General features: G+C 73.2%; 56 protein-coding genes (2 of these 56 cut by a window edge). 32 read left to right on the top strand and 24 right to left on the bottom strand.

Annotated features, from left to right (window positions below):
- A protein-coding gene (locus FB554_RS05045; protein WP_211344533.1) for a sensor histidine kinase crosses the window boundary here: on the bottom strand, positions 1-249 show its 5' end (the start). The gene continues 1,464 nt to the left of window position 1, outside the view; 249 of the gene's 1,713 nt are visible here — the first part of the coding sequence; its start codon is at positions 247-249; the stop codon falls past the left edge of the window.
- A 147-nt stretch (positions 250-396) separates the two neighbouring features.
- Here FB554_RS05045 and FB554_RS05050 point away from each other — a divergent pair, with 147 nt between their 5' ends.
- The 3 genes from FB554_RS05050 to FB554_RS05060 all read left to right on the top strand — a co-directional run bounded on the left by FB554_RS05050 (position 397) and on the right by FB554_RS05060 (position 3,005).
- Positions 397-1,293: an ABC transporter ATP-binding protein gene (locus tag FB554_RS05050; protein WP_211344534.1), complete on the top strand. Its 897-nt coding sequence runs from the start codon at positions 397-399 to the stop codon at positions 1,291-1,293.
- Positions 1,290-2,117, top strand: coding sequence for an ABC-2 transporter permease (locus FB554_RS05055; RefSeq protein WP_142004976.1), 828 nt, complete (start codon positions 1,290-1,292; stop codon positions 2,115-2,117). Before FB554_RS05050 ends, FB554_RS05055 begins: the two co-directional genes overlap by 4 nt.
- Positions 2,118-2,243: 126 nt before the next feature.
- Positions 2,244-3,005, top strand: coding sequence for a hypothetical protein (locus tag FB554_RS05060; RefSeq protein ID WP_142004977.1), 762 nt, complete (start codon positions 2,244-2,246; stop codon positions 3,003-3,005).
- Here FB554_RS05060 and FB554_RS05065 read toward each other — a convergent pair.
- Positions 2,972-3,187, bottom strand: coding sequence for a hypothetical protein (locus FB554_RS05065; protein ID WP_142004978.1), 216 nt, complete (start codon positions 3,185-3,187; stop codon positions 2,972-2,974). The two genes, FB554_RS05060 and FB554_RS05065, sit on opposite strands and share 34 nt — an antisense overlap.
- The gene (locus FB554_RS05070; protein WP_236022274.1) at positions 3,184-3,789 is read right to left on the bottom strand and encodes a DUF3043 domain-containing protein; all 606 of its coding nucleotides are present in this window, start codon (positions 3,787-3,789) and stop codon (positions 3,184-3,186) included. The genes FB554_RS05065 and FB554_RS05070 overlap by 4 nt, the downstream gene beginning before the upstream one ends.
- Positions 3,790-3,806: 17 nt before the next feature.
- Between FB554_RS05070 and FB554_RS05075 the strand changes: the two genes are divergently transcribed.
- Both FB554_RS05075 and FB554_RS05080 read left to right on the top strand, forming a co-directional pair.
- Positions 3,807-5,159 (top strand): dipeptidase, encoded by a 1,353-nt coding sequence (locus FB554_RS05075; RefSeq protein ID WP_142004980.1) that lies wholly within the window; start codon positions 3,807-3,809, stop codon positions 5,157-5,159.
- Between the two features lie 63 nt (positions 5,160-5,222).
- Positions 5,223-6,257, top strand: a complete 1,035-nt coding sequence (locus FB554_RS05080) for a glutathione S-transferase family protein (protein WP_142004981.1) — start codon at positions 5,223-5,225, stop codon at positions 6,255-6,257.
- A 260-nt stretch (positions 6,258-6,517) separates the two neighbouring features.
- Here FB554_RS05080 and FB554_RS05085 read toward each other — a convergent pair whose 3' ends face one another.
- Positions 6,518-7,711 (bottom strand): MarP family serine protease, encoded by a 1,194-nt coding sequence (locus tag FB554_RS05085; protein WP_142004982.1) that lies wholly within the window; start codon positions 7,709-7,711, stop codon positions 6,518-6,520.
- Positions 7,712-7,839: 128 nt separating this feature from the next.
- Here FB554_RS05085 and FB554_RS05090 point away from each other — a divergent pair, with 128 nt between their 5' ends.
- Positions 7,840-8,544: a M50 family metallopeptidase gene (locus tag FB554_RS05090; protein WP_142004983.1), complete on the top strand. Its 705-nt coding sequence runs from the start codon at positions 7,840-7,842 to the stop codon at positions 8,542-8,544.
- An 18-nt stretch (positions 8,545-8,562) separates the two neighbouring features.
- On the opposite strand, the gene FB554_RS05095 is transcribed toward FB554_RS05090, so the two are convergent.
- Genes FB554_RS05095 through FB554_RS05110 form a run of 4 tightly spaced genes read right to left on the bottom strand, consistent with a single transcriptional unit; the run spans position 8,563 to position 12,461 of the window.
- The gene (locus tag FB554_RS05095) at positions 8,563-9,162 is read right to left on the bottom strand and encodes a maleylpyruvate isomerase N-terminal domain-containing protein (RefSeq protein WP_142004984.1); all 600 of its coding nucleotides are present in this window, start codon (positions 9,160-9,162) and stop codon (positions 8,563-8,565) included.
- Positions 9,159-9,995: a fumarylacetoacetate hydrolase family protein gene (locus FB554_RS05100; protein ID WP_142004985.1), complete on the bottom strand. Its 837-nt coding sequence runs from the start codon at positions 9,993-9,995 to the stop codon at positions 9,159-9,161. The genes FB554_RS05095 and FB554_RS05100 overlap by 4 nt, the downstream gene beginning before the upstream one ends.
- Positions 9,992-11,128, bottom strand: a complete 1,137-nt coding sequence (locus FB554_RS05105; RefSeq protein ID WP_142004986.1) for a cupin domain-containing protein — start codon at positions 11,126-11,128, stop codon at positions 9,992-9,994. Before FB554_RS05105 ends, FB554_RS05100 begins: the two co-directional genes overlap by 4 nt.
- Before the next feature lie 10 nt (positions 11,129-11,138).
- A complete protein-coding gene (locus FB554_RS05110) occupies positions 11,139-12,461 on the bottom strand; it encodes an MFS transporter (RefSeq protein WP_142004987.1) in 1,323 nt (440 codons plus the stop codon).
- Positions 12,462-12,510: 49 nt separating this feature from the next.
- Here FB554_RS05110 and FB554_RS05115 point away from each other — a divergent pair, with 49 nt between their 5' ends.
- From FB554_RS05115 to FB554_RS05155, 9 genes are all read left to right on the top strand, one after another.
- On the top strand, positions 12,511-13,254 hold the full coding sequence (locus FB554_RS05115) for an IclR family transcriptional regulator (RefSeq protein ID WP_142004988.1): 744 nt from the start codon (positions 12,511-12,513) through the stop codon (positions 13,252-13,254).
- Positions 13,255-13,289: 35 nt separating this feature from the next.
- On the top strand, positions 13,290-14,378 hold the full coding sequence (locus tag FB554_RS05120) for a glycerate kinase (protein ID WP_170206784.1): 1,089 nt from the start codon (positions 13,290-13,292) through the stop codon (positions 14,376-14,378).
- Positions 14,379-14,488: 110 nt separating this feature from the next.
- Positions 14,489-14,866, top strand: coding sequence for a HesB/IscA family protein (locus FB554_RS05125; protein ID WP_142004990.1), 378 nt, complete (start codon positions 14,489-14,491; stop codon positions 14,864-14,866).
- 100 nt (positions 14,867-14,966) lie between these two features.
- Positions 14,967-15,947, top strand: coding sequence for a carbohydrate kinase family protein (locus tag FB554_RS05130; RefSeq protein WP_142004991.1), 981 nt, complete (start codon positions 14,967-14,969; stop codon positions 15,945-15,947).
- Between the two features lie 7 nt (positions 15,948-15,954).
- Positions 15,955-16,638 carry a leucyl/phenylalanyl-tRNA--protein transferase gene (aat, locus tag FB554_RS05135; RefSeq protein ID WP_142004992.1) on the top strand — a complete coding sequence of 228 codons (684 nt, stop codon included), beginning with the start codon at positions 15,955-15,957 and terminating at the stop codon, positions 16,636-16,638.
- A gap of 70 nt (positions 16,639-16,708) precedes the next feature.
- Positions 16,709-17,620: an aa3-type cytochrome oxidase subunit II gene (gene ctaC, locus FB554_RS05140; protein ID WP_236022275.1), complete on the top strand. Its 912-nt coding sequence runs from the start codon at positions 16,709-16,711 to the stop codon at positions 17,618-17,620.
- A complete protein-coding gene (gene ctaD, locus FB554_RS05145; RefSeq protein WP_142004994.1) occupies positions 17,620-19,398 on the top strand; it encodes an aa3-type cytochrome oxidase subunit I in 1,779 nt (592 codons plus the stop codon). The genes ctaC and ctaD overlap by 1 nt, the downstream gene beginning before the upstream one ends.
- Positions 19,395-19,796 (top strand): cytochrome c oxidase subunit 4, encoded by a 402-nt coding sequence (locus tag FB554_RS05150; RefSeq protein ID WP_142004995.1) that lies wholly within the window; start codon positions 19,395-19,397, stop codon positions 19,794-19,796. Before ctaD ends, FB554_RS05150 begins: the two co-directional genes overlap by 4 nt.
- A gap of 310 nt (positions 19,797-20,106) precedes the next feature.
- Complete coding sequence (locus FB554_RS05155; RefSeq protein WP_236022276.1) at positions 20,107-20,460, top strand: metallopeptidase family protein; 354 nt, start codon at positions 20,107-20,109, stop codon at positions 20,458-20,460.
- A 121-nt stretch (positions 20,461-20,581) separates the two neighbouring features.
- On the opposite strand, the gene qcrB is transcribed toward FB554_RS05155, so the two are convergent.
- The 4 genes from qcrB to ctaE all read right to left on the bottom strand — a co-directional run bounded on the left by qcrB (position 20,582) and on the right by ctaE (position 25,013).
- Positions 20,582-22,420: a cytochrome bc1 complex cytochrome b subunit gene (gene qcrB, locus FB554_RS05160; protein ID WP_142004996.1), complete on the bottom strand. Its 1,839-nt coding sequence runs from the start codon at positions 22,418-22,420 to the stop codon at positions 20,582-20,584.
- Positions 22,417-23,520 carry a cytochrome bc1 complex Rieske iron-sulfur subunit gene (qcrA, locus tag FB554_RS05165; protein ID WP_142004997.1) on the bottom strand — a complete coding sequence of 368 codons (1,104 nt, stop codon included), beginning with the start codon at positions 23,518-23,520 and terminating at the stop codon, positions 22,417-22,419. The genes qcrB and qcrA overlap by 4 nt, the downstream gene beginning before the upstream one ends.
- A gap of 1 nt (position 23,521) precedes the next feature.
- Positions 23,522-24,304 (bottom strand): cytochrome bc1 complex diheme cytochrome c subunit, encoded by a 783-nt coding sequence (qcrC, locus tag FB554_RS05170; RefSeq protein WP_142004998.1) that lies wholly within the window; start codon positions 24,302-24,304, stop codon positions 23,522-23,524.
- 61 nt (positions 24,305-24,365) lie between these two features.
- On the bottom strand, positions 24,366-25,013 hold the full coding sequence (ctaE, locus tag FB554_RS05175) for an aa3-type cytochrome oxidase subunit III (RefSeq protein WP_392425869.1): 648 nt from the start codon (positions 25,011-25,013) through the stop codon (positions 24,366-24,368).
- Positions 25,014-25,123: 110 nt separating this feature from the next.
- On the opposite strand from ctaE, the gene FB554_RS05180 reads away from it, so the two are divergent.
- Together FB554_RS05180 and trpD are read left to right on the top strand one after the other, a co-directional pair.
- Positions 25,124-25,576 (top strand): response regulator transcription factor, encoded by a 453-nt coding sequence (locus FB554_RS05180; protein WP_142005000.1) that lies wholly within the window; start codon positions 25,124-25,126, stop codon positions 25,574-25,576.
- 5 nt (positions 25,577-25,581) lie between these two features.
- The gene (gene trpD, locus FB554_RS05185) at positions 25,582-26,664 is read left to right on the top strand and encodes an anthranilate phosphoribosyltransferase (protein ID WP_142005001.1); all 1,083 of its coding nucleotides are present in this window, start codon (positions 25,582-25,584) and stop codon (positions 26,662-26,664) included.
- Between the two features lie 194 nt (positions 26,665-26,858).
- Here trpD and FB554_RS05190 read toward each other — a convergent pair whose 3' ends face one another.
- The 4 genes from FB554_RS05190 to FB554_RS05205 form a co-directional block, all read right to left on the bottom strand.
- A complete protein-coding gene (locus FB554_RS05190; RefSeq protein ID WP_142005002.1) occupies positions 26,859-27,137 on the bottom strand; it encodes an Lrp/AsnC family transcriptional regulator in 279 nt (92 codons plus the stop codon).
- A 36-nt stretch (positions 27,138-27,173) separates the two neighbouring features.
- Complete coding sequence (locus tag FB554_RS05195) at positions 27,174-27,977, bottom strand: hypothetical protein (protein ID WP_142005003.1); 804 nt, start codon at positions 27,975-27,977, stop codon at positions 27,174-27,176.
- A gap of 136 nt (positions 27,978-28,113) precedes the next feature.
- On the bottom strand, positions 28,114-29,901 hold the full coding sequence (locus FB554_RS05200; RefSeq protein ID WP_142005004.1) for a DEDD exonuclease domain-containing protein: 1,788 nt from the start codon (positions 29,899-29,901) through the stop codon (positions 28,114-28,116).
- A 58-nt stretch (positions 29,902-29,959) separates the two neighbouring features.
- Positions 29,960-31,390 carry a glycosyltransferase family 39 protein gene (locus FB554_RS05205; protein WP_142005005.1) on the bottom strand — a complete coding sequence of 477 codons (1,431 nt, stop codon included), beginning with the start codon at positions 31,388-31,390 and terminating at the stop codon, positions 29,960-29,962.
- Positions 31,391-31,480: 90 nt separating this feature from the next.
- On the opposite strand from FB554_RS05205, the gene FB554_RS05210 reads away from it, so the two are divergent.
- From FB554_RS05210 to FB554_RS05220, 3 genes are all read left to right on the top strand, one after another.
- Positions 31,481-32,461: a GNAT family N-acetyltransferase gene (locus FB554_RS05210; protein ID WP_142005006.1), complete on the top strand. Its 981-nt coding sequence runs from the start codon at positions 31,481-31,483 to the stop codon at positions 32,459-32,461.
- Positions 32,462-32,703: 242 nt separating this feature from the next.
- On the top strand, positions 32,704-32,955 hold the full coding sequence (locus FB554_RS05215) for a hypothetical protein (protein WP_142005007.1): 252 nt from the start codon (positions 32,704-32,706) through the stop codon (positions 32,953-32,955).
- A 352-nt stretch (positions 32,956-33,307) separates the two neighbouring features.
- Positions 33,308-33,925 carry a hypothetical protein gene (locus tag FB554_RS05220; RefSeq protein WP_142005008.1) on the top strand — a complete coding sequence of 206 codons (618 nt, stop codon included), beginning with the start codon at positions 33,308-33,310 and terminating at the stop codon, positions 33,923-33,925.
- Here the strand turns inward: FB554_RS05220 and FB554_RS05225 are convergent.
- The gene (locus FB554_RS05225; protein ID WP_142005009.1) at positions 33,895-35,712 is read right to left on the bottom strand and encodes an AMP-dependent synthetase/ligase; all 1,818 of its coding nucleotides are present in this window, start codon (positions 35,710-35,712) and stop codon (positions 33,895-33,897) included. The two genes, FB554_RS05220 and FB554_RS05225, sit on opposite strands and share 31 nt — an antisense overlap.
- 130 nt (positions 35,713-35,842) lie before the next feature.
- Here FB554_RS05225 and FB554_RS05230 point away from each other — a divergent pair, with 130 nt between their 5' ends.
- The 4 genes from FB554_RS05230 (at position 35,843) to FB554_RS05245 (ending at position 38,599) form a co-directional block, all read left to right on the top strand.
- Positions 35,843-36,289 carry an SRPBCC family protein gene (locus FB554_RS05230; protein ID WP_142005010.1) on the top strand — a complete coding sequence of 149 codons (447 nt, stop codon included), beginning with the start codon at positions 35,843-35,845 and terminating at the stop codon, positions 36,287-36,289.
- A gap of 88 nt (positions 36,290-36,377) precedes the next feature.
- The gene (locus FB554_RS05235) at positions 36,378-36,806 is read left to right on the top strand and encodes a hypothetical protein (RefSeq protein ID WP_142005011.1); all 429 of its coding nucleotides are present in this window, start codon (positions 36,378-36,380) and stop codon (positions 36,804-36,806) included.
- A gap of 63 nt (positions 36,807-36,869) precedes the next feature.
- A complete protein-coding gene (locus FB554_RS05240; RefSeq protein WP_142005012.1) occupies positions 36,870-37,871 on the top strand; it encodes an ROK family glucokinase in 1,002 nt (333 codons plus the stop codon).
- Positions 37,868-38,599: an endonuclease/exonuclease/phosphatase family protein gene (locus tag FB554_RS05245; protein ID WP_142005013.1), complete on the top strand. Its 732-nt coding sequence runs from the start codon at positions 37,868-37,870 to the stop codon at positions 38,597-38,599. Before FB554_RS05240 ends, FB554_RS05245 begins: the two co-directional genes overlap by 4 nt.
- Positions 38,600-39,133: 534 nt before the next feature.
- Here the strand turns inward: FB554_RS05245 and FB554_RS05250 are convergent.
- Entirely contained in the window at positions 39,134-39,757 is a 624-nt protein-coding gene (locus tag FB554_RS05250; protein WP_142005014.1) for a hypothetical protein, read from the bottom strand.
- The gene (locus FB554_RS05255; RefSeq protein WP_142005015.1) at positions 39,754-40,521 is read right to left on the bottom strand and encodes an alpha/beta hydrolase; all 768 of its coding nucleotides are present in this window, start codon (positions 40,519-40,521) and stop codon (positions 39,754-39,756) included. The genes FB554_RS05250 and FB554_RS05255 overlap by 4 nt, the downstream gene beginning before the upstream one ends.
- A gap of 120 nt (positions 40,522-40,641) precedes the next feature.
- On the opposite strand from FB554_RS05255, the gene FB554_RS05260 reads away from it, so the two are divergent.
- Positions 40,642-41,592 carry a lysophospholipid acyltransferase family protein gene (locus FB554_RS05260; RefSeq protein WP_236022278.1) on the top strand — a complete coding sequence of 317 codons (951 nt, stop codon included), beginning with the start codon at positions 40,642-40,644 and terminating at the stop codon, positions 41,590-41,592.
- Positions 41,593-41,601: 9 nt separating this feature from the next.
- Here the strand turns inward: FB554_RS05260 and FB554_RS05265 are convergent, their stop codons facing one another.
- The gene (locus FB554_RS05265) at positions 41,602-42,426 is read right to left on the bottom strand and encodes a DUF1028 domain-containing protein (protein ID WP_142005016.1); all 825 of its coding nucleotides are present in this window, start codon (positions 42,424-42,426) and stop codon (positions 41,602-41,604) included.
- Between the two features lie 118 nt (positions 42,427-42,544).
- On the opposite strand from FB554_RS05265, the gene FB554_RS05270 reads away from it, so the two are divergent.
- Complete coding sequence (locus FB554_RS05270) at positions 42,545-43,903, top strand: class II 3-deoxy-7-phosphoheptulonate synthase (protein WP_142007438.1); 1,359 nt, start codon at positions 42,545-42,547, stop codon at positions 43,901-43,903.
- A gap of 83 nt (positions 43,904-43,986) precedes the next feature.
- Here FB554_RS05270 and pknB read toward each other — a convergent pair whose 3' ends face one another.
- A complete protein-coding gene (pknB, locus tag FB554_RS05275) occupies positions 43,987-46,047 on the bottom strand; it encodes a Stk1 family PASTA domain-containing Ser/Thr kinase (RefSeq protein ID WP_236022279.1) in 2,061 nt (686 codons plus the stop codon).
- A gap of 59 nt (positions 46,048-46,106) precedes the next feature.
- Positions 46,107-47,237 (bottom strand): lytic transglycosylase, encoded by a 1,131-nt coding sequence (locus tag FB554_RS05280; RefSeq protein ID WP_142005017.1) that lies wholly within the window; start codon positions 47,235-47,237, stop codon positions 46,107-46,109.
- A 149-nt stretch (positions 47,238-47,386) separates the two neighbouring features.
- Between FB554_RS05280 and FB554_RS05285 the strand changes: the two genes are divergently transcribed.
- Positions 47,387-47,788, top strand: coding sequence for an Rv2175c family DNA-binding protein (locus FB554_RS05285; RefSeq protein WP_236022280.1), 402 nt, complete (start codon positions 47,387-47,389; stop codon positions 47,786-47,788).
- Positions 47,789-47,827: 39 nt separating this feature from the next.
- On the opposite strand, the gene FB554_RS05290 is transcribed toward FB554_RS05285, so the two are convergent.
- Entirely contained in the window at positions 47,828-48,913 is a 1,086-nt protein-coding gene (locus FB554_RS05290) for a polyprenyl synthetase family protein (RefSeq protein ID WP_142005018.1), read from the bottom strand.
- A gap of 68 nt (positions 48,914-48,981) precedes the next feature.
- On the opposite strand from FB554_RS05290, the gene FB554_RS05295 reads away from it, so the two are divergent.
- The gene (locus FB554_RS05295; RefSeq protein ID WP_142005019.1) at positions 48,982-49,857 is read left to right on the top strand and encodes a methylenetetrahydrofolate reductase; all 876 of its coding nucleotides are present in this window, start codon (positions 48,982-48,984) and stop codon (positions 49,855-49,857) included.
- Positions 49,858-50,254: 397 nt separating this feature from the next.
- Positions 50,255-50,695 (top strand): hypothetical protein, encoded by a 441-nt coding sequence (locus FB554_RS05300; protein ID WP_170206785.1) that lies wholly within the window; start codon positions 50,255-50,257, stop codon positions 50,693-50,695.
- Here the strand turns inward: FB554_RS05300 and FB554_RS05305 are convergent.
- The gene (locus FB554_RS05305; protein ID WP_142005021.1) at positions 50,692-51,222 is read right to left on the bottom strand and encodes a YbaK/EbsC family protein; all 531 of its coding nucleotides are present in this window, start codon (positions 51,220-51,222) and stop codon (positions 50,692-50,694) included. The two genes, FB554_RS05300 and FB554_RS05305, sit on opposite strands and share 4 nt — an antisense overlap.
- Positions 51,223-51,399: 177 nt before the next feature.
- Here FB554_RS05305 and FB554_RS05310 point away from each other — a divergent pair, with 177 nt between their 5' ends.
- The 3 genes in view from FB554_RS05310 to FB554_RS05320 are tightly spaced (at most 37 nt apart) and all read left to right on the top strand, a layout consistent with a single transcriptional unit that may run on beyond the window.
- A complete protein-coding gene (locus FB554_RS05310; RefSeq protein WP_142005022.1) occupies positions 51,400-51,735 on the top strand; it encodes a DUF6504 family protein in 336 nt (111 codons plus the stop codon).
- 37 nt (positions 51,736-51,772) lie between these two features.
- Positions 51,773-52,318: an SAV_6107 family HEPN domain-containing protein gene (locus FB554_RS05315; RefSeq protein WP_170206786.1), complete on the top strand. Its 546-nt coding sequence runs from the start codon at positions 51,773-51,775 to the stop codon at positions 52,316-52,318.
- Positions 52,319-52,321: 3 nt separating this feature from the next.
- On the top strand, positions 52,322-56,046 hold the 5' portion of the coding sequence (locus FB554_RS05320; RefSeq protein ID WP_142005023.1) for a DNA polymerase III subunit alpha. It continues 319 nt past the right edge of the window; 3,725 of the gene's 4,044 nt are visible here — the first part of the coding sequence; the start codon lies at positions 52,322-52,324; its stop codon lies beyond the right edge, outside the window.

The raw sequence follows: 56,046 nt of genomic DNA on the forward strand, positions 1-56,046 counted from the left end.
GATCGTCAGCGCCACCGGCAGCGGCCGGAGTCGGCGCCACGGCAGCAACAGCACCGCGCCGAGCCCGACGACCAGGTCGAGCACCAGCCACGCGGGAGTGGCGAGGCGCTGCGGCTGCGGCTCGACCACCCACGCGACCCAGATCGCCAGCGCCAGCGCGGCCGCCACCGCCATCCGCGCGGCGGTCGGCGCCGCCGGGCCGGGGGGAAGCCCCGCCCGGCGGCGGAGGGCAGGAGCGGTCGCGGGCACGCACCGAGGGTAGGTGCCGGGCGCCGGCACGCCGGCCACGGACGTACGGCGGGCGACGGAGGTCGCGCGAGGACATACCAAAGTCGTACGCAGGTCGCACCGTCCGACGGATGTGCGGCCCCGGTGCGCGCGGGCACCGTGGTGGTCATGATCGAAGTCGAGAACCTCACCAAGCGCTACGGCGGGCACGCCGCCGTCGACGACGTCAGCTTCGTCGTGCGGCCCGGGCAGGTCACCGGCTTCCTCGGGCCGAACGGCGCCGGGAAGTCGACCTGCATGCGGATGATGACCGGGCTGACGCCGCCGACCTCCGGCACCGCGACGGTGCTGGGCCGGCCGTACGCCGCGCTGCCCAACCCCGGGCGGCACGTCGGCGTGCTGCTCGACGCCGGCGCCCAGCACTCCGGCCGCACCGGCCGCGAGGTGCTCAGCCTCGGCGCCACGCTGATGGGTCTGGACCGCAGCCGCGTCGAGGAGATGCTGGCGCTGGTCGGTCTCACCGCGAAGGAGGCCGACCGCCGGGTCGGGGGATACAGCCTCGGCATGCGCCAGCGCCTCGGCATCGCCCACGCGCTGCTCGGCGACCCGCAGGTGCTGATCCTCGACGAGCCGGCCAACGGCCTCGACCCGGCCGGCATCCGCTGGATGCGTTCGCTGCTGCGCGGTTATGCCGACGACGGCGGCACGGTGCTGCTGTCCTCGCACCTGCTGCACGAGATCGAGGTCGTCGCCGACGAGCTCGTGGTCATCGGCCGCGGCCGGATCGTGGCCGCGGGCAGCAAGGCCGAGCTGATGCGCGCGGCCGGCACGGTCGTACGCACCACGGACGACGCCGCCTTCGCCGGCCACCTGCGCGGGGCCGGGCTCTCGGTCGAGCAGACCGCGGGCGGGCTGCTCGTCGACACCGACGCCGAGACCGTCGGCAAGATCGCCGCCACGCACGCCGTGGTGCTCACCGAGCTGCGTGCCGCCGACGCCGGCAGCCTCGAGGAGATGTTCCTGCAGCTGACCGCTTCCGACGCACGAGAGGGGGTGGCGGCATGAGCACCGCCGCTGACACCCGCACCACCCGTCCCGAGCCGCGGCCCGTCGTCGCGCTCCCGAGCCGGCTCGACGACGTCCCCGCCACCGGGGTGCCGTTCGCCCGGCTGGTCAAGGTCGAGCTGCGCAAGGCCACCGACACCCGGGCCGGCCGCTGGCTGCTGGGGCTGATCGGCCTCGTCACGCTGATCGCGCTCGTCGCCGTGCTGTTCGTGGGCTCGCCGAGCGACGACAAGAACTTCGGGACCTTCCTGACCACGACGTTCCTGCCGCAGAACATCTTCCTGCCGATCGTCGGCATCCTCGTGGTGACCGCGGAGTGGTCGCAGCGCACGGGCCTGGTGACGTTCTCGCTCGAGCCGCGGCGCGGCCGGGTCGGCTTCGCCAAGCTGGTCGCGGCGATCGTGCTCGGTCTGGCCACCGTGGCCCTCGGCGCGGTCCTCGCGGCGGGTACGACCTTCGCCGGTCAGCTGATCCGCGGCACCGACCCCTCGTGGTCGATCGGGTGGCAGACCGTGCTCGGCATCGTCGTCGGCCAGATCGTCGCGGTCGCGATGGGCGTGGCGTTCGGCATGCTCCTGCAGAACACGCCGGCCGCGATCGTGGCCTACCTGGTGCTTCCCATGCTGTGGAGCATCCTCGGCGCAGCCGTCTCCTGGCTCAGCACCGCCGGCGAGTGGCTCGACACGAGCCGCACGCTGCAGCCGCTGTACGAGGCGCAGATGCAGGGCGACGACTGGCCCAAGCTGTTCGTCTCGATCGCCGTGTGGGTCGTGCTCCCGCTGGTGCTGGGGATGATCCGCCTGCGCCGCAGCGAGGTGAAGTAGCCGCGCAACAAGCTCGGACCGGTCGGACCGCCCTCATCTCGGGGGAGAGGGGCGGCCCGACCGGTCCGGAACGTTCCCCGCGGCCTGTCGCCGCATCGCACGACCCGACGAGGATCGGTGAGGCAGATGAACGAGCAGGTCGCAGGACAGCCAGGTCAACCAGGACAACCAGGACAACGGCGGCGCGTCGGCCCGGTCGCGCGCGGCGTGCTGTGGGTGGTGACCGTCGTGACGCTCCTGGCCGGAGCCGGCGTCACCACCGCCGCAGCGTTGCAGGGCCGCGACTTCTTCACCACCGGATACGCCCCGCTGCGCACCGGCTCCGCCGCGATGGTGACCCGCGAGATCGACGTCGAGGGACGCCGTCCCACCGACCCGCAGAACGACCCGGGCGACCTGGCGCGCGTGCGCATCCAGGTGCGCGGCATCGAGCCCGGGCGGCCGGTCTTCGTCGGGATCGCGCGCCGTGCCGACGTCGAGCGATACCTGCGCGGGACGGCCCACGACGAGATGTCGACCTTCACGACCGACCCGCTGCGGGTGTCGTGGACGCGCCGGCCTGGCGGGTCGGTGGCGCCGCCGCCCGGCGAGCAGCCGTTCTGGGTCGCGACCTCGCAGGTGACCGGCCCCGGCACCGCCGAGCTGCAGTGGGACAAGTCGCTGGGCGAGTGGATGGCCGTGGCGATGAACGCCGACGGGTCACCGGGCGTGCAGCTGGAGGCGAACGTCGGGCTGCGGTTCGGGTTCCTGCTGCCGACGGGGCTGGGGCTGCTGGCCCTCTCGCTGGCGGGCGGTGCCGCGCTGGTCGCCACCCGGCGCCGCGCGGCGGAGCTCCGAGCTGTTCGGGCGGCCGCTCAGGCGCCGTCGGACAGGCTCATCGGCCCGTAGACCACCGCGCCGTCCTCGTGCAGCGTGACCGAGGAGACGCCGGCGTCGGCGAGCTCGCGCCACTGCTCACCCAGCCACGACTCGGCGTCGCTCTGCGTCGGGAACGAGGTGGTGACCAGCTCGGGCCGCCCGGCGACCTCGGAGCCGGCCGAGTCCTGGTAGCTCCAGGTCCAGGCGCTCATCGGGCGTTCTTCCAGTCCTTGTCGCCGCGGGCGACCTGCGGTCGCGGCACGCGGGAGATGCGCATCTGGAACGAGCGCATGATGGCGTACGACGCCGAGCCCTTCGGGGGCTCCTGGCCGAACTTCTCGACGATCGCCTTCTTCGTGCGGCGCCACATCAGGACGGCGTCGAGGATGCCGGCGATCACGATGCCCCAGACCAGGATCATCGCGGCCAGCTGCACGGCGGCGCCGAGCCGCACGAACATCAGCACCAGCACGATGAGCATCAGCGGCAGCAGGATCTCGCCGACGCTGAGCCGCGAGTCGACGCTGTTGCGGATGAACTTCTTGATCGGGCCGCGGTCGCGCGGCGGCAGGGCGCTCTCGTCGCCGCGGTTCATCGCCTCGCGCTGGGCGAGGCGGCTGGCGCGGGCCTGCTCCTTGCTCTGCTTCTTGGCGGCCTCGCGGTCGGCGGGGACGAGCGGCTTGCGCCGGGCGGCCTCCTGCTCGCGCCGCTTGGGCGTGGGGCGGCCCTTGCCGGGTTGACCGGGCTCGGTCACCGCCTCCTCGGTGGGGGCGGGATCCGTCGCGGGGGTCTGGTTCTTCTTGCGGCCGAGCACGCAGCACACTGTACGTCGTGACCTCCGAGCCCGACGCCGCCCGCCTGGACCAGCTGCGCACCACCGTCGCCGGGCTGATGCCGGCGGCCCGCGCCGACCTGGAGTCGCTCACCCGCATCCCGAGCGTCTCGCTCGGCAGCTTCGACCAGCAGCACGTGCAGGCCTCGGCCGAGGCGGTCGCCGACCTGCTGCGCGCCGAGGGGCTCGAGGTCGAGATCGTCAGCGAGGGCGGCCGGCCGGCGGTCATCGGGCACCGGGCCGCGCCCGAGGGAGCGCCGACGGTGCTGCTCTACGCCCACCACGACGTACAGCCGCCCGGTGACGAGAAGGACTGGGACACACCGCCGTTCGAGCCCACCGAGCGCGACGGTCGGCTCTACGGACGCGGCGCCGCCGACGACAAGGCCGGGGTCATGGCGCACCTGGTGGCGCTGCGCGCGCACGGCGACGACCTGCCGGTCGGCGTGACCGTGTTCGTTGAGGGCGAGGAGGAGGTCGGCTCCGACTCGCTGCCGGCGCTGCTCGACAAGCACGGCGAGCGGCTGCGCGCCGACGCGATCGTGCTGGCCGACTCGACCAACTGGGACGTCGGCACCCCGGCCCTCACCACGACCCTGCGCGGGATGTTCCGGCTGGTCGTCACGGTGCGCACGCTGGACCACTCGGTGCACTCGGGCATGTACGGCGGCCCGGTGCCCGACGCGATCACCGCCCTCGTGCGGTTGCTCGCGACGATGCACACCGACGCCGGCGACATCGCGGTCGAGGGCTTCGCGACCTCGGAGGCGACCGAGCTGGACTACCCCGAGGAGCGGCTGCGCGCCGAGAGCGGACTCCTGGAGGGCGTACGCCTGATCGGGTCGGGCTCGATCCTGTCGCGCCTGTGGACCCGGCCCGCGATCACCACCATCGGCATCGACGCGCCGACCGTCGACACCTCCTCCAACACCCTGGTCGCCGAGGCGCGGGCCAAGGTCAGCGTGCGGCTGCACCCCGACGACGACCCGCGCGCGGCGTACGACCGGCTCGCCGCCCACCTGCGCGAGCACGCCCCGTGGGGAGCCCGCGTGGACGTACGGCTCGACGACGAGGGCCGCGGCTTCTCCGCCGACGCGCAGGGCCCGGTCTACGACGCGGCGCGCGCGGCGTTCGCCGACGCGTGGGGCACCGACCCGGTCGACATCGGGGTGGGTGGCTCGATCCCGTTCGTCGCCGCGTTCGCCGAGACCTTCCCCGACGCGGCGATCCTGGTCACCGGCGTCGAAGACCCCGACACCCGCGCGCACGGCGCCAACGAGTCGCTGCACCTGGGCGAGTTCGAGCGGGTCTGCCTCGCCGAGGCCGTGCTGCTGGAGCGCCTCGGGAGCTGAGCGCCCAGCGGCTCCGCGGCCCTCGGCGGCGGGGCGGACAGGACCCCGACATACGGTGAGGGCATGGCTCAGGGAACGTACGTCGAGAAGAGTTTCGAGCGCGACACCAACTACATCACCGACCGCATCGCCGCCGACGGCGAGTGGCCGGTCGAGGCGGGGCGCTACCGGTTGATCGCCGCGCGGGCGTGCCCGTGGGCCAACCGCACGATCATCGTCCGGCGACTCCTCGGTCTCGAGGACGCCATCTCGCTCGGGCTCGCCGGCCCGACGCACGACTCCGACAGCTGGACCTTCGACCTCGACCCCGGCGAGGTCGACCCGGTGCTGCAGATCCCGCGGCTGAAGGACGCCTACCTCGAGCGGTTCCCCGACTACCCCCGCGGCATCACCGTGCCCGCGATCGTCGACGTGCCGACCGGGGAGGTCGTGACCAACGACTTCGCCCAGATCACCCTCGACTTCGAGACCGAGTGGACCGAGTTCTTCCGCGAGGGCGCGCCCGACCTGTGGCCGCAGGACCTGCGCGAGGAGATGGAGCCGGTGATGCACCGGATCTACACCGAGGTCAACAACGGCGTCTATCGCTGCGGGTTCGCCGGCGAGCAGGAGGCCTACGACAAGGCGTACGACCGGCTCTTCACCGCGCTCGACTGGCTGGAGGAGCGGCTCGCCGGGCAGCGCTACCTGATGGGCGACACCATCACCGAGGCCGACGTGCGGCTGTTCACCACGCTGGCCCGGTTCGACCCCGTCTACCACGGCCACTTCAAGTGCAACCGCAGCAAGCTCACCGAGATGCCGGTGCTGTGGGCCTACGCGCGCGACCTGTTCCAGACCCCTGGGTTCGGCGACACCACCGACTTCACCCAGATCAAGGAGCACTACTACGTCGTGCACACCGACGTGAACCCCACGCAGATCGTGCCCAAGGGGCCCGACCTCGCCGGCTGGGCGACCCCGCACGGCCGCGAGAAGCTGGGCGGCCGCCCGTTCGGCGACGGCACCCCGCCCGGTCCGCCGCCCGAGGCCGAGCGGGTGCCGACGAAGGACAACCCCCTGGTCGGCCCCGACGGGATGGTGCAGGTCGAGGCCTGACCGGCCGCCGGCGTACGCCCTCGCGGAGGACCGCTGAAGGGTGCGGTGGCGCTGTTCACGGTCTCGCGCTGGACCGCTGGAGGGTGCGGTGGGGCGCACGGTTCGGCGGAGGACCGCCAAGGGGTGCGGTGGCGCTGGGCACGGTGTCGCGGAGGACCGCTGGAGGGTGCGGTGGGGCGCACGGTTCGGCGGAGGACCGGTGGCGCGTGAGCCCGTGCCGGCGTACGCCCTCGCGGAGGACCGCCAAGGGGTGCGCCGGCTCACTCCTCCCGCGACACGCAGTTGCCCGTCGGGACTTCCGAGGACAGCTCGGCCGCCTGGTCGAGCCAGGAGTCGGTGGCGTCGTCGGTGAGCGCGTAGCCGGTGTTGGGGTCGTCGGCGGAGCGGGCGAACACGGTGCCTGCCACCTGGCCGTCGGTCGTCAGCAGCGGGCCGCCGGAGTCGCCGGGCAGCAGCTGGGCGTTGAGGGCGTAGATGTCGCGGTTGACCGGCTTGCTGCCGTAGACGTCGCGCCCCACGGCGGCCATCTGCGCCCGCACCCGCGCCGCGGTGAGCGTGTAGTCGCCGCCCTGCGGGTATCCCGCCGCCACGGCCTCGGCGCCGCGGTCGAGGTCGGGAGCGCGGTCGAGCACCGGCGCGTCGAGGGTGTCGACCCGCAGGATCGCCAGGTCCAGGTCGGGGTCGAACGCCACGACCGTGGCCTCATGCCGCTCGCCCTGCCCGCCGGGCTGCACGGTGATGCGCTGGCCGCCGGCCACGACGTGGGCGTTGGTGACCACGCGGTCCTCGCTCACGACCCAGCCGCTGCCGACGGAGCGCATCGCGCACGAGTCGGACGAGCTGCGGATCTTCATCACCGCGTCGCGGGCCCGCTCGATCGCGGGGGAGGAGGCGATGTCGGGGTCCGGGGCCTCGACCTCGACGTTAGGTTCACGCCCGGCGAACACCTCGGGGAACGGCGAGGCGTCGACCTGGTCACCGAACCGGCCCAGCGCGTCGCGCGCGCCCGGGGGAGCCGCCCGGTCCATGGCGCGCCAGCCGTAGGAGCTGTCCACCGCCCGCACCCCGTCGGCGCTCAGCAGCGGCCGGGCCGAGGCGAGCACCGCCCACGAGGCCAGCAGCGTCGTGACGAGCAGCGCCACCGCCCCGAGCCCGGAGTCCAGCAGCCGCACCGGCCGTACGTTCGTCAGCCGCACCACGACGCCGGCGAGGGCGCCCATGACCCCGGCGCCGACGGCGGCGAGCAGCAGGGCGGCCAGGACCACCACCAGCGCGGCGGTGTTGTCGGCCTCGGGTCGCAGGTCGAGGGCGTCCAGGACGGCCGGGGTGGCGGCCAGCCCGAGGAGCAGGCCGGCGATCCAGCCGACCGCGGTGAGCGCAGAGGTGACCAGCCCGCGCCGCCAGCCCAACCACACGGCGAGCAGCGCCACCAGCACCAGAACCAGGTCGATCATGCCGATCAGGATGCACAACCCAGATGGGGGAGCGCTGTGACTTGCTGTGACGTTGCGGGGAACGCCACCGCCGGTGCCCGGCCGACCGCCGGTGCCGAGCCACAGCCGCCCGTGCGAGCATCCGGCGCGTGGAGCAGTTCTGGGCCGAGATCAGCGGCGTGCAGCCGGCGCCGCCGCGCGCCGTCGTCGCGCTGCTCGGCGCCCTGGCCCTGGGCCTGATCGCCTGGCGGCCGAGCTGGCGGGTGCTGCGCCAGGTCGTGACGATCGCTCACGAGGGCGCGCACGCGCTGGTGGCGCTGGCGAGCGGCCGCTCGCTGCACGGCGTGCGCCTGCACCGCGACACCTCCGGCCTCACCGTGACCCGCGGGCTGGCGCGCGGGCCGGGGGTGGTCGCGACGCTGGCGGCGGGCTACCCCGGCCCCGCGCTGCTCGGCCTCGCCGGCGCCTGGGTGCTCGGGCTCGGCCGAGCGGTGCTGCTGCTGTGGCTGCTGCTGGTGGTGCTCGCGGCGCTGCTGCTGCAGATCCGCAACTGGTTCGGCCTCGCGGCGGTGCTGCTCAGCGGCGGGGTGCTCGTGCTGGTCACCCGCTACCTGCCGGGCGAGGGGCAGACCGCGTTCGCGTACGCCCTGGTCTGGTTCCTGCTGCTCGCCGCGCCGTACGCCGTCGTCGACCTCGTGCGCGCCCGTCGCCACGGCGGCGCCCACGACTCCGACGCCGACCAGCTCGCGCGGCTCACGCCGCTGCCGGCCGGCGTCTGGGTCGTGGTCTTCCTGCTCGTCACGCTGGGTTGCCTGCTCGGTGGCGCCGCGCTGATGCTCGGCCGCCTGTGGTGACCCTGCCCGTGACTCCGCTCAGAGCCAGGCGTCCAGCCGCGGCGGCGTCTCGGCCCGGCCGGTGAGCCAGGCGACCAGCTGCGGTCCCGCCTCGCCCCCGGCGTACGTCGTCGCCGCCTCTCCCGCGAGCCGCGCCCGCACGTCGGCGGGCACGTCCCTGAAGCTGAACCCGACGTCGAGGTCGACTGTGTGCACCCACACCTCGCGGGTGCGCAGCCACGCGATCTCCGTGGCCGGCACGGTGCGGCCGCGCGCGGTGCGCACCTCGGCGCGCCACTGCTGCGGGCCGAGCCGGTCCAGCCCCGCGCGCAGCCGGCGGGCCGAGGCGTGCACCAGCTCGCGCAGCCGGTCCGGGGGCAGCGTGGCGCCGTGGGCGATCTCCTCCGCGCGCTGCTCGGCGTCGGCGTACATCGGGTTCTCGATGCCGGTGCGCGCCCACTCGGCGAGCCGGGTGAGCGCCTCGGCGTTGAAGTGCACGTGGGCCAGTAGGTGCGAGCGGCTCCAGCCCGGCAGCAGCGACGGCCCGGCGAACGCGGCGTCGTCGAGGCGGTCGACCTGGTCGAGCAGCGCGTCGGTGCCGTCGACCATCCAGCCGTACGCCGTCGTCACCCCCGTCATGCCCGGCCCCGCACCTCGACGCGCGAGCGGCCGAGCCCGCTGATCTCGGTGGTCAGCACGTCGCCGTCCGCGAGGTAGCGGGCGGGTGTGCGCGCGTGGCCGACCCCGCCGGGCGTCCCGGTCGCGATGACGTCGCCGGGCTGCAGGGTGAGGATGCGCGAGACGTACGCCACCAGCGCCACCGGGTCGAACACCAGGTCGGCGGTGTCGGCCTTCTGCACCGTCTCGCCGTCGACCTGCCCGAGCAGCTCCAGCCGCGGACGCACGCCGCCCTCGAGCTCGTCGGGGGTGACCAGGAACGGGCCGAACGGCGTGGTGGCCTCGAACGTCTTGCCCTGCAGCCACTGCGGGCTGCGGTACTGCCAGTCGCGGGTCGTCACGTCGTTGAGCACCGAGAACCCGGCGATCGCCTCGGCCGCGGCCGCCTCGTCGGCGTGCCGCACCCGGGCGCCGACCACGACGGCCAGCTCGGCCTCCCAGTCGACCGCGTCGGACTCGGCCGGCAGCACCAGCGGGTCGTCCGCCCCGATCAGCGCCTCGGGGTACTTCGCGAACAGCGTCGGGAACTGCGGGATCTCGCGGCCCATCTCGGTGATGTGCTGGCGGTAGTTCAGCCCGACGCACACGATCTTGCCCGGGCGCGGGACGACCGGGGCGAAGCTCAGCTGCTCCGGACGTACGGCCAGCGGGTCGCCGCCCGCCGCGCGCTCGCGCCACCCGGGCTCGGCGAGCAGCGCGCCCAGGTCGCTCACCCCCAGGTCGAGCACGGTGTCGCCGTCGATGCGCACCGCGCGGGTGCGCTCGTCGGGGCGGCGGATGGTGGCCAGCTTCATCGGGTCTCCTCGCGGGTGGCGGTGGCAGTGGCAGTGGTGGTGGCGCGGTGCAGGTGCAGCCGCTCGTAGATCGGGGTGTCCGCGAAGCGGAACAGGGTGGTCTCCTGCTCGGCGCCGACGGTCACCGGCGCCCACGACGGCACGACGAACAGGTCGCCGTCGGTGAGGGTCCAGGTGGTGCCGGAGACCGTGACGGTCGCCGTGCCGGAGAAGACCTGCCATACGGCCGAGCCGACCTCGCGGCGCTCGGCGGTCTGCGCCCCGGCGCGCAGCCGGTGCATCTCCAGCCGCATCGTCGGCAGCACGTCGGCGCCCGAGGTCGGGTTGGTGAACCGCACGGCGGCGTGGCCGGGCTCGACCACGCCGGCGTGCCCGGCGTCCTCCAGCGCCAGCTGGTCGGCGAGCGCGGCGTCGGTGTGCTCCCAGCGGTAGGCCGCGAGCGGCGACGCGGCCGCGAACCGGTCGACCTCGGTTAGCGGCAGCAGCCCGGGGTGACCCCACAGCTGCTCGGCGCGCGAGCGGGCGGGCACCTCGGTCGAGGTCACCTGCTCGGGCCCGAACTCGAAGAACGAGGCGTCGGTCGCGTGCACGAACGGGATGTCCAGACCGTCCAGCCAGGCCATCGGCTCGGTGGCGATGTTGTGGTGGCCGTGGAAGCGCCAGCCCGGCGTGAGCAGCAGGTCGCCGCGGCGCATCGCGACCGGGTCGCCGTCGACGACGGTCCACACGCCCTCGCCCTCGACGACGAACCGGAAGGCGCTCTGGGTGTGCCGGTGCTCGGGCGCCACCTCGGCGGGGCAGAGGTACTGGATCGCCGCCCACAGCGTCGGCGTCGCGAACGGCGCCCCGCCGAGGCCGGGGTTGGCGAGCGCGATCGCGCGGCGCTCGCCGCCGCGGCCGACCGGCACCAGCCGGCCCGACTCCTGCGCGAGCGGCAGCAGGTCCTGCCAGCGCCACGCGTGGGCGGCGGCGCCCGACCGCGGCTGCGTCGGCATCAGGTCGCCGATCTCGGTCCACAGGGGCACCAGCCGCTCCCGCTCGAAACCGGCGTACAGCGCGTCGAGCTCGGGGCTCGGGTCGGGCTGGGCCTGGGGCGGGGTCTGGTCAGCGGTGGGCTCGGTGTCGATCGACATGGGGGCTCCTTCAGGTCGCCGGGACGGTCGGGGTGGTGGGCTCGGGGGTGGCGTCGGTGACGTCGGCCCGCTGGCGGCGGGAGATCAGGTGCAGCAGCAGACCGGCGATGGCGGCCACGGCCGCGAAGACGACGAAGTTGGCGTCGACGCCCAGGTCGCGGGCGAGCATCCAGCCGCCCACCTGGGGTGCGACGACCGCGCCGACGCGGCCGACGCCGAGGGCGAAGCCGAGCGCCGCGCCGCGCACGGCGGCGGGGTAGCGGTCGGCGATCGCGGCGAGGATGAGGCACTGGGTGCCGTGCGTGCCGATGCCGGCGAGCACCAGCGCGCCGTACAGTCCGGCGAGCGGCAGCGTCGCGAGCGTGACGCCGAGCAGCGCGAGGCAGGCGACCAGGGCCGCGACGGCCGCCGCGCGCGCCGGGCCGAACCGCACCCCGAAGTACGCCGTGAGCAGCGACCCCAGCACCGCACCCAGGTTGAGCGCCAGCAGGAAGGTCAGCGCCGAGCCGAGCTCGTACCCGCTCTGCCGCATCAGCTGCGGCAGCCAGGTGCCGAGGCCGTACCAGGTGAACAGGGTGGCCGCCGTCGCCAGCGCGAACAGCACCGACGGGGTGCGCAGCGGCCGGCGCAGGATGTCGCCCGCGGTCACCCGGTCGGCGTCGGCGGGCGCGGCCGGCGGGGCGGTGAGCCCGAAGCGCGCCTCGATCCGCTCGGCCTCGGCGACGCGCCCCTTGGCGCGCAGCCACACCGGCGACTCGGGCAGCCAGCGCACGGCGAGCGGCAGCACCACGACCAGGGCCAGGAGCGCGACCGCGAACATGGTGCGCCAGCCGTACCCCGGGATGACCCAGATGCCGAGCACGGCCGCGATCGAGCCGCCGATCGGGACGCCGGACATCATCAGGGTGGCGACGAGCGAGCGCCGGGCGGGGGAGGCGTACTCCGCGACGAGGGCGTTGGCCGACGGCACGAGGCCGCCGAGGCCGAGCCCGGCGAGGAGACGGAAGGCGCCGAACGTGCCCGGGGAGGGCGCGAGCGCGCACAGCGCGGTGAACACGGAGAACCAGACCGTGCAGCCCAGCACCGCGCCGCGCCGGCCGATGCGGTCGGCGAGCGCGCCCGCGGCGAGGGCGCCGAGGAGCATGCCGAGGAAGGCCAGCGAGCCCAGGAATCCGGCGGAGCTCTGGGTGAGCTCCCAGCCCGGCTCCTCGAGCAGGCGCGGCACCACGGTGCCGTAGACGATCAGGTCGTAGCCGTCGAAGACGACGATCAGCCAGCACAGCGCGGTGACGAGCAGGGCCGGCCGGGCCACGGGTGGGGTGGTCGGGGACATGGCGGGGAGAGTAGGTCGCTTCCCGACAGGCGGAATAGGATGTTCTGCTGTGAGGAACAGACCGGCGTACGCCGTCGAGGCCGTCGACCATGCCCTCCAGCTGGCCACGCTGTTGCGTCAGGAGGGTTCGCTGCGGGTCACCGACGCCGCCGCCGCGCTCGGGGTGAGCCGCTCGACCGCCCACCGGCTCCTCGTGACGCTGGTCTATCGCGACTTCGCCGAGCAGGCACCCGACCGGTCCTACCGCCCCGGCCCGTTCCTCGTGGCTGACCCCGGGCAGCAGCCGACCGCGCGGCTGCGAGCAGCCGCGCTGCCCTATCTCAACCAGGTCGCCGCGCAGACCGGCGAGTCGTGCAACCTGCAGGTGCGGGTGGGGGCGCGCACCAACGTGGTGGCCTACGTCGAGGGGCCCGAGGCGTTCAACGTCGGCGACCGCTTCACCCGCGAGTGGGACGCCCGGCTCACCTCGGCCGGGCGCATCCTGCTGGCCGAGCTCGGCGAGGACGAGCTCGGGCTGCTCTACCCCGACGACGAGCTGGGGGCCGCCGAGCGGCGCGCGCTGCGGCTGGAGCTCGAGCGCAGCAAGGCCCGCGGGTTCGCGATCAACGACCAGCTCACCGAGCGCGGCGTCGTGGCGGTCGCCGTGCTGGTGCGCACCCCGCAGGGCGCCCCGCTCGCGGGCCTCGCGCTCGCCATGCCCAAGCAGCGGTTCGAGGACAGCAAGCTCCCCACCTGGGTGGGGGCGCTGACCGCCGCCTCGGCCCTGCTGACGCGCGACCTGGACCGCGCCTGACCGCGCAGGGTCGGGGTGCGGCGACAATGGCGCCCGTGCGCGTGCTGCTCGCCCCCGACCGATTCGGATCCCTGACCGGCGCCGAGGCCGCCTCGGCGCTCGCGGCCGGCTGGGCCGAGGCGGCCCCGGCCGTCGACACCGTCCGGCTCCCGCAGTCCGACGGGGGCCCGGGTTTCCTCGCCGCACTAGCGGTTTCGGTCGGCGGCGACCTCCAGATGCTGTCGGTCGACCGACCCGAGCGGGCGCTCTCGGTGCCGGTCCTGCGGGCGGGCGGACGGACGTACGTCGAGGCGGCGGAGGTCGAGCGCGCGGGCGAGGCCCTCGACACCGAACCGCTCGGCGCCACGCTGCGCACCCTGCTCGCCGCCGGCGCCGAGCACGTCGTCGTCGGGCTCGGCGGCCTGCGCACGCTGGACGGCGGACGCGGTCTGGTGCGCGGGCTCGTGGGGTCCGGCGGCGACGGCGGGTCCGGCCTCGCCGCCGCCCGCGAGCTGCTCGCGGGGCGCACGGTCACCGTCGCGGTCGACACCGACCGCACCCTGCTCGGCATGCAGGGCGCGAGCGCCACCGCCGTCGACACCCTCGGCCTGACCCGCGAGGCCGCCCAGGAGTCCGAGCGCGAGATGGGGGAGTGGGTCGACGTCGTACGCCGGGCGCTGCCACCCCCGCGCGACCTGATCAGCGGTCAGCAGCAGCGGCCCGACCGGCTCCCCGGCGCGGGCGCGGGCGGCGGCGCGGGGTTCGTCCTCGCGGTGCTCGGCGCGAGCCTGCGCCCCGGCCCCGAGGTGGTCGCCGAGGCCACCGGGCTGGTCGAGGCGGCGCGGGCCAGCGGCCTGCTGGTCACCGCCACGACCGTGTACAACTGGCGCGTCCTCGCGCACAGCGTCGCCGAGCAGGTCGCGCGCGCCGCGACGACCCTGGCCGTCCCGGGCGTGCTGCTCGCCGACGAGGTCCAGGTGGGGCGGCGCGAGACGATGTCGCTCGGGTTCTCCGGCAGCTACGGCGTGCTGCAGCCCGGGCGGATGCGCCCGCGCGGCCACCGGTTCGACCCGGCCGAGGACGAGGCGGCGCTGCGCCGCCTGGCCGCGCGGGTCGCCGGGACCTGGACCCCCGCGAGGGGCTGACCGGGATCGGCCGGCCCACGACGTACAGTGGAGGCACGGGCCGGGAACACATCCGGCACCACCCCGGTTGCACGTTGCGAAGACCGGCATCAGCGAGTGAAGGACGGCACATGAGCGTCGAGACCAACACCCCGACCACCAGCACCGGCACCCAGGAGAAGACCCACGGCGTCGAGCTCACCCCGGTGGCCGCGACCAAGGTCAAGAGCCTCCTCGAGCAGGAGGGCCGCGACGACCTGCGGCTGCGCGTCGGTGTGCAGCCCGGTGGCTGCTCCGGCCTGATCTACCAGCTCTACTTCGACGAGCGCACGCTCGACGGCGACCTGACGCGCGACTTCGACGGGGTCGAGGTCGTTGTCGACCGGATGAGCAGCCCCTACCTCGAGGGCGCGACGATCGACTTCGCCGACACCATCGAGAAGCAGGGCTTCACGATCGACAACCCCAACGCGGGCTCGTCCTGCGCCTGCGGCGACTCGTTCTCCTGATCCCTCCCGTGCGCAGCGCGCACGACCCGCACCGGCCCGCCCGCGACCTTCGCGAGCGGGCCGGTTCGGTTGTGCAGCCGGTTCGGTTAGGGTCGCGCGGGTGAAGATCGCCGTGACCGGATCCATCGCCACCGACCACCTGATGACCTTCCGCGGGCGGTTCGCCGACTCGCTCGTCGTCGAGCAGCTCGACAAGATCTCGCTGTCCTTCCTCGCCGACGGCCTGCAGATCCACCGCGGGGGAGTCGCGGCCAACATCGCGTTCGGGATGGCCCGGCTGGGGCGTACGCCCGTGCTCGTCGGCGCGGTCGGCGAGGACTTCACCGACTACCGCTCCTGGCTGGAGCGGCACGGCGTCGACTGCGAGTCGGTGCTGGTCTCCCAGACCCAGCACACCGCCCGGTTCGTGTGCACCACCGACGACGACATGGCCCAGATCGCCACGTTCTACCCCGGCGCGATGTCCGAGGCCCGCGAGATCGAGCTGGCGCCGGTCGCGACCCGCGTCGGCGGGCTCGACCTGGTGATGGTCGGCCCGAACGACCCCGAGGCCATGCGTCGCCACACCGAGGAGTGCCGCACCCGCGGCATCCCGTTCGTCGCCGACCCCTCCCAGCAGCTGGCGTTCGCCGACGGCCCGTTCATCCGCAACCTCGTGGAGGGCGCGGACTACCTGTTCACCAACGAGTACGAGGCCGAGCTCACCGAGCAGAAGACCGGCTGGACCGCCGACGACATCCTCGACCGCGTCGGCACCCGCATCGTCACCCGCGGCAAGGACGGCGCGAGCATCCTGCGCAAGGGCGAGCCGACGATCGAGGTGCCGATCGCCGACCAGGTCACCGCCGTCGACCCCACCGGCGTCGGCGACGGGTTCCGGGCCGGGTTCTTCACCGGCCTGACCTGGGGCCTGGACCTGCAGCGCTGCGCCCAGGTCGGGTCCACGCTCGCGGCGTACGTCGTGTCCACCGTCGGCACGCAGGAGTACCACCTCACCCACGCCGACTTCCTCGCGCGGCTGCGCGAGGCCTACGGCGACGAGGCCGCCGACGAGGTCGCGCCGCACCTGAGCCCGGCATAGGACCGGCATGGTCGAACCGCCGCCCTCGATCTGGAACCTCGCCGCGGCACCTCTGCGCGAGGGCGAGGAGGTCGTGGCCGTCGGCGGAGACCTGGAGCCCGGCACGCTGCTCGAGGCCTATCGCCACGGGCTGTTCCCGATGGGGCTCGGCCGGCACGGCACCCGGCCCATCGGCTGGTGGAGCCCGATCCGCCGCGGCGTGCTGCTGCCCGGCGACCTGCACGTCAGCCGTTCGCTGCGCCGCTCGGCCCGGCAGTTCCGGATCAGCGTCGACGAGGCGTTCGGGGCGGTGCTGTCCGGCTGTGCCGACCCCGCGCGCGAGGGGCGCTGGATCACGCCCGAGATCGCGGAGGCGTACGTCCGTCTGCACGAGCTGGGCTGGGCCCACTCGGTCGAGGTCTGGCAGGGGGAGCGCCTGGTCGGCGGGGTCTACGGCGTCGCCGTCGGCGGGCTGTTCGCGGGGGAGTCGATGTTCCACCGGGTGACCGACGCCTCGAAGGTCGCGCTGTGGGCGCTGACCGAGCTGTGCTTCGCCGACGGGGCCGCCGACCGGCTGATCGACGTGCAGTGGCAGACCGCCCATCTGGCCTCGCTGGGCATCCGCGAGATCTCCCGCGCGGACTACCTCACCCGGCTGTCGCGGGCCCTGGTGCTGCCCCTCCCCGCGACCCTCGCGACGACGGCGGGGTGAGCGCCGGCAACGTCTGGCACTCGGGTAGTGTTCCCTTGTGCCCCATAAGGATCTGCGGAAGGTAGCCGACGTGAGCCGCCCTCTCGACCGTTCGTCTCGACCGGCGGTGCGACGCCGGGTCGGCGCTGCTGGTCTCGCCGGACTGACGGCTCTGCTGCTGACCGGTTGTAGCGAGACGGTGAAGCGGGGCTTCCTGCCCAAGGGCGTCACCGAGAACAGCGACGACATCACCTTCTTCTGGAACGCCACCTGGCTGTGGGCGCTCGCCGTCGGCGTGCTCACCTGGGGCCTGATGTTCTGGTGCCTCGCGCGCTACCGCGCGAAGAAGGGTGACAACACCCTGCCGCCGCAGATGCAGTACAACGTGCCCCTGGAGATCCTCTACACCGTCGTCCCGGTGTTCATGGTCGCGGTGCTCTTCGGCAAGACCGTCGAGCTCGAGGAGAAGCTGCTCGACACCTCCCAGAAGCCCGACGTCACCGTCAACGTGGTCGGCAAGCAGTGGAGCTGGGACTTCAACTACATCGAGGCCCGCACGTACGACTCGGGCGTCCAGGCCGAGCTGACCGGCAAGCCGGGCGTCGAGGAGACCCTCCCGACGATGTACCTCCCGGTGAACAAGCGGGTGGAGTTCGTGCTGACCTCGCGCGACGTCATCCACTCCTTCTGGGTGCCGCAGTTCCTGCAGAAGCTCGACATGGTGCCCGGTCGGGTGAACCGCTTCCAGGTCACCCCGACCGAGACTGGAACCTTCACGGGCAAGTGCGCCGAGCTGTGCGGCGCCTACCACAGCGAGATGCTCTTCCAGGTGAAGGTCGTCCCGCAGGCCGAGTACGACCGCCAGATGGCCACCTTCCGTGACCGCGGCCAGACCGGCTTCCTCAGCAACAGCCTCAACCGCTCGGGCATCGAGCAGGGGCAGCAGCAGTACCTCCCGCCGGGCGTGCGGGAGTCCGACGTGCGGGAAGAGGAGGGCAACTGATGGCCACCACGACCACCCACCGACCGGGCGCCGCGGGTGACACCCCGCAGCAGCCCACGCGCAGCCAGCGCAACATGGGCCGCACCATCGTCAAGTGGATGACGTCGACCGACCACAAGGTCATCGGCAACCTGTACTTCATCACCTCGTTCATCTTCTTCCTGGTCGGCGGTGTCATGGCGCTGATCATCCGCGCCGAGCTGTTCGCGCCGGGGATGAACGTCGTGGAGACCAAGGAGCAGTTCAACCAGCTGTTCACCATGCACGGCACGGTCATGCTGCTGCTGTTCGCGACCCCGCTGTTCGCCGGGTTCGCCAACGCGCTGATGCCGCTGCAGATCGGTGCGCCCGACGTGGCGTTCCCGCGGCTGAACATGTTCGCCTACTGGCTCTACCTGTTCGGCGCGCTGATCACCGTCTCGGGCTTCCTGACCCCGCAGGGCGCGGCCGCCTTCGGCTGGTTCGCCTACACGCCGCTGTCCGACACCATGTTCAGCCCCGGGCTCGGCGGCAACCTGTGGGTGTTCGGTCTGGGCCTCGCGGGCTTCGGCACGATCCTCGGCTCGGTCAACTTCATCACCACGATCATCTGCATGCGCGCACCGGGCATGACCATGTTCCGCATGCCGGTGTTCACCTGGACGCTGCTGATCACCTCGCTGCTGGCGATCATCGTCTTCCCGGTGCTGGCCGCCGCGATGTTCGGCCTGGGTGCCGACCGCGTGCTGGGCGCGCACGTCTACGCCGTCGAGAACGGCGGGGCGATGCTGTGGCAGCACCTGTTCTGGTTCTTCGGTCACCCCGAGGTCTACATCATCGCGCTGCCGTTCTTCGGGATCATCTCCGAGGTCATCCCGGTGTTCTCGCGCAAGCCGATCTTCGGCTACAAGACCCTGGTCTTCGCGACCATCGCGATCGCGGCGCTGTCGGTCAGCGTGTGGGCCCACCACATGTACGCCACCGGCGCGGTCCTGCTGCCCTTCTTCGCCGTCATGACCATGCTCATCGCGGTGCCGACCGGTGTGAAGTTCTTCAACTGGATCGGCACGATGTGGCAGGGCAAGATCACCTTCGACACCCCGATGATCTGGGCGTTCGGCTTCCTGGTGACCTTCCTGTTCGGTGGTCTGACCGGCGTCATCCTGGCCAGCCCGCCGCTGGACTTCCACCTCACCGACACCTACTTCGTGGTGGCGCACTTCCACTACGTGGTGTTCGGCACCGTCGTGTTCGCGATGTTCGCCGGGTGGTACTTCTGGTGGCCCAAGCTCACCGGCCGGATGCTCGACGAGAAGCTGGGCAAGATCCACTTCTGGATGCTGTTCATCGGCTTCCACATGACGTTCCTCATCCAGCACTGGCTGGGTGTGGTGGGCATGCCGCGGCGCTACGCCGACTACATGCCCGAGGACGGCTTCACCTGGATGAACCAGCTGTCGACCGTCGGGTCGTTCCTGCTGGGCGCCTCGATGACCCCGTTCCTGTACAACGTCTGGAAGACCTGGCGCACGGCTCCGATGGTCGAGTCCGACGACCCGTGGGGTTACGGCATGTCGCTGGAGTGGGCCACCTCGTCCCCGCCGCCGCGGCACAACTTCGACTCCATCCCGCGCATCCGGTCCGAGCGTCCCGCGTTCGACCTGCACCACCCGGAGGCAGCGCCCACCTCGGTGCGGCCCGCCCCTGACACGTTGGCCAAGGTGCTCGGCCCGGCCGACCACGGCTCTCAGACGATGGGCGGCGACCGTCCGGAGGACAAGGAGAACTCCAAGCGATGAAGGTCGAGTTCAAGCTCTTCGCGATCCTCACGGTGTTCTACATCGTGATGGGGTTCATCTACATGCTCTGGACCGGCGGGTCCGAGCCGGTGGGCGCGGTGGGGCTGTTCCTCACCGCGGGTATGTGCGCCATGATCGGCGGCTATGTCTACGTCACGGCCCGCAAGCTGGACCCGCGGCCCGACGACGACCCCGAGGGCGAGATCCACGAGATCGAGGGCGAGTACGGCTTCTTCAGCCCGCACAGCTGGTGGCCGCTGTTCCTCGGCGCCTCGTGCGCGATCGTCTTCCTCGGCGCTGCCGTGGGCTGGTGGCTGGTCATCCTCGGCTTCCCGCTCGTGGTGCTGTCGACCCTCGGCTGGACCTTCGAGTACTTCCGCGGCGAGAACGCCATCTGAGCCTTCCGTACGCGCGTGACGTCCCGGGTCGATATCGACCCGGGACGTTCGCGTTTTGCGCCAAGCGGGTCGAGTGGGCCCCGCGAGGAACGAGCGGGCCGTATCGAGACCCCCAAGCCGCCAAGCGTGCCTATCGGGTCGATACCGACCCCACCTGCCCGCCTCACGCCCCGAGAGCGTGCCGTATCGGGTCGATACCGACCCCACCTGCCCGCGGCGTACGCCGACGTCCCGGGCAGCCCGCCCCTTGGCTGCGCGTGCGCTGCCCGCCGACAAGCGTGCGGGCCGGCCGAAAACGTACAGTTGCCCCGTGGTGGCGATGAGTCGGGCCGAGTTCGAGGACGAGGCGGGCCAGGCCCTGGACCTGATCCCGCCGGAGCTGCTCGCGCGGCTGCAGAACATCGCGATCCTCGTCGAGGACGACCCGCCCGTCGACCAGCCGAACCTGCTGGGGCTCTACGTCGGTGTCCCGCTGCCGGAGCGCACCGACTCCTGGGCCTACGGCAGCCTGCCCGACCGGATCACCCTGTTCCAGCGTCCGCTGGAGCGGATCAGCGCCACCCGCGAGGAGCTGCGCGAGCAGATCGCCGTCACCGTGGTGCACGAGATCGGGCACTACTTCGGCATCGACGACGACCGGCTGCACGAGCTCGGCTGGGGCTGAGCCGACCCCGACGTACGTTCGCCGCCCGACCCGACGTACGCCCACCGCCGGCCACCGGACAACGCGAACGGCCCCGCCCGGCCGAAGCCGGGCGGGGCCGTGTCCCGCAGGGGAGCGTCGCTCAGTGGCGGTCGGCGCGCTGCGTCTGGTGGTCGTAGGCGGTCCCTTCGCGGACCTCCTCCGCGCCACCGTGCAGCTCACCCTCGAAGCCCAGCTCGCCACCGTGGGCGCGGCTGTGCTCGACCGCGCTGGTCTCCAGCTCGCTGGACTCCAGCGACTCGTGCTCGTCGCCGTGGTGCTGCGCGGCGGCCAGCTCGGCCGGGGTGACGGCCTCGATGCGGTCGGTGAAGAAGAACCGCGACAGGGCCTCGCGGGTCTTGTCCTTGCGCGCGGTGCCGGCCGAGACACCGTTGGCGTCCTGGCCCGGCAGCGACTCGATCGGGCGCCAGGACTGGTAGGCGACCAGCGGCCAGCGCTCGTACTCGTTGAGCGGCTCGTGCGCCTCGAAGAACCGGCCCTCGGCGGTGCGGATGATGCGGCCGGTCTCCCGACCGTGCAGCACCAGGTCGCGGTCGCGCCGCTGCAGGCTGAGGCACAGCCGCTTGGTGAGCATGAACACCAGGATCGGTCCGACGAGCAGCAGCACGCGCAGCACGTTGGTGATGTCGTTGATCGACAGGCCCAGCTTGATCGCCATGATGTCGTTGCCGGCCGCGATGAAGTTCACGGCGTAGAACGTGATGGCGGCCATGCCGAGACCGGTGCGCACCGGGCGGTTGCGCGGGCGGTCCAGGATGTGGTGCTCGCGCTTGTCGCCGGTCACCCAGGCCTCGAGGAACGGGTAGGCGCCCGCGATCGTGAACATCACCGGGATCAGCAGGATCGCGCCCAGGAAGATGTTGAAGCTCCACGTGGTGCCGAAGATCTCGAACTCCAGGAAGCCGGGCAGCAGACGCAGCGCACCGTCGGCGAAGCCCATGTACCAGTCGGGCTGGGAGCCCGCCGTGACCTGGGTCGGTTCGTACGGTCCGTACGCCCAGATCGGGTTGATCTGGACCAGGCCGGCGATGAGCGCGGTGATGCCGAACACGATGAAGAAGAAGCCACCGGCCTTGGCCGCGTAGACCGGCATCATCGGGAAGCCGACGACGTTCTTCTCGGTGCGGCCGGGGCCGGGGTACTGGGTGTGCTTGTGCACCATCACCAGGATGATGTGCGCGGTGAACAACCCGACGATGATCGCGGGCAGCAGCAGCACGTGCACCGTGAATAGGCGGGGGATGATCATCTCGCCCGGGAAGGCTCCGCCGAACACCAGGTAGGAGATGTAGGAGCCGACCACGGGGATGGAGAGCATGAAGCCCTCGGCCGCCCGCAGACCGGTGCCGGACAGCAGGTCGTCCGGCAGCGAGTAGCCGGCGAAGCCCTCGACCATCGACAGCATCAGCAGGTTCACGCCGATGACCCAGTTGATCTCACGCGGCTTGCGGAACGCGCCGGTGAAGAACACGCGGCACATGTGCAGCATGATCGAGACGATGAACAGCAGCGCCGACCAGTGGTGGATCTGCCGGATGATCAGGCCGCCGCGGATGTCGTGCGAGATCCGCACGGTCGAGGCGTACGCCTCGGACATCTCGATGCCGCGCAGCGGCTCGTAGCTGCCGTCGTAGGTGGTGTGGCCGAGGCTCGGCACGAACCAGAACGTCAGGAACGTGCCGGTGATGAGCAGGATGACGAGGGAGTACATCGCCACCTCGCCCAGCATGAACGACCAGTGGTCGGGGAAGACCTTCTTGAGCAGGTAACGCCCGCCCTTGGCTCCGCCCGTACGCTCGTCGACCCAGTTGCCGAGGCCGGCCACCGGGCCGCCGGACCGCTTGACCGGTCCGCGCTCGTCGTCGTCCCGCAGTGCGCTGGCTCCGCGGCGTGGGGTGCTCGGGTCTGCTGCGGTGCTCATCCACGCTCCCAGAAGCTCGGGCCGACAGGCTCGGCGAAGCCCTGGTCGGCGACCAGGTATCCCGCGCCGTCGACGGAGATCTTCAGCTGCGGCAGCGGACGCTTGGCCGGGCCGAAGATCACCTTGCAGTCATCAGTCATGTCGAACGTCGACTGGTGGCACGGGCACAGCAGGTGGTGCGTCTGCTGCTCGTACAGGCCGACGGGGCACCCGACGTGGGTGCAGATCTTGGAGTAGGCCACGACACCGTCGATGCCCCAGCTGCGCTGGCGGGCGCTCTTGATCTTGGCCTCGTCGAGCCGGACCAGCAGGACCGACGCCTTGACCTTCTCGTTGAGCGGCTGCTCGGTCTCGTCGATGCCCTCGGGCAGGACGTGGAAGACCGACCCCATGGTGACGTCGCTGAGCCGGATCGCGGTGCCCTCCGGGTCACGCACCAGGCGACGCTTGCGGCCGTTGATGCGCGAGTCCCACAGGGAGGTGGACAGGTCGTTACCGGGGAGCGGGCCGAGCGAGCCGACCAGCTGCAGCCCGAGCGGGATCGCGAACAGGCCGAGCGCGCCGCCGAGGGTGTACTTGATCAGCGGGCGGCGCTGGATCTGGGAGGACTCAGCGCCCTCCTCGAGGATGGCCACGAAGCCCTCGCGGTCCTCCTCGGAGGAACGCTGCGGGTGGCGCTCCTCGACGACCTCCTCGTCGGACATCAGGGTCTTGGCCCAGTGCACCGCGCCGAGGCCGATGCCGAGCAGGGACAGGCCCAGGGTCACGCCGAGCGCGACGTGCAGCGCCAGGACGTTGCCGATGATCGGCAGGGTGATGACCGACTGGTCGTCGATCGCGAAGTAGGCGACCGCGAACAGCACGGTGGCGACCATCGACATCAGGAACAGCGAGGCCACCTGACGCTCGTAGCGCTTCGCCGCGGCCGGGTCGTCGTCGCCGTGCCGGTGCTGGTGCGGCGGCAGCCCCGGGTTCGGGAAGTGGGCCGGGAGCCGGTCGGGGGACGCCTCGAGGTGGTGACCCGCGGACAGGTCGACGGCGCCGCGGGACTCACCCGTGCCGTCGCCGTGCTGGCCGGGGAGGTTGCTGGAGTCGCTCAATTCAGGCTGCCTTCCGTCCGAGCCAGACCGCTGCGCCGATCATCAGGCCGATGCCGATCGTCCAGGCGAACATGCCCTCGGTGACCGGGCCCAGGTTGCCCAGGTTGTGGCCACCGGTGTTGGCCTCGCCCTCCATGTACTGGAGGTAGCTGATGATGTCGTTCTTGTCGCTGGGGGTCAGGTTGGTGTCGTTGAACACCGGCATGGACTGCGGGCCGGTGAGCATGGCCTCGTAGATGTGCTTGCCGGACACGTCGTCCAGCTTCGGGGCGTACTTGCCCCGGGTGAGTGCGCCGCCGCTGCCGACGAAGTTGTGGCACATCGCGCAGTTGACGCGGAACAGCTCGCCGCCCTTGGCGACGTCGCCCTGGCCGTTGTAGTTCTCGGCGTTCGGGACGGCCGGGCCGGTGCCGAGCGAGGCGACGTACGCCGACAGCTGGCGGGTCTGCTCAGGGGTCATCTGCGGCTTGCCGCGAGGGGCCTGCACGCCGGGCTGGGTCATCGGCATACGGCCGGTGCCGACCTGGAAGTCGACGGCCGCGGCGCCCACGCCGACCAGCGACGGGCCGGCCTTGGAGCCGGTGGCGGCGGTGCCGTGGCAGCTGGCGCAGTTGGCCTGGAACAGCTGCTTGCCCTTGACGACGTCGTCGGCCGCGGCGGTCGGGGCCGCCTCGGCGTCCTTGGGGGCGAGCGCTGCGTAGGCGCCGCCGGTGAAGACCAGGGCGAGCAGCAGCACGACGAAGATCGCTGCCGGGTGCCTGCGGCGGGCGGCGAGGAAGCTCACGGGGTTGTCCTGTCGTCGTCGGGGCAGGTGGTGGGGGAGGGGGTCGCGCGCTGCACCGCGATCACTGCAGGAGGTAGATCGTGGCGAACAGGGCGATCCAGACCACGTCGACGAAGTGCCAGTAGTAGCTGGTCACGACGGCGCCGGTGGCTTGGCTGTGGGTGTAGCGACGCGAGGTGAAGGTGCGGGCGATGATCAGCAGGAAGGCGATCAGACCGCCGGTGACGTGCAGGCCGTGGAAGCCGGTCGTCAGGTAGAACATCGAGCCGTAGGAGTCGCTGTCGATGCGCACCCCCGCGCCGACCAGCTCGGAGTACTCCAGCACCTGGCCGGCCACGAAGACCGAACCGAACAGGTAGGTGAGGACGTACCACTCGCGCATGCCCCACTGCTTGACCTGCAGGAGCGTGCCCGTGCGGTAGGGGATGCCCTGCTCGGCCTTGAACACGCCCAGCTGGCACCAGATCGAGGAGATCACCAGGATCAGGGTGTTGGCCGCGGCGTACGGCACGTTGAGGTGCGGGGTGTTCTGCTCCCACAGCTGCGGGGCGGCGCCGCGAATCGTGAAGTACATCGCGAACAGACCCGCGAAGAACATCAGCTCGCTCGCCAGCCACACCATGGTGCCGACGGCCGTCATGTTGGGACGGGTCACAGGGCCGTGAGCGGCAGGGGCTCCGGGGCTGGGTTGAGTCGTTGCGGTCGCCACTCGCTCATTATGGCCCCATCCAGGGTCCGGTCGCGGAGCGGGTCCCGACGGGGTGTCGAACGCTCGAGGTGCCGGCTTCGTTCCCGAGCTCGGTCGGTAGCATCGGCGCCATGGCCGCACCTTCCTCTGCCGTGACGACCACGGCCTCTGGCGCCTCCCGCACGCCCGTTCGCACGGTGAACGTGCTCCTCTACAGCGACGACGTCGCGACGCGTGACGCCGTCCGGGTCGGGGCCGGGCGTCGCCCGGCCAAGGACGTCGAGATCGGCTCGTGGCGCGAGTGCGCGACCGCCCCGGCAGTCATCGAGGCGGTCGAGAGCGGCGGCTACGACCTGATCGTGCTCGACGGCGAGGCGTCGCCGGTCGGCGGGCTCGGGCTGTGCCGGCAGCTGAAGAACGAGATCTTCGACTGCCCGCCCGTGGTGGTGCTCACGGGTCGCCCGCAGGACGGCTGGCTCGCGTCGTGGTCGCTGGCCGAGGCCTCGGTCCCGCAGCCGCTGGACCCGCTGGTGCTGGCCTCGACCCTCGCCGACGTCGCCCGCACGCACGTCCCGGCCGGCTGACCCGCATGGCGCAGGACACCGCGCCCACCTGGCCGACCGTCCTGAAGACGCTCCTCGCGGACGAGAGCCTGCCCGCCGACGCGGCGCAGTGGGCGATGGACCAGATCCTCACCGGCACGGCGACGCCGGTGCAGCTCGCCGCTTTCCTCGTGGCGCTGCGGGCCAAGGGGGAGACCGCCGACGAGATGCGTGGCCTCGCCGACGGCATGCTCGACCACGCGATCACGATCGAGGTTCCCGGCGCCACCCTCGACATCGTCGGCACCGGCGGCGACCAGCGGCACACCGTCAACATCTCCACGATGTCCTCGATCGTCGCCGTCGGCGCCGGGGCGCACGTGGTCAAGCACGGCAACCGGGCCGCGTCCTCCTCGTCGGGGTCGGCCGACGTGCTCGAGGCGCTCGGTGTGCGACTCGACCTGGAGCCCGAGCAGGTGCGGCAGGTCGCGCTCGACGCGGGCATCACCTTCTGCTTCGCGCAGACCTTCCACCCCTCGCTGCGCCACGCCGGCAGCGCGCGGCGCGAGATGGGCATCCCCACGGCGCTCAACCTGCTCGGACCGCTCACGAACCCGGCTCAGCCGCGCTACTCCGCGATCGGCGTCGCCGACGCCCGGATGGCCCCGTTCATGGCGCAGGTCTTCGCCGACCGCCGCCGCGACGCCGCGGTCTTCCGCGGCGACGACGGGCTGGACGAGCTCACCCTCTCCACGACGTCGAGGGTCTGGTGGGTGCGTGACGGTGAGCTCAGCGAGCACGTGCTCGACCCGACCGCGCTGGGGCTGCAGACCGCCCCGGTCGAGGCGCTGCGCGGCGGCGATGCCGCGCACAACGCCGAGGTCGTACGCCGGGTGCTGGCTGGTGAGCCCGGCCCGGTCCGCGACGCCGTGCTGCTGAACGCCGGGATCGCGCTGGCGCTGACCGAGCTCGACGAGGCGCCCGGTCGCTTCGGGCCGGAGTCCGACCTGGACGCGCTGGTGCGCCGCGGGATCGAGCGGGCCCGCGCCGCGATCGACGAGGGTGCCGCCGCCGCCGCGCTGGAGCGGTGGGTCACCGCGACGGCCCGCTGGCAGCAGCCCACGCGCTGACCGCCGATACCGGGCGTTGTGACGTACGCCGGGCGTACGTGACGGTCAGTAGGGCCGATATCGGGGGTTGTGACGTGCGCCGGGCGTACGTGGGTCAGTAGGGCCGATATCGGGGGTTGTGACGTGCGCCGGGCGTGCGCGACGGTCAGCAGGGCCGATATCGGGGGTTGTGACGTGCGCCGGCGGGGCGGGGCTCAGTCGCCGCCGATGCTGAACGCAGCGCCCAGGTCGTCGTTGCTGTAGGTGCGGAAGGCGATGTGCGTCTGGGTGTCGCGCACGCCCTCGACCTTGTTGAGCCGGTCGGCGATGACGTCGGCGAAGTCCTCGTGCCGCTCGACCCGGGCCACCGCGATGAGGTCGACGTCACCGGTCACGGAGTAGACCTCGCTGACCCCCTCGATCTCGGCGATCTGCTGGGCCACCTCGGGGATGCGGGAGACGTCGGCCTTGATGAGAACGATGGCGGAGATCACCCCTGCACCCTATCGACGGGCCGCGCCGGCCGCGGGTCAGACCGGTGCGCCGCTGCTGGGGCTCGGGCCGCCGCTACGCACGTCGGTGGGTGCGGTGATCGTGACGGGCGCGCCGTAGTCGCGATAGGTGATCGAGCGGGTGCTGGTGGACAGCTTGATCTGCACGTGCACCGGGCGCCGCGACGGCTCCAGGAACACGGTGAACGACGCGCCGTCGGCGTTGCCCCGCAGCTCGGTGAGGCCGGTGCGCCCGTCGTACGACGCGTCGCGGCCCACGACCTGGAAGGTCACGTCGTCGTCGATCACCGACTCGAAGTTGCACGGGTTGTCGTCGTCGAGCTCGAGCTCGTCGTCGCTGCGCTGGCGGTAGGGCCCGTCGGAGCCGGTGCGGGAGTAGTCGGACCCGTCGACGTGGATCTCCTCCCGGCTGCCCGTGCGCAGGGTCCAGGCGGCCTTGCCGGAGCAGCGCGCGGTGCCCTGGGCCTGCTGGTTGTCGCGGCCGGTCAGCTCGAAGCGGAAGCTGATGCGGGCGTTCTGGGCGGAGCTGACCGTGGGGCCCAGCTCCGCGGCCGAGATGCTGCTGCCGGTGATCGGGTTGGGGGCGGGGTCGAGGGCGCTCGGTGCGCCGCTGCTCGGGTTTGATCCGGTGGGAGCCGGGCTGCTCGGGGCAGGAGTGCTCGAGGTGCCCGGCGCCGGGCTCGACCCGGAGGGACCGGGGGCCGTCGTGGCGGACGACGGGGGAGCGGACTCGACGGTGACCTCGGAGCCCTGGCAGGCGGTCAGGGCGGTGAGGGCGACCAGGGCGGACGGCGCGGCGATCCAGCGGCGGCGCGTGGGCATGGGGGAACTCCTTCGTCGGTCTGATCATCGCTGGGACGCGCACCCGGCCGCGAGCGTTCCGTGATGATCACGTGCCGCGACGCGGGCCGCCCGGCCGTCTCGGCGGGCCCGTCGCCCGACACCTCAGACGACCAGCTCAGCCCGCCGCGGCGGCACCGGAGGCCACCGCACCAGGCGGGCGGTGCAGCGTGCGGCCACGGGGCTCGTCGAACCCCGCCACCTGCTCCTGCGATCGCACCAGCGGCTCGAGGCGGTCGCGGGAGCGGCCGGCGCCGTTGACCGGACAGGTCCACTCGCCGTCGAGGCTGACCAGGCGGGTGCCGGGCGTCTCGAGCCAGCGCAGGATCTTCTCGGTCTCTTCCGGCAGCGCGGCCGGGACCGGGCCGGTCGGCGGCGCGACGACCTCGGCGCTGGCCCGCACCGCCTCGACGGTGAGCATCGGGTCGGTGCCCCTGGCCGCCACCGCGGTGCCGGCGAGCCGGCCGTAGCGCACGCAGACGATCTCCCAGCCGCCCTCGGCCCGCCACCGGGCGCCGACCAGCTCGGGGCTCGCCGCGAGCGGCGCCAGGCGTTGGGCCCGGGCGGTGCCCCGCACGAGGGTCAGCAACCGGTCGCGCACCGAGCCGGCGTCTTCGTAGCGCTCCTGCTCGGCCAGCTCGGCCATCCGCTGCTCGAGCGCGCGCACGAGCGGCTCGGCGTCGCCGGTGAGCGCCGCGGTGACCTGCGAGACGACCGCGTCGTAGTCGGCGACCGACTGCTGACCGGTGCACGGCGCGCCGCACCGGCCGAGCTCGGCGAGCACGCACGCCGCCGTCGGCTTGGCCGGGGACAACCGCGTGGTGCACTGGCGCAGCGGCACGACCTCGTGCACCGCGGCCACCGCCTGCTCGGCCTGCTTGCGGCCGGAGAACGGGCCGACGTAGCGGGCGCCGTCGTCGCGCACCTCGCGCACCACCGACAACCGAGGGAACGGCTCGACGGTGAGCTTGACCCACACCGCCCGCTCGGGGAAGCGGCTGCGGCGGTTGTATCGCGGCTTGTGCTCGGCGATGAGCCGCAGCTCGCGCACCTCGGCCTCGAGCGGCGTGGCGCACACGATCGGGGTGACGCTCTCGGCGATGCCGACCATCTCGGCCATCCGGGTGCGGTGCTCGCTGGCCGTGAAGTACGTGCGGACCCGGCGCCGGATGTCGACGGACGTGCCGACGTAGAGCGGGCGCTGCTGGCCGTCCTTGAAGACGTAGACCCCCGGGGCGGAGGGCAGGCTGTCGGCGAGGAAGCGCTTGCGGCGCTGGGCCGGGCTGACCCGGGAGGAGTAGGACGACAGCTCCTCGAGCGTCGTCACGCCCAGGCTGCCGACCCGCCCGAGCAGACCGTGCAGCACGTCGACCGTGGCGCGGGCGTCGTGCAGCGCGCGGTGGTCGGGGGTCGTGCTCGCCTGGAAGAGCCGGGCCAGGCTGCCGAGCTTGCGGTTGGGCGCCTCGTCGCGGGTGACCAGCTGCCGCGCGAGGTGCGCGGTGTCGATCACCCGTGGACCGGGCCACTCCAGCCCCAGGCGCTGGGCGTTGGTCTTGAGGAAGGTGATGTCGAAGGGTGCGTTGTGGGCCACCAGGACGGCGCCGCGGGCGAACTCCAGGAAGGCCGGCAGCGCGGTCTCGATGCGGGGCGCGTCGGCGACCATGCGGTCGGTGATGCCGGTGAGCACCGAGATGAACGCCGGGATCGGCAGACCGGGGTTGACCAGGGTCTGGAACTCGCCGAGCTGCTCGCCGCCACGCACCTTGACCGCGCCGATCTCGGTGATCTCGCTGGCGAGCGGGCTGCCGCCGGTGGTCTCGAGGTCGACGACGACGAAGGTCACCTCGTGCAGCGGGGTGCCGAGATCGTCGAACGTGGCCTGCACCGGCACCAGCGGGGTGGTCATGGGCGGAACGCTAGGTGCGGGGTGTGACAACGCCCCGTCGGCACGCCGGGTCGGGGGCTCAGTCCAGGTGGGCGAAGGCCGGCCAGCTGAGCTCCCAGGAGCGCCGCAGCCCGGTGCACAGCCGGATCGGCTGGTCCTGCTCCTCGTTGTCGACGTCGACCCCGTTGTCCAGCGTGCCGACCTGGCGGCACTGCGCGAACAGCGCCAGCTGCCGCGGGCCGAGATCACCCACCAGCAGGGCAGAGCGGGCGGGCCCGCTCGGCCGGGCGACGTCGTACAGACCGTTGTGCCCGCTGTACGCCCGCGGCAGCCCGTGCGCCGGCCCGAACCGGTCGATCGCCCCGGCCTCGCCGTAGTTGGCCGTGATGATCACCGGCGGCGGTGCGCCCGGGTCGGCGGCGACGGCCGCGCGGTAGGCCCGCGCCACCTGCCCGACGTACGTCGGCCACCCCACCTGGTCGGGCATCAGCGAGCTGACCTTCGTGACCGGTGTCGCCCCCACGACGCTCACCGGGATCACCGGCAGTGCGAGCACCGCCGAGACCGCCCCGGTGATCGCGGCGACCCGCCACAGGCGACGTGGCGAGCTCGTCGTGATGACGCCGGCGGTCAGCCACACGACCAGCGCCACGACGACGTAGTGCGGCTGCGCGCCGGCGACGAACGTGAAGGCGTAGACGGCCACGGTCACGACGACCAGATAGCGGGTGCGCGGCTCGCGCGCGAGGGTGACGACGCCGCGCCACAGCAGCGGGAACAGCGGGCCGACACCGGCGACGAGCAGGATCAGCACGGTGACCCGCACCTCGCCCGCGTCCTCGGCGAGCGCCCGCCCCATCCGGATCTGCGGCCAGTCGTGGGTGGCCTGGTAGACGAGGTTCGGCAGGGCCACGACCAGCGCCAGCAGCCCGCCGGCCCACAGCCAGACCGAGGCGAACACCCGGCGCGGCCCCAGCACCGCGAGACCGAGCACCGCCGCGACGCCGACGACGGCCACCAACCACCGGTTGTACGTCGTCAGCCCGGCGACCAGGCCGGCCGCCACCCACCAGCGCGGCGAACGAATCGCCTTGAGCGACAACAGGATCAGCAGCGGCAGGAAGAACAGGTCCAGCGTCGAGGTGAGGAGCAGGTGGCCGAGCATCAGCGGGAGCGTGGCGCAGGCGTACGCACCGGCGGCGAGGGTCTGCCGCGGCCGGTCGGCGCCGAGCTCGCGGGCCAGCAGCGCGACCACGACGACTGCGGCCATCGCGGCGAGCGTCGCGGGCACGCGCAGCGCCCACACCGTGTCGGAGACCTGCGTGGTGAGCCGCGCGACGAACGGCGTGAGCGGCGGCTGGTCGACGTAGCCCCAGGCCGGCGGGAGCATCCGGTAGTAGAGCTCGTCGCGGTGGTAGCCGTAGCCGACGCTGCCGGCGGTGAGCACGGCTCCGAGACCGGCGCTGACCCCCCAGACCGGGCCGGAGACCTGCTCGCGCACGGCGGCCACGCACTCAGTCTGGCCGAGTCGCGCGGCCGGCGCGGGCGTACGGCGAAACCTCGTGGACGCGCCGTGCGGCGCGGGCGCACACTCCCTGGCATGCCGCCGACCGTCGCGATCGAATTGCCACCGGGTCTGGAGCCCACCGCGTGGGTCGACCGGCGCGCCGACGCGGCCGCGCGCAGCTGGTGCCCCGCCCAGCGCACCCACCCCGGTGACGTGGCGTGGTCGGCGGCGCAGCACGACGTCGACGACGAGTGCCGGTCGCGGGTGTGGTGCGCCGGAGACGCGTCGGGTCCGGTGCTCGCCTGGAGCAGGGTCGAGCCGGCCGGCCCGGGCGTGGCGTACGCCGACGTGCACGTCGACCCGACGCACCCCGAGGCCACGGGGCTGGCCGAGCAGGCGCTCGGCTGGTCGCGCGGGCACGCCCCGGCGACCCTGCTGACGCTGCTGGACCGGGAACGCGTGCTGCTCGACGCCGTGTCGGCCGCGGGCGGCCGCGAGCAGGACGGGCCGTGGTTCACCCACCTGCTGACCGACCTGGTCGACGGGTCGGGGCGCCCGCTCGAGCGGCTGCGGCCCTCGCTGCCGGCCGGCTATCGGGTGCGGGCGGTCACCGACGACGAGGCCGACGAACGGGTCGAGGTGCACCGCGCCTCCTGGGCCCCGGCGCGGATCAAGCGGCTCGCCGGTCAGGTGCCCGACGGCGAGGAGGCGGGCTCGCGGTTCTCGCGCCCGGCGTACGACCGGGTCCGGGCGACCCGGCTCTATCGCCGCGAGCTGGACCTGGTGGTCGAGGCCCCCGACGGCAGGCTGGCCGCGACGGCGCTCGGCTGGTTCGACGAGCGCAGCCGCAGCGGGCTGATCGAGCCGGTCGGGACCGCGCCCTCGCACGCCACGCGCGGGCTGGCCCGGGCCGCGTGCGCCCAGCTGATCCGCGAGCTGGCCCGGATCGGGGCCCGCACGGCGCTGGTGTGCCCGCGCGGCGACGCGGGGTACCCGATCCCGGCCCGGCTGTACCGCAGCCTCGGGATGGTGCCGGTCGCGCGCACCCGGACGTTCCGGCTGGGGTCGGGCTGACGACGCTCGCTGCGGCGTCGGTGGGCCGAGGTCAGCATCGGTGAGGGGGATCGGTGACCAGGCGTGCGCCGGAGCGCACGGTCGCTCACCGATGCCGCTCACCGGTGCGGCGCACCGATCCGTGCGGGCGCGGCCCCGGGGGCCGGGCGGAGGTCGTCGCGGAGGGTTTGTCGGTGGTCGACCCTACGGTCGTCGCAACGACCCGAGGACCGGCCTCGGGCAGCACCGGAAGGAGGTCGGCGATGCGTTCCGACACCCACTCCGACCTGCAGATCGACTGCTCGACCTGCCCGGTCCGCGGGCACCAGTGCGACGACTGCATGGTCACGGCCCTGCTGTCGATCTCGCCCCACGAGCTCCCGCTCGACGCCGTCGAGGTCCGCGCCCTCGACGCGCTGGTCGGCAGCGGCCTGGTCAGCGAGGCCGAGGCCGCCGCGGCCACCGCGCGTCCCGAGCGACCCCAGCGCGCGGCCACCTGGGCCTCGGTCGGGTGAGTCCGACGAGCCCGGGCCGGCCCTCCCGCGAGGAGGTGGTGAGAGAGTCGTCCTCGTGAGACCGAGCCGGCGTGCGCTGCTGCTCGGTGCCGCTGCCGTGGTGACGGCCGGTTGCGACCGCGGGCCGACCCCGGCCGGTGGTTCCTCCACGACGGGTCGGGCGTCGTCCGGGTCCGGTGACCCGGCTGCGACGGGCCCGTCCTCGCCCGACGGCGTGCCCTCGTCCGCAGCACCACCCTCGTCAGCGGGTCCGGCCTCGACCGCGGCGCCGTCCGGCGCGGGCACCTCGCCGTCCCGCGGCATCACGGTCACGGGCGATGGCCCGCTGGCTCGCCGCCGCGAGGTGGAGCGGTTGGCGGCGGTCGCCTCCGGCCAGGTGCGCCAGCTGTGGCGCGCGGCGCCGGCAGCCGTGCGCATCGTGGTGCCCGCGAGCGACACCGAGTTCTCCCGGATCACCGGCTCCACCTCCGACCAGGTCCCGGCGCTCACCCGGCCCGACCGCACCGTCGTGCTGCACCCCGACCTGTGGGGCCGGGTCAGCGCCCGCGGGCGCCAGGTGGTGCTCACCCACGAGCTGACCCATGTGCTGCTCTCGCCGCTGCCCACCACGCCACGGTGGGTGGGGGAGGGCGCCGCCGAGGTCACCGCCTACCGGCCGACCGGGCTGCGGCCCGACCAGGTCGCTCCCGGGGTGGCCCGCCGGGTGCGCTCGGGGTCACCACCGGCCGGTCCGCCGGACGACGCGGCCCTCGACCCAGGACGTACGGCGGACCTGAGCGACGCCTACGGCCTGGCCTGGGCGTGGTGCGCGTTCCTGGTGGCCCGCCGCGGAGCGGGCGTCTTCACCGGTTTCGTGCGCACCGCGAGCGCGCAGCCGGGGCAGACCGGGCGGGCGTTCCGGGCGGCGTACGGCGCCGGCCCGGCCGGGCTCGGCGGGGCCTACGAGACCTGGTTGGCGTCCTGGGCGTAGAGCCGCTCGACCTCGTCGGCGAAGTCGTGCAGCACCAGCTCGCGGCGCACCTTGCCCGAGGGGGTCAGGTATCCCCGGGCGGCGGTGAGGTCCTCGCGCAGCACCTCGAAGGTGCGGATCTGGTCGGTGGCGTCGGGCGAGGCGTTGGCCTGGCCGATGGCGCGGGCGATCTCCTCGCGCACCTCGGCGTCGTCGGCGGCGACGTCGGGGGTCAGCCCCGGCCGGTCGTGGTTGTCGCCCCACAGCGCCAGCATCGGCGCGTCGAGCGTGACCAGCGCGCCCAGGTGCGGCCGGCCCTCGCCGACGACGACCACCTGCGACACCAGGGGGTGACTGCGCACCTGGCCCTCGAGCGCGGCCGGGCTGACGTTCTGCCCGGTCGAGGTGACGATGAGCTCGCTCTTGCGGCCGGTGATCTTCAGGAAGCCGTGCCCGTCGAGCCGGCCCATGTCACCGGTGCGCAGCCAGCCGTCGTCGGTCATGGTGCGTTCGGTCGCGACCTCGTCGTCCCAGTAGCCGCGGAACACCCCGGCCCCGCGCACCTGCACCTCGCCGTCCTCGGCGATGCGCACCGCGACGCCCGGCAGCGGCTGCCCGACGGTGCCCATCCGGGTCAGCTGCGGGGTGTTCACCGTGGTCGAGGCGGTGGTCTCGGTGAGGCCGTAGCCCTCGAGCACCGGCAGCCCCATCCCGCGCAGCACGTGACCCAGCCGTTCGCCGAGCGGGGCGCCGCCACTCATGGCGTAGTCGAGCCGGCCGCCGAGCGCCTCGCGCAGCCCGCGATAGACCAACCGGTCCATCGCGGCGTGCTGCAGCTTCAGCCGCACCGACGGCCCGCGGGGCTTGTCCAGCGCGCGGCTCCACTCCTCGGCGACCCGGGCGGCGCGGGCGAACAGAGTGCCGCGCCCGTCGCCCACCGCCTGCTGCTGGGCCCGGTTGTAGATCTGCTCCAGCATGCGCGGCACCGACAGCACGAACGTCGGGCGGAAGGTGCCCAGGTCGTCCAGCACCTGGTCGGGCTCGGGGGAGTGACCCAGGCGCACCCGCGAGTAGACCGCGACGACCTGGACGAACCGCGCGAAGACATGCGCCAGGGGCAGGAAGAGCAGGGTGGCGGCGTCGTCGACGTCGACGAGGTCCTTCAGCCGTTCGACGGCGTTCTCGGTCAGCGTGAGGAAGTTGCCGTGGGTCAGCTCCACGCCCTTGGGGCGGCCCGTGGTGCCGCTGGTGTAGATGACCGTGGCGAGGGTGTCGCGGTCGGGCAGCGTGGTGCGCGAGCGCAGCTCGGCGTCGGTCACGTCGTCGGCGCCGGCGGCGATCTCCTCGAGGCCGCCGCTGTCGATCTGCCAGACGTCGCGCAGTCGATCCAGGTCCGGGCGCACCTGCCCGACGGCTGCAGCGTGCTCGGCGGTCTCGACCACCGCGGCGACCGCGCCGCTGTCGCTCAGCACCCAGCCGATCTGGTCGGTGGGGGCGCCGTCGTACAGCGGGACGACGACCGCTCCCGCCGCGAGCAGCGCGAAGTCGACCAGGGTCCACTCGTACCGCGTGCGCGACAGCAGCGCCACGCGGTCGCCGGGCTCGATGCCCGCGGCCATGAACCCCTTGGCGAGGCGCTCGACCTCGTCGGCGAACTGGGCGTGGGTGACCGGTGACCAGCCGCCCTCGGCCGTGCGCCGGGAGTAGCCGACGCCGCGCGGGTCGACCGTCGCGTTGCGCGAGGGGAGCAGACCCAGGTTGCCGGCCGCCGTCGGCACGACCAGCGCCGGGACCTCGAACTCCTGCACCCCGGCACCTTTCGCGCGCGTCGCCCAGGGATCTCCGGGCACGAGCCGGACACTACCGCCGCCCGCGACGGCGTCCAACGACCCTTGCGGTGCAGGCCCGGCGCCGCAGCGCGGCGTCTACAGTGCCCGCATGGCCGACAGCACTCAGTCCTCGATCACCATCGACGCCGCTCCGGAGACGGTGCTCGACATCATCGCCGACTTCGACGCCTACCCCGAGTGGGCCGGGCAGGTGAAGCGAGCCACCGTCGTGAGCGAGGACGCCGACGGGTGGGCCGAGCAGGTCGAGTTCGAGCTGGACGCCGGCGTCGTGAAGGACACCTACACCCTCGGTTACGACTGGGACGTCGACGAGGACGGCACCGGCACCGTGTCGTGGACGCTGGTCAAGGCCAACCTGCTGCGTGCGCTCGACGGCGCCTACACCCTGCAGTCGACCGGCGGCGGCTCCACCAAGGTCGACTACCAGCTGGCCGTCGAGGTCACCATCCCGATGATCGGGGCGCTGCGCCGCAAGGCCGAGAAGATGATCATCGACACCGCGCTCAAGGAGCTGAAGAAGCGCGCCGAGGCGTGAGGGGCAGCGGGCCGCCCGCGGGTAGGCTCCCGGGAGCTTCGCCCGGGCGCACCCGTCCGTGGCGCGACCCGCTGCCGCAGGAGGGGCCGTGAGCGAGAAGGAGTCCGCCGACCGCGACGCCGTGTCGTCGGTCGCCGACGAGGCCGTACGCCTGGTGTCGGCCCTCGCCGCCCTGGGCGGCGACCTGGCCGGCTCGCGCGAGCACCCCGCCGGCGCCGACCCGGCCGAGACCGACCCGCTCGGCGGCGACGACTCCGCTCCAGGCGGCGACGCCGCTGCCGGGCCCGTCACGTGCGGCTGCAGCAACGACGCGGTCTCCAGCGTGTGCGGTCTCTGCCCCGTCTGCCGGGTCGCGACCTTCGTCGCGGAGGTGCAGCCCGAGACGATCGAGAAGGTCGCCGACCTGGTGAGCATGGTCGCCGGCTCGCTGCAGTCGTTCGCCGCCCAGCGCCGCGCCGAGCAGGCGGGCACCAGCGGCGACAAGCCCCCGGCCGCCGACGACGACGAGCAGTCCTGACGCTGGCATGATCGGTCTCGCTCGACGCCGCTGAGCGCGCCAGCCGCGGCAGAAGGAGGAGGCATGACCACGCCCACCCGGGCGATCGGGATCGACATCGGGGGCACCAAGGTCGCCGGGGGAGTCGTCGACGAGAACGGCGAGGTGCTGCTGCGGGCCCGCCGGGACACCCCGCATCGCTCGACCGCCCCGCACGTCGTCGAGGACATGATCGTCGACGTCGTGCAGGAGCTCGTCGAGGCCGAGGACGCTCCGGTCAGTGCCGTCGGGATCGGCGCCGCGGGGTTCGTCGCGGCCGACCGGGCGACCGTGGTCTTCGCGCCGCACCTGTCCTGGCGCCACGAGCCGCTGCGCGACGCGCTCGCCCGCCGGGTCGACCTGCCGGTCTTCGTCGACAACGACGCCAACGCCGCCTGCTGGGCCGAGTGGCGCTTCGGGGTCGGTCGCGGCGAGTCGCACCTGGTGATGGTCACGCTCGGCACCGGCATCGGCGGCGCCGTACTGCTCGACGAGAAGATCCAGCGCGGCCGGTTCGGCATCGCGGGGGAGTTCGGGCACATGCAGGTCATGCCCGGCGGCCACCGCTGCGAGTGCGGCAACCGCGGCTGCTGGGAGCAGTACGCCAGCGGCAACGCCCTCGTGCGCGAGGCCCGTTCGCTGGTGCTCGCCGGCAGCCCGCTCGCCGCCGACCTCGCCGCACGGGTGGGGGGCGACGTGCACAACATCACCGGGCCGATGGTCACCGAGGCGGCCCAGCAGGGCGACCCGACCGCCGCCGAGCTGCTCGCCGAGATCGGCCAGTGGCTGGGCATCGGGCTGGCCAACCTCGCGAACGCGTTCGACCCCGGCGCCTTCGTGATCGGGGGCGGCGTGAGCCAGGCCGGGCCGCTGCTGCTGGACCCGGCGCGCGACGCGTTCCGCCGCCACCTGGCCGGTCGCGGCTACCGGCCCGAGGCCCGCATCCTGGCGGCCAGCCTGCGCAACGAGGCCGGGCTCGTCGGCGCCGCCGACCTGGCGCGCGACGCCGTGCTGCGCGACCGACCCGACGAGGAGGACGAGGCGTGACCGACGCGACCGTGCGCGTGGTGTCGTACAACATCCGTGCGCTGAAGGACGACCGCGATGCCCTGGTGCGGGTGATCCGCGCGCTGGAGCCGGACGTGCTGTGCCTGCAGGAGGCGCCGCGTCATCCCTTCTCGAGGCACCGGATCTCGGCGCTCGCGGCCGACTGCGGCCTGACCTGGGGCGGCGGCGACGACCGCGGCCGGATGAGCACGACGCTGCTCACCGGTATGCGGCTCGACGTGCTGGCCAGCGGTCACCGGCTGCTGCCCGTGGTGCGCCCGGCCGAGCCGCGCGGCTGGGCCTTCGCGACCTGCCGCCTGCCCGGCTACCAGCCGTTCGTGACCGTCAGCCTCCACCTGAGCCTGAAGGCGAAGGAGCGTCCGGAGCACGCCAAGCTGCTGCGCGACGCCAAGGAGCTGGCCGACAACGTGCCGGCGGTGCTGGCCGGCGACGTCAACGAGACCAGCAAGGGCAGCGCGTGGCAGCTGTTCGCGGCCGGGCTGGACGACCCGAGCGGCGAGATCAACACCTTCCCGGCGAAGGCACCCGTCAAGCGGATCGACACGATCTTCACCTCCCCGGTGCTGCGCGCGACCCGACCGCAAGTCGACCTCGACCAGGCCGACCTCAAGGCGGCCAGCGACCACCTGCCGCTGTGGGCCGACCTCGACCTCAGCGGGTTGGCGGTGGGGAACAGCGAAGCCCCTCCTCCCATGGCGGCCGGGTAGCCCTTCCTGGTCGAGCGGGCGCTCCAAGGCGGCCGTATCGAGACCCGTCACCAGGCTCTGTGGTCGCCGAGAGGCGCCGGGAGGCGGGAGTCGGTCCGTGGTTGGCCGGTCTGGCGGCTCGCGGTGGTGACGTTCCTGACAGAGCCTGACGTTGTTGACACGGACTGGCGTTGTTGACAGACGTGCGTGCTGTAGCAGCCCTTTGTGTCAACAACGCACTGTCGTGTCGAGATCGTGGGGTGCTGTCAGGACCGACCCCGCCCAGACTGGCCAGAATCTCTCAGACTGGTCGCGAGCTAACAGACTGGTCACTTGCAACCGACCAGTCTGTGAGGTGGTGACCATTCTGGGGCCGTACGCCATCGGCGACTCGCGAGTCCGACGTCACCACAGGCGTACTCACGCCTCCCGGCGCCTTTGGGTCACCACAGACCGTGGTGACGGGTCTCGATACGGGCTCGCCTAGCGGCTCGCCCTACTCGACCAGCTTGGTGGAGGTCTCGCTCCGGCCACTCGAACAGCTGGGGACTCGACCTACAGGACCGCGCCGTCGACGTCGTCGTCCCAGTCGTCGTCGCGCTTCTCGGGCTGGCGCAGGATCAGCAGGACCAGGCCGCCGACGAAGACCGCGCAGGCGAGCAGCCACCAGACGGGGCGCGCGTAGCGGTCGAAGAAGAACAGGTAGAGCAGCCACAGCGGGCCGCCGACGAGGCCGCCGATGGCGCCGTAGAAGTTGAGGTCGCCGGCCGGCAGCGGCCGCGGCGGGGGAGGGACGAAGCCGTCCTCCTCGTCGAGGATGCTCTCGCCGGTCGGCATCCGCCACTGGCTCGGCAGGCCGGCCAGCGGGTCGGTGGCGGTCGGCTCGGGGGCCCGGTCCGGGCCCGGCTCGGTCGGCTGGCCCGGCCCCGCACCGTCGGTTTCGTCGGGCGCCCCCGCTCCCGCCGTACGTCCGTCGTCGCCCGACCCCTCGCCCTCGCCCGGGGCGCGCCCGGAGTCACTACCCGAAGCGCGCCCCGAGCCGTGCTCGGAGTCGCGCTCGACGTCACCGTCACCCTGGTCGAGGTCGTCGATGTCCGGCCACGGCTCGCTCTGCAGCTGCGCCACGATCTCGGCGAACCGCGCGCGGTCGTCCTCGGGTCCGGACCGGTGGTCGGTCATGCGCCCTCCTGGGCGGGCTCGCCGGCGAGCCGGCGGACGAACTCCACGATCCGGTCCTCGATCAGCTCGGCGTCGTAGTCGAGGGTGGCCACGTGGTAGCTGTTCTCCAGCACCACGTCGGTGACGTCGGTGGAGGAGATGCGCGACAGGAACAGCTCGGAGTTGCTCGGGTGCACGGTGTGGTCCTGGGGCGAGTGCAGCAGCAGCACCGGCTGGGTGACCTGCGGCAGGTCGCGGGTGACCTGCTTCCACATCGCGAGCGCCGAGTGCAGCGCGCGCAGCGGGGTGCGGTCGTAGGCGCCCTCGGTGACCCCGGGCTTCTTGATGTCGTCGCCGAGGCCGGCGAGCGAGGGCACGACGTACTTGGCGAGACCGACCACGCGCAGCCGCGGGTCGGGCAGCTTGTAGGCGGGGTTGATCAGGGCCAGCCCGTCGAGCGCGTCGCCCTGCTCCTCGGCGAGCAGCGTGACGAGGCTGCCGCCCATCGACATGCCGACGGCCACGACGACGTCGCAGCGCTCGCGCAGCTCGGCGAAGGCCGCGGCCACCTCGGCGTACCACTCCGGCCAGGTGCGGGTGTTGAGGTCCTGCCAGGTGGTGCCGTGCCCGGGGAGGCGCGGGAGGCGTACGGACCAGCCCTGCTCGACGCACCGCTCGGCGATGCCGCGCATGGAGCCCGGGTGGCCGGTGAACCCGTGCTGCACCAGGACGCCGACGCGGGATCCGTCATGGCTGAGCGGCTCGGCGCCGGGCACGATCTGCATACCGGCATCCTTGCACCCGAGCGCGCGGCTGCACACGGGCGGAAGGGATTTGGCGCACGCCCCGAAGAGCGGCCGGGTGGTGCCGTAGAGTTCGGGCGTCGTCAGCGAGGAGGCGTTGCGTTGTTCTACTGGGTCCTGAAGAAGATCGTCCTCGGACCGATCCTGAACCTCCTCTTCAAGCCGTGGGTGGACGGTGAGACCAACGTCCCCAAGTCCGGCGGCGCGATCCTCGCGAGCAACCACCTGTCGTTCTCCGACTCGATCTTCCTCCCGCTGGTGCTGGAGCGCCGGGTGACCTTCCCGGCCAAGATGGAGTACTTCACCGGCACGGGGCTCAAGGGCCGCGCGACCGCCGCCTTCATGCGCGGCGTGGGCCAGATCCCCATCGACCGCTCCGGCGGCAAGGCCAGCGAGGCCGCCATCGAGTCGGGGCTGAAGGTGCTGCGCAAGGGCGAGCTGTTCGGCATCTACCCCGAGGGCACCCGTTCGCCCGACGGGCGCCTCTACAAGGGCAAGACCGGTGTCGCGCGGATGGCGCTGGAGGCGGGGGTGCCGGTGCTGCCGGTCGCCATGATCGACACCGACAAGGCCCAGCCCACCGGTCAGGTCGTGCCCAACATCATGCGGGTCGGGGTGCGCATCGGGAAGCCGATGGACTTCTCCCGCTACGAGGGCATGGAGAACGACCGGTTCGTGCTGCGCTCGATCACCGACGAGGTGATGTACGAGCTGATGCTGCTGTCCGGGCAGGAGTACGTCGACGTCTACGCCGCCTCGGTCAAGGACCGGCTGGCCGGCAAGGTCAAGGAAATCGGTGGCGGCGCGGCCGCGATCGGCAAGTCGATCCAGGAGGGCACCAGCCGCATCGGTCAGCGGCTCGGCCACGACGACTCCAAGGACGAGCACAAGGACGACAAGGACGACGACAACATCAACGACGACCCGGAGGGGTTGCCGCACGTCCACGACGTCGAGGTGGTCGAGAGCGAGGCGTCCGAGAGCGACGCGCTCGCCGCCGAGGCGGCCGCCGACGCCACCACCGACCCGGGCCCGCAGGCGCGAGGCGCCTGAGCGGCCCGGTCAGCCGCCGGGGCGCTCACGCAGCATCTGCAGCACCCGGGCGTCGATGCCGTCCGGCAGCAGCCGACCCTCGAGGTTGACCTCGCCGGCCCAGTCGGTGAGGGCCGCCCGCAGGTCCTGGTGCGTACGCCCTTGCTCGGCCAGCCGTCGACGTACCTCCTCGGCGAGCGGCCCGGTGAGCGGGATCGGCTCGCCCGGGAGGCCGAAGTACAGCTCGTGCAGGTCCAGCAGCCGGGTCAGCTCGGCGACCGGGTCGGGGTGGTCGTCGACGCGCAGGTCGGCGAGGACGCCCGTCTCGTCGTAGCCACGGCCGGGCTGGTGGGCGACCACGGCCGCTGACTGGCGTCCGCGGCGGTCACCGCCCGCCTCGTCGCCGGCGCGCAGCGCGGCCACCAGCCGCGCCTCGAACGGCAGGTCGCCGCGCTCGAGCCAGGTGCGCTCCATCTGCTCGACCACCTGCTCACCGGCCAGGATGTTCCCCTGGATCGCCCAGGCCAGGTCGTCGGCCTCGCCGGAGCGGCCGCCCGCCCAGTCCGGCGCCTCGGCACCGGTGAAGGTGGCCGCGCCCTCGGCCCCGACCACGCCCAGCTGCCGGGTGGCCGAGCCGGCGTCGGCCGCGGTGCACCGCTCCAGCGCCGCCTCCGGCGACTGCCCGTCGGCGAGGGCGTCCAGCAGCTCGCGGCGGTAGGCGACCCGGCCCCAGGCCTGGGTGGCGACCGCGCCGTGCGGGCCTGCCTCGGGCACCAGCGCACCCACGGCGAGGAACTTGCTCGCGACCGCGACGCCGTACGCATCGCCCTGTCGCGCCACGATCGAGAAGGTCATGCCGGAAGCGTAGGTCGCGCCGCCACCCCGAGGGCGGTCGAGGAGCGGACGTGACCGGGAGGCACTCGACGGCGGCGTTTACCCTTGTTGAGTGAGTACGACCCTCGACCCCACCAGCATCGACACCGCAGCCCCCGCGTCCACCACCGGTCTGCGCTGGCCCGACCTGCCCGCGGCCCAGCAGCCGACGTGGCCGCAGGACGGTTCGCTGGAGCGGGTGCGCGAGACCCTCGCCGGGCTCCCGCCGCTGGTCTTCGCCGGCGAGTGCGACGTCCTGCGCGACCGGCTCTCCGACGCCGCCCAGGGCAAGGCGTTCCTGCTGCAGGGCGGTGACTGCGCCGAGATGTTCGAGTCGGCGACGGCCGACAACATCCGCGACCGCATCAAGACGCTGCTGCAGATGGCGGCCGTGCTGACCTACGGCGCCAGCACCCCCGTCATCAAGCTCGGCCGCATCGCGGGGCAGTACGCCAAGCCGCGCAGCAAGGACACCGAGACGCGCGGCGACGTGACGCTCCCGGCCTACCGCGGCGACATGGTCAACGACTTCGCGTTCAGCCCCGAGGCGCGCCGACCCGACCCCGACCGCCTGGTCCGCGCGTACCACACCTCGGCCGCGACGCTGAACCTCGTGCGCGCGTTCACCACCGGCGGCTTCGCCGACCTGCGCCACGTGCACGAGTGGAACCGGGGCTTCATCGCCAACGCGGCGTACGCCCGCTACGAGTCGATGGCGCGCGACATCGACCGCGCCATGAAGTTCATGGTCGCCTGCGGCGTCGACTTCGAGTCGACCCCGCTGTCGGCGGTCGAGCTGTTCTCCAGCCACGAGGCGCTGCTGCTGGACTACGAGCGGCCGCTGACCCGCATCGACTCGCGCACCGGCAACCCGTACGCCGTCTCCGGCCACTTCGTGTGGGTCGGCGAGCGCACCCGCCAGCTCGACGGGGCCCACCTCGACTTCGTCTCGCGCATCCACAACCCGGTCGGGGTCAAGCTCGGCCCGACCGTCGACCCCGACGAGGTGCTGCGGATCATCGACAAGGTCGACCCCGAGCGTCAGCCGGGCCGGCTCACCTTCATCACCCGGATGGGCGCCGGCACGATCCGCGACGCCCTGCCGCGGCTGGTCGAGAAGGTCACCGCGAGCGGTGCCCAGGTGGTCTGGGTGTGCGACCCGATGCACGGCAACACGTTCGAGTCGGCCTCGGGCTACAAGACCCGCGAGTTCGACGACGTGGTCGATGAGGTGCGCGGCTTCTTCGAGGTGCACCAGGCGCTCGGCACCGTCCCCGGCGGCATCCACGTCGAGCTGACCGGCAACGACGTGACCGAGTGCCTCGGCGGGTCGGAGAAGATCCTCGACGGCGACCTCGAGAAGCGTTACGAGACCGCCTGCGACCCGCGGCTGAACCACCAGCAGAGCCTGGAGCTGGCGTTCCTCACCGCGGAGATGCTCACCGCTCGCTCGTCCTGAGCCGCGGCGGGGCGGCGGCCTGCGGTCGCCGCCCTGCCGAGGTGAGGTGCCCGCCGAGCCGGCCCCGGGCGTACGACCCCGGCTCAGACCACCGAGATCGTCACCTCGGTGCCCTTGCGCACCGAGGTGCCGGACGTGGGGTCCTGGTTGCGCACGGTGTCGAGCAGGCCGCCGAAGATGCGGTTGACCTTGACCTTCAGCCCCGCGCCCTCGAGGGTCTGGCGCGCCTGGGTGGTGCTCATGTCGAGCACCGACGGCACGCTGACCATCTCGGGGCCCTTGGAGATCACCAGCGTCACCTGCTGACCGCGGAACAGGTTGCCCGACGCGGGGGTCTGGCTGATCACGCTGCCCTGGGGGACGGTGTCGCTGAACTCCTGCGGACCGGTGGTGACGGTGAGGCCGGTGCCGGTGAGCACGCTGCGGGCGGCGTCCTCGGTCTGCCCGCGCACGTCGGGCACCGCGATGGGCTGGCGGCCCTTGCTCACGACCAGCTGCACGGGGGAGCCGGCCTTGAGCTGGGCGCCGCGCGCCGGGCTGGAGCGGATCACCGTGCCCGCCGGCACGGTCTCGCTGAACTCCTGGGTGGGCGTCGGCACGGTCAGGCGCGCCTCGCGCAGCCGGGTGGTCGCGACCTGCTGGGTGGCGCCGACGACCTCGGGCACCGTGAAGCGCTGCGGCCCCTTGGACACCCGGAGCACGACCGACTCCGAGCGCGGCTGGTCCGCGCCGGCGGCCGGCTCGGTGCGCACGACGCTCCCGGCCGGCACCGTCTCGCTGAAGATCTCCGACACCTGGGCCTGCAGGCCGGCGGCGTCGATCGTGCCGATGGCCTTGCCCTGGGGCAGCCCCGCGACGTCGGGCACGGCGACCTGCGAGCCGGGTCCGAGGGTGAACCACCACCCGGTGCCGCCGCCCACGAGCAGCAGCGCGAGCAGCGCGCCGATCAGCACGCCGCGGCGGCTGCGCCCGTCGGACGAGCCGGCCGGCGCGACCGACGAACCCGACCCCGACGTACGCCCTGGGCCGGGTCTCCCGGCCGGTCCGGAGAGCGCAGCGCCCGCGCCGGGGCCGCCCGGCCCGCCGCCCGGGCCGCCTCGTGCGGCGGGGCCGCCCTTGCGCGGACCGCGCGGACCGCGCGGGCTGTCAGGCCCACCGGGCACCGGGGCGCGGTCGGTCGGTGGGCGGCGCAGCTGGGTGGTCTCACGGCTGCCGCGCCCGATGGTCTCGGTCGCCAGGTGCGCGTCGGCCTCGGGCGGGTCCTGCCCGTCCGGCGTGCGGTCCAGGTCGCTGGCGTCGAGCACGGCGCGGGTGCGGCGCAGCTCGTGCAGCATCTCGGTCGCGTCGTCGGGCCGCTGTGCCGGGCGCTTGGCCGCCCCCAGCGCCACCAGCTCGTCGAGCTCGGCCGCCACGCTCGGCACGACGTCGGACGGGCGCGGCACCGCCCCGTGCACGTGCTGGTAGGCCACGTGGATCGGGGTGTCGCCGCCGTAGGCCTTCTCGCCGGTGAGCAGCTCGTGCAGGATCAGCGTCGCGGCGTAGACGTCGGAGCGCTTGTCGGCCAGCCCGTGCTCGACCTGCTCGGGGGAGAGGTAGGCCGCGGTGCCGAGCAGCACGTCGTGATTGGTGGTCAGCGTCTCGGTCGTGAGCGCCCGGGCGAGCCCGAAGTCGGCCACCTTGACCACGCCGTCGTCGCCGATGATGACGTTCTCGGGCTTGACGTCGCGGTGCATCGTGTCGGCGCGGTGCGCGGCGCCGAGCGCCTCGAGCACCGGCTCGACGATGTCCAGGGCAGCCCGAGCGGTGAGCGGGGCGTCGCTGCGGATGACCTGGCGCAGCGTGCGCCCGCGCACCAGCTCCATCGCGAGGAAGACGTGCTCACCGTCCTGGCCCTGGTCGTACACCCCGACGACGTGCGGGTGCGACAGCCGGGCGGCCGCGCGCGCCTCGCGCCGGAACCGGGCGACGAACGCCTGGTCGCTGGCCAGGTCGCGGCGCATGACCTTGAGGGCGACCTCGCGGTCGAGACGGGTGTCCAGCGCGACGTAGACGGTGGCCATGCCGCCGTCGGCCAGGTGCGCGAGCACCTGGTATCGCCCGTCGATCGTCTGACCGACGAGCGTCGTCGCGGAAGGGGTGGACACTCCCTGAGTGTACGAATCCGGCCGGCCGGACCCGGTCAGGCTCGGCCGAGAAGGCGGGATCAGAACCGGGCCATGTGCGCCTTGACCGCGCGGACGTAGCTCTTGGTGTCGGGGTACATGCCGTTCTTGCGCACGCCGCCGAGCCCCTGGTAGTACCCCGCGATCGCCTGGTCGGTGCTGCTGGCGTTCTGGGCGAGCCAGCGCAGGTAGACCACGCCGGCGACCACGTTGTCCTTGGGGTTCATCAGGTTCAGCTCGCGCCCGGCGAGCCCGCTGCACCACTCACCGGTGCCGGGCATGACCTGCATGATCCCGACGGCGTTGGCCACCGACACCGCCCGCTGGTTCCAGCCCGACTCCTGCCAGGAGATGGCCAGGGCCAGCTTCGGGTCGACGCCGTAGCGACGCGCGGTCGAGACGATCAGCGAGCGGGTCTCGCTGCGCGAGGGCACGTCGACCTCCTTCAGCGCGGCGCGGTTGCGCTCGGCGGACCGCACGACGTGGTCGGGGTAGGTGCGCCCGAGGAAGGTGTTGCGCGAGGACGGCTTGGCGGTGCGCGACTCCTTCTTCTTGTCGTCCTTCTTCTCGCCGCGCCGGTCGTCGCGCTTGTCGGACTTCTTGGGGTCCTTCTTCTTGCTGTCGTGCTTGTGATCCTTCTTCGGCGACCGCGCCTGGTCGCCGTCACCGCGGAAGCTCGCCGGCACCGGGACCTGCAGCTTCTGACCCACCGTGATGCGGTGCGGGTCGGCCAGCCGGTTGGCCTTCATGATCGAGCCCCAGCTGGTGTCGTAGTAGCGGGCCAACGAGATCAGGTTGTCGTTCCTGCGCACGGTGTGCGAGAGCGTACGGCGGGCCGGCGCCTTGTCCTTGGCCTCCTTCTTGGCCTTCGACCGGTCCGAGGCCTTCTTCTTGGCCTTGGGCTCGGGGGCCGCGGAGCGCTTGGGCATCTCGCCCGGGACCTGGATGGTGGTGCCGATGCGCAGCAGGCGCGGGTTCTCGAGCTTGTTCTTGGCCACCAGCGCCTTGATCGTCGTCTGGTGGCGCACGGCGAGCTTGGCGAGGGAGTCGCCGGGCCTGACGGTGTAGCGCTGCCAGGGCCGGCCGGTCTCACGCTGCAGGGCCTGTGCGGAGGTCGCCTGCTCGGAGAAGACGTAGGGGTTGGCGGGAGGGGTGTAGTCCACGGGGGCCATCGGGTGGTCCTTCCGTTCGCTGAGACGTCGGCTCCGGTGAGGGGGATGCGGATCCGTCGGTGCCGCCGCGGGGGCGTCAGCGACGCTAGCCAGGGTGGTCCTCCTCCTCCGGGAGGCGCGCCGTCCGCCCCCGCCCCTACGCTGGCCCGGTGACCGAGCCCCAGAACCCCCACCCGGCGCCCACCGAGGAAGACCTGGAGCTGGAGCGACTCGTCGCCGACTGGCTGCCGGTGCCCGACTTCGCCGAGGCGATCGACGTGCGGCTGCGCGAGGCGCGGCGCCTGATCTCCGACCGCGTGGTGCTCGCCCACCGGGTGGGCGAGCGCCGGGTGATGGCCGTGCCGGCGGGGTTCGTGCAGGACGGTGAGGTGCTGCCCTCGATCCCCGGCACGCTCACCGTGCTCTCCGACGCCGGGCTCAGCGACCGGCAGGCACTGACCTGGTTGTTCACCCCTGACGACACGCTGCCGCTGCCGGGGGCGCCCATCGACATGCTGCGCGCGGGCCGCAAGGCCGAGGTGCGTCGGCGGGCGCAGGAGCTGCTGGCCTGAGCCGCGTCACCGGCGGCGCACCGCGGCCCGGGGCCGGCGTCAGGCGTTGCGCTCGGTGGTGAGCGTCACCAGCTCGCCCAGCACGGTGCGGGCCTGGTCGTCGACGATGTCGGCGCTGCGCAGGGCCGCGGCCGCGACGTCGACGAGCTCGTCGATCAACCGCTCGACCCGTTCGACCGCGCCGCTGCCGGTGATGGTGTCGCGCATCCAGGCCAGGTCGTCGTCGGCGAGGTCGGCGTCGCCGAGCAGCGCCTCGAACCGCTCGGTGTCGGCGTCGTCGAGCGCGTCGAGGGTGTACGCCATCAGCACCGTGCGCTTGCCCTCGCGCAGGTCGTCGCCGGCCGGCTTGCCGGTGGCGGCCGGGTCGCCGAAGACGCCCAGCAGGTCGTCGCGCAGCTGGAAGGCCTCGCCGAGCGCGCGGCCGTAGCGGGCCAGGTCGTCCAGCAGCGCCTCGTCGCCGCCGGCGCACGCGGCGCCGATCAGCAGCGGCTGCTCGACGGTGTAGCGCGCGCTCTTGACCCGCGCGACGTGCCGGGCGCGGGCGATGCGCTCGTCGGTGGGGGCGTCGTCCCAGCCCAGCGCCGCCTCGAGCACGTCGAGGAACTGCCCGGCCATCAGCTGGGCGCGCATCGCATCGAACTCGCCCCGGCCCCGAGCCAGCTCTTCGGCCGGGAGCCCGCTGGTGGCGTACAGCTCGTCGGTCCAGGTCAGGCACAGGTCGCCGACCAGCACCGCGCCCGCGGCGCCGAACCGGTCGGTGTCGCCGAGCCAGGATCGGTCGGCGTGCAACCGGCCGAGGCGGCGGTGCACCGACGGCTGGCCGCGGCGGGTGTCGCTGTCGTCCATGACGTCGTCGTGCACGAGGGCGCCGGCCTGGAACATCTCCATCGAGCTGGCCGCCGTGACCAGGGCGTCGCTGTCGGCGCCGCCGGCCGCGCGGTATCCCCAGTAGAAGAAGGCCGCGCGCAGCCGCTTGCCGCCGCGCAGCAGGTCGGCCGCGGCCTGCAGCAGCGGCTCGGCGGCGGTGCCGATCGGCGCCAGCACCTGCTGCTGGGCCTTCAGCTGAGCGTCGATCGACGTCTGCACACGGGTGCGCAGCCGCTCGACGTCCAGGGGGTTGGGCACGAGATCGTCCTTCGAGATCGGGTGTGGCCACGAGCGTACGGCGTCGCCGCGCCCGTACGATCGGCGGCATGTCTGCCGCGACGATCCCGCAGCTGCTCACCGGCGAGCGGACCGCGTACAGCTTCGAGTTCTTCCCTCCGAAGGACGACGCGTCCGAGGCCGTGCTGTGGGAGTCGATCCGGCGCATCGAACAGGTGCGGCCGGCCTTCGTCTCGGTCACCTACGGCGCCGGCGGCAGCACCCGCGACCGCACCGTGCGGGTCACCGGCCGGATCGCCCGCGAGACGACGCTCACGCCGATGGCCCACCTGACCTGCGTCGGGTCGTCGGTGAGCGAGCTGCGCCAGATCGTCGGCGAGTTCTCCGCGGTGGGCATCCGCAACGTGCTGGCGCTGCGCGGCGACCCGGCCGGCGGGCTCGGGCAGCCCTGGACTCCGCACCCCGAGGGCCTCGACCACGCCGACGAGCTGGTCACCCTGGTGCGCTCGCTGGGGTCGTTCACGGTCGGCGTCGCGGCCTTCCCCGACAAGCACCCCGAGTCGGGCACCCTCGAGGACGACGCCGAGGTGCTGGTGCGCAAGGCCGACGCCGGCGCCGAGTTCGCGGTGACGCAGATGGTCACCGACGTCGACACCTACCTGCGGCTGCGCGACCTGGTCGCCGCGCGGGGGAGCGACCTGCCGATCGTGCCCGCGCTGATGCCGGTGACGCGGTACGGCCAGCTGCAGCGGATGACCGAGCTCAACGGTCAGCCGCTCGCCGAGGAGGTGCTGCGGCGCATCGAGGCGGTCAAGGACGACCCGGCCGAGGTGCGCCGCGAAGGGATCCGCATCGCCACCGAGCACGGCCGCCGACTGATCGCCGAGGGCGCCCCCGGGCTGCACTTCATCACGATGAACCGCTCCACCGCCACGCTCGAGGTCTTCGCCCGCCTGCAGGACTGAATTTGTTCGGCTCCTCGCGGGTTCCACCTCGCAAGCTCGGTGGTCCCCGGTCGTCGCCGAACTGCCGTCCACGTTGGGGTGCGCCACCGTCCCGGTGGGGCTTGCGTGCGCGGGTTCCACCGCGCCCAACGGTTCAGGCTGACGACGCGCCGCGGTGCCCCGGCGAGCGCTACCGTGCACATGGGGCCAGTCCCTGGGGAAGCAAGGCCCCGCGGCGGCGCAGCACGACTGGATGCCTCCCGGCGGTCAAGGAGCAGGCAGGGGAACGAATCATGAAGACAGCCCCCGCAGCAACCATCGGCACACTGCTCCTGGGGGCATGGCGCTCTCCGGGACGGGCTCTGCTGCGGAGAGCGGTGTACCCGAGCCCCCGCCTCCGGAGAGCACGAGATCTGCTGTGGACCCACAGCAGAACGCACGCGCGGTCGCTGCTCGTGCCCGGCTGGAGACGGTGAAGCGGAGCTACCCCGGCCAGGTAGACGGTGCCTACATCGTGCAGGGTCGGCTGCACGCGATCCCTACCACCAAGGCTGCCGAGCAGGCTCTGCGCTCTCAGGGAATCGTCCCCGAACCCGGGAAGGTGCCCGAGAAGGAGCTGAGGGCCAAGCAGCAGCGGTTCGAGCTCGCCCTCAAGAAGCAGGGGATCCCTTTCCCGGTGGGCATCGGGACCGACGTCGAGTACGGCACCGTCTCCGTGGACGTCCTCGACGTCTCCCCCTCCAGGCCGGCAGTCACCGACCTCGCCCGGCAGTTCGGGGTCGCAGTCAACGTCATCACCACGCAGGAGGTGCCTGCCTTCTCCGTCCAGCCGACCGGTGGGCGCGGGGGGCTTCCTTAGCCGACCTCGGCGGCCTGGCCGGCGGTGATCCGCAGCAGCTCGTCGTACGTCGTGCGCAGCACCACGCACGGGTGACCACCCGAGGCCCACACGTGGTCGTAGCGCCCCAGCGAGACGTCGACGACGGTGTCGACCGGGCGCAGCAGCCCGACCGGGGCGACGCCGCCGATCGCGAATCCTGTGATGGCTCTGACGGTTTCGGCGTCGACTCTGGACAGTGAGGCGAGGTCGAGCAGGCCGGTCACCTGGATCTCGTCGACCCGGTGCCCGCCGGACGTCAGCACCAGCAGCGGGCGCCGCGAGCCGTCGTCGTGCTCGGCCTCGAACAGCAGCGAGCTCGCGATCTGTCCGACCTCGACGTCGAGGGCCGCGGCCGCCTCGGCGGCCGTGCGCGCGGGCTGACCGAGGTCGACGAGCGGCCCCTGGGCGGACTGCTCCTGCAGGACGGTCCGCACCCGGGCCACGCCCTCGTGCTGGCGCAACCGGGGGCTGTCGGTGGTCGGAGCGATGCTGTCGCCTGCGGTCATGGCCGGACGGTAGTCGCCCAGCAGGCGACCGCGCTCGGGGTTGACGCGATGTCAGAGCGCGGAGGTACTCTTCTCGGCATCGAACATTTGTTCGATCAGGGCGGGTGCTCGGGCACCCGGTCGCCCGTGACGCAGCGGGCCGAGACGGCTCGGGGCCGGACGCGAAGGAGAGCGACGATGCGCAGCTATCAGGACCAGATCGAGGTGCGCGTCGCCGTGCCCGACGAGGGCGAGCCCGGCACCGAGCAGACCCCCACGATGTTCGTCTGGCGCGGCCGGCTCTACGTCGTGCGCGCCGTGCTGAGCCGGTGGCGGGCCCGGGCCGACTGGTGGCGCACGGCCTTGCAGACCGAGGGCAGCGCGGCGCTCGCCGCCGTCGTGGCGCCCGAGCAGACCGTCTGGCGCGTCGAGGCCAGCCCTGGCCGGCAGCTGGGCGTCGGCACCTATGACCTGGCGTGCGCGCCCGAGACCGGCGGCACCGTGCGCTGGACCTTGCTGCGCGTCGCCGACTGACCACCCGCCCGCACCACTTCCGCAGGAGGAAGAGCCCATGGCCACACCCATCGCAGCAGCGACCCCGTCCGGCCGCGCCACCCGCCCGGTGCGGACCGCGACCGCGAAGACGACGAAGAGCAGGGCGAGCGCGCCGACCGCACGGGCGACGCCGCGCTCGTCCGTGCCCACGGCCCCGGTCGCCGGTGCCGTGCTCGAGCTGGTCGAGCGCTCGCGCACCGGGCTGCTCGCCGCCTGCCACGCCTCCGGTGCGGCCGAGCGGTTCACCCTGGCCCACCTCGCGGCGCTGCGGGCCGGGGCGGCTCTTCTCGCGGCCCGCGGCCAGGCCGGTCGCCGCTCTCGTCCGCGCAGCGTCTGGGAGACCATCCCGGCCGCGGCTCCCGAGCTCACCGAGTGGGCGACGTTCTTCGCCGGCACCGCCCGGCGTCGGCAGGAGCTCGAGCGCGGCGCCGAGGCGAGCGTCCGCGAGGCCGACGACCTGGTGCGGCAGGCCGAGACCTTCCTGGAGCTGGTGCTGGCCCACCTCGGGCTGCCGGTGCAGGCCTCGGTCACCACCTGCATCACCCCGATCACCCGAGCCTGAGCCGTGAGCGCCGAGTTCAGCCACCTGCACGTGGCCTCCTCCTTCTCGTTGCGCTACGGCGCCTCGCCACCCGCCGAGCTGGTCGCGCGGGCGGTCGAGCAGGGCCAGGGCCGGCTCGCGCTCACCGACCGCGACGGGCTGTACGGCGCGGTCCGCTTCGCCCAGGCCTGTCACGAGGCCCGGGTCGAGCCGGTGCTCGGTGTCGACCTCGCGCTGCGCCCCTCACCGGTGCAGCCCCCACCGGCGGCCGGCGGCGCGCGGCGGCGCAGCGCCCCGGTCAAGGGCGGGGCGCTGCGCGACGACCAGCACCCGCGCATCACCGTGCTCGCCCGCGGTCAGCAGGCCGGGCTCGCCCCCGGCGCCGGGTGGGCCGCCCTGTGCCGGGTCGTCTCGGCGACCCACCTCGCGGGGGAGCGCGGATCGCCCCTGCTCGACCGCGCCGAGCTGGCCCGGTGGGTCGTCACCGGTGGCCCGACCGGCGGTGGCCCGACCGAGAGCAGAGGGGACGGGGAGTCGCCCCTGGCCGGCGACGGTGACCGCGCGGGTGCCCCGGCGCTCACCGTGCTGCTCGGACCCTGGTCCGACGTCGGGCAGGCGTTGCTGCAGCGCCAGCACGCCCTGGCCCGGGAGCTGCTGCGGCAGTGGCAGCAGCTGCTGCCATCCGCCTCGCTGGTGATCGAGGTCGTCTGCCACGCCGGTCCGCCCGGCACGCCGGCGAGCCTCCAGCACGCCGCGGCGCTGTGGGGTCTGGCGCTCGAGGCCGAGGTGCCCGCGGTGCTCACCGCCGCGGCCCGGCACGCCGCGCCCGACGAGGCCGCCACCGTCGACGTGCTCGACGCCGCCCGCCGCATGGTCGCGCTCGACACCCGCCACCTCGACCGGATCACCCGCGCCGGCCACCTGGCCCCCACCGCGGTCATGCAGCGCACCGCCCACGAGGTCGCCGACGCGGTCGGGGTGGTCGGCGGTCGCCCCGCCCGCGCGGCCGACCTGCTCACCGCCACCGAGCGACTGGCCGAGGAGTGCGTCCAGCACCCCCGCCGCGACCTTGGCATCGGCAGCGTCCACCTGCCCGAGCCGTACGTGCTCGGCCTCACCGGGCAGGACCCGCAGCAGGTGCTGACCGAGCGCTGCCGCGCCGCGGTGCCGACCCGCTATGCCGGCGCCCGCGACGCCGAGCTGCGCCGGGTGCAGCAGCGCCTCGACGACGAGCTGGGAGTCGTGCGGCAGCTGGGCTACCCGACCTACTTCCTCACCGTCGCCAAGGTGTGCGACCTGATCCGCGAGATGGACGTGCGGGTGGCGGCGCGCGGCTCGGGAGCGGGCAGCATCATCACCTACCTGCTCGGCATCAGCGGGGTCGAGCCGCTGCGCCACGACCTGCTGATGGAGCGGTTCTGCTCCCCGCTGCGGGCCCAGCTGCCCGACATCGACGTCGACGTCGAGTCGGCCCGGCGCACCGAGGTCTACGAGCGCATCCTCGACCGGTTCGGCGGCGACCGGGTCACCTGCGTGTCGATGATGGACACCTACCGGGTGCGGCACGCGATCCGCGACGTCGGGTCGGCGCTCGGCATGGCTCCGGTCGAGATCGACGCCATCGCCAAGGCCTTCCCGCACATCCGCGCGCGCGACGCGCGGTCGGCGATCCAGGAGCTTCCCGAGCTGCGCTCCCGCGGCCTGGGAGCACCCCAGCTGGAGCTGCTCTTCGAGCTGGTCGAGCGGGTCGACGGGCTGCCGCGGCACATCGCGCTGCACCCGTGCGGCGTGGTGCTGTCCGACGGCGGGCTGCTCGACCGCACCCCGGTCGAGGCCAGCTGGCTGGGGTTCCCGATGAGCCAGTTCGACAAGGACGACGTCGAGGCGCTGGGGCTGCTCAAGCTCGACGTGCTCGGCATCCGCATGCAGTCGGCGATGACGCACGCCGTCGCCGAGATCGAGCGGGTCGACGGCACCCGCATCGACCTCGACGACCGCGCCCAGGTGCCGCTCGACGACGAGCGCACCTTCGAGCTGGTGCGCTCCACCCGCACGCTCGGCTGCTTCCAGATCGAGTCGCCGGGCCAGCGCGAGCTGGTCGGCAAGTTCGCGCCCGAGACGTTCGAGGACCTGGTCATCGACATCTCGCTGTTCCGGCCGGGGCCGGTGAAGTCCGACATGGTCACCCCGTTCCTCGAGGCGCGGCAGGGCTGGCGCGAGCCGACCTACCTGCACCCCAGCCTCGAGCCGGCGCTGCGCAGCACCGGCGGGGTCGTGGTCTTCCACGAGCAGGTGCTGCAGATCGTCGCCGAGACCACCGGGGTCACCCTCGCCCAGGCCGACGAGGTGCGCCGGGCACTGGGCTCCCCGGCCGGGCAGGAGGAGGTCGAGCGCTGGTGGCGGCCGGCGGCGGCGGCGCGGGGATACGACCCCGACGACGTCGACCGCATCTGGGCGGTGCTGGCGGCGTTCGCCTCGTTCGGCTTCTGCAAGGCGCACGCGGCGGCGTTCGCCCTGCCGACCTACCAGTCGGCCTGGCTCAAGGCGCACCACCCGGCGGCCTTCCTCGCCGGGGTGCTCACCCACGACCCGGGGATGTATCCCAAGCGGCTGATCCTGGCCGACGCCCGCCAGCTCGGCATCCGGGTGCTGGGCCTCGACGTCAACCGCTCCGGCCGTGACTACCTCGTCGAGCGGGTCGAGTCCGACGCCGTCGTGTCGCACGCGCCGCACGAGGCCGACCTCGCCGACCCGCGCGACCTGGCGCGCTCGTTCGACCGCAGCGGCGCCGGTTACGGCATCCGCATCGCTCTCGCCGACGTCAAGGGGATCACCGACGCCGAGATCGACCGGGTGGTCGCCGGGCAGCCCTACGCCTCGCTCGCCGACTTCTGGCAGCGGTCCCGAGTGAGTCGGCCGGTCGTCGAAAGACTCGTGCTGGCAGGCGGTTTCGACGACCTGTACGCCCTGCGCGACACCGCGCGACGTGGCCGGATGACCCGGCGCGACCTGCTGCTGCACATCAGCGAGCTCGACCGGTGGAGCCACTCCTTCACCCCGTCCGGCCGGCGCAGCACCCGGCGCCCGCGCGTGCTGCCGATGCCGCGCGAGCAGCGCGGCACCCCCGACGCACCTGGTGCGCCACCGGCTCCCGGCGCGCCACCGACCTCCAGCACCCCGCAGGTCCCGGGGCGCCCCGACCCCGCCCAGCTGGCCGCGGCCCAGGCGCAGGGTGCCCGCCCCTCGGCCCGGCCGGCGGCGCCACCGCCGGCCCAGCTGCTGCTCGACCTCGGCGACGAGCCCGAGCTCACCGCCGGGTCCGGGTTGCCCGAGATGACCGACGAGGAGCGGGTGCAGGCCGAGCTGGAGATCCTCGGGCTCGACGTCAGCACGCACGTGGTGTCGCGCTACGCGCCGCTGCTCGAGGCGCTCGACGTGGCTCGCTCGGGCGACCTGGTGCGCCGGCGCAGCGGTGCCGAGCTGTGGGTCGCCGGAGTCAAGGTCGCCACCCAGACGCCGCCGGTGCGCTCGGGCCGCCGGGTCGTCTTCCTCACCCTCGACGACTCCACCGGTCCGGTCGACGCGACCTTCTTCGAAGACGTCCAGGGGCCCTATGCCGCCACCGTCTTCCACTCCTGGCTGCTGCTGGTGCGGGGCGTGCTGCGCCGCACCGGTCCGCGGGGGGTCTCGCTGCGCGCGACGGGCGCCTGGGAGCTCGGTCCGCTGTGGGACGCCTGGCAGCTGGGCGG

Source organism: Barrientosiimonas humi (assembly GCF_006716095.1).
Taxonomy (GTDB): Bacteria; Actinomycetota; Actinomycetes; order Actinomycetales; family Dermatophilaceae; genus Barrientosiimonas; species Barrientosiimonas humi.

Excerpts from the sequence above, each read along its gene's own strand:
- FB554_RS05050 (WP_211344534.1), top strand. The coding sequence starts at position 397 with ATGATCGAAGTCGAGAACCTCACCAAGCGCTACGGCGGGCACGCCGCC.
- FB554_RS05055 (WP_142004976.1), top strand. The coding sequence starts at position 1,290 with ATGAGCACCGCCGCTGACACCCGCACCACCCGTCCCGAGCCGCGGCCC.
- FB554_RS05060 (WP_142004977.1), top strand. The coding sequence starts at position 2,244 with ATGAACGAGCAGGTCGCAGGACAGCCAGGTCAACCAGGACAACCAGGA.
- FB554_RS05065 (WP_142004978.1), bottom strand. The coding sequence starts at position 3,187 with ATGAGCGCCTGGACCTGGAGCTACCAGGACTCGGCCGGCTCCGAGGTC.
- FB554_RS05080 (WP_142004981.1), top strand. The coding sequence starts at position 5,223 with ATGGCTCAGGGAACGTACGTCGAGAAGAGTTTCGAGCGCGACACCAAC.
- FB554_RS05085 (WP_142004982.1), bottom strand. The coding sequence starts at position 7,711 with ATGATCGACCTGGTTCTGGTGCTGGTGGCGCTGCTCGCCGTGTGGTTG.
- FB554_RS05095 (WP_142004984.1), bottom strand. The coding sequence starts at position 9,162 with ATGACGGGGGTGACGACGGCGTACGGCTGGATGGTCGACGGCACCGAC.
- FB554_RS05100 (WP_142004985.1), bottom strand. The coding sequence starts at position 9,995 with ATGAAGCTGGCCACCATCCGCCGCCCCGACGAGCGCACCCGCGCGGTG.
- FB554_RS05105 (WP_142004986.1), bottom strand. The coding sequence starts at position 11,128 with ATGTCGATCGACACCGAGCCCACCGCTGACCAGACCCCGCCCCAGGCC.
- FB554_RS05110 (WP_142004987.1), bottom strand. The coding sequence starts at position 12,461 with ATGTCCCCGACCACCCCACCCGTGGCCCGGCCGGCCCTGCTCGTCACC.
- FB554_RS05125 (WP_142004990.1), top strand. The coding sequence starts at position 14,489 with ATGAGCGTCGAGACCAACACCCCGACCACCAGCACCGGCACCCAGGAG.
- aat (WP_142004992.1), top strand. The coding sequence starts at position 15,955 with ATGGTCGAACCGCCGCCCTCGATCTGGAACCTCGCCGCGGCACCTCTG.
- ctaD (WP_142004994.1), top strand. The coding sequence starts at position 17,620 with ATGGCCACCACGACCACCCACCGACCGGGCGCCGCGGGTGACACCCCG.
- FB554_RS05150 (WP_142004995.1), top strand. The coding sequence starts at position 19,395 with ATGAAGGTCGAGTTCAAGCTCTTCGCGATCCTCACGGTGTTCTACATC.
- qcrB (WP_142004996.1), bottom strand. The coding sequence starts at position 22,420 with ATGAGCACCGCAGCAGACCCGAGCACCCCACGCCGCGGAGCCAGCGCA.
- FB554_RS05180 (WP_142005000.1), top strand. The coding sequence starts at position 25,124 with ATGGCCGCACCTTCCTCTGCCGTGACGACCACGGCCTCTGGCGCCTCC.
- trpD (WP_142005001.1), top strand. The coding sequence starts at position 25,582 with ATGGCGCAGGACACCGCGCCCACCTGGCCGACCGTCCTGAAGACGCTC.
- FB554_RS05195 (WP_142005003.1), bottom strand. The coding sequence starts at position 27,977 with ATGCCCACGCGCCGCCGCTGGATCGCCGCGCCGTCCGCCCTGGTCGCC.
- FB554_RS05200 (WP_142005004.1), bottom strand. The coding sequence starts at position 29,901 with ATGACCACCCCGCTGGTGCCGGTGCAGGCCACGTTCGACGATCTCGGC.
- FB554_RS05210 (WP_142005006.1), top strand. The coding sequence starts at position 31,481 with ATGCCGCCGACCGTCGCGATCGAATTGCCACCGGGTCTGGAGCCCACC.
- FB554_RS05215 (WP_142005007.1), top strand. The coding sequence starts at position 32,704 with ATGCGTTCCGACACCCACTCCGACCTGCAGATCGACTGCTCGACCTGC.
- FB554_RS05230 (WP_142005010.1), top strand. The coding sequence starts at position 35,843 with ATGGCCGACAGCACTCAGTCCTCGATCACCATCGACGCCGCTCCGGAG.
- FB554_RS05240 (WP_142005012.1), top strand. The coding sequence starts at position 36,870 with ATGACCACGCCCACCCGGGCGATCGGGATCGACATCGGGGGCACCAAG.
- FB554_RS05250 (WP_142005014.1), bottom strand. The coding sequence starts at position 39,757 with ATGACCGACCACCGGTCCGGACCCGAGGACGACCGCGCGCGGTTCGCC.
- FB554_RS05255 (WP_142005015.1), bottom strand. The coding sequence starts at position 40,521 with ATGCAGATCGTGCCCGGCGCCGAGCCGCTCAGCCATGACGGATCCCGC.
- FB554_RS05265 (WP_142005016.1), bottom strand. The coding sequence starts at position 42,426 with ATGACCTTCTCGATCGTGGCGCGACAGGGCGATGCGTACGGCGTCGCG.
- FB554_RS05280 (WP_142005017.1), bottom strand. The coding sequence starts at position 47,237 with ATGGCCCCCGTGGACTACACCCCTCCCGCCAACCCCTACGTCTTCTCC.
- FB554_RS05295 (WP_142005019.1), top strand. The coding sequence starts at position 48,982 with ATGTCTGCCGCGACGATCCCGCAGCTGCTCACCGGCGAGCGGACCGCG.
- FB554_RS05305 (WP_142005021.1), bottom strand. The coding sequence starts at position 51,222 with ATGACCGCAGGCGACAGCATCGCTCCGACCACCGACAGCCCCCGGTTG.
- FB554_RS05310 (WP_142005022.1), top strand. The coding sequence starts at position 51,400 with ATGCGCAGCTATCAGGACCAGATCGAGGTGCGCGTCGCCGTGCCCGAC.
- FB554_RS05315 (WP_170206786.1), top strand. The coding sequence starts at position 51,773 with ATGGCCACACCCATCGCAGCAGCGACCCCGTCCGGCCGCGCCACCCGC.